Origin of the sequence: Mycolicibacterium bacteremicum, assembly GCF_002086115.1 — a bacterium.
Lineage (GTDB): Bacteria > Actinomycetota > Actinomycetes > Mycobacteriales > Mycobacteriaceae > Mycobacterium > Mycobacterium bacteremicum.
The window spans coordinates 56411-111897 of the sequence record NZ_MVHJ01000012.1 but is presented as its reverse complement, the minus strand read 5'-3'; the positions used below and the strand labels follow the sequence as shown (position 1 = coordinate 111897).

Sequence of the window (55487 nt, the reverse complement as noted above, 5' to 3'; positions counted from 1 at the left end):
TACCCGACCTTCTCCGAGGCCTACAAGGTCGCCGCCCTGGACGTGATGAACAAATTGCGCGCACTCAGCCAATTCCGGAACTGACGGGACTTAGCGCCGCCTGCGCGGTGTTGCACGGATGTCGGGGGTACCCATGGAGCGGTCCCGGCACCGTGCGAGACACTAGTGAACAGGAGGTGAACCTGATGGCCGATTCCCAGGAGCAGCACTACCAGCCCGAGCAGAACGGGATGTACGAGCTGGAGTTCCCCGCACCGCAGCTGTCTGCCGTCGATGGCAGCGGACCGGTTCTGATCCATGCGCTGGAGGGATTCTCCGACGCCGGACATGCCATCCGGCTGGCCGCCGAGCACCTCAAGAACACCCTGGACACCGAACTGGTCGCCTCCTTCGCGATCGATGAGCTGCTGGACTACCGGTCGCGGCGGCCCTTGATGACCTTCAAGACCGATCACTTCAGCGGCTACGACCAGCCCGAGCTGAACCTGTATGCCCTGCACGACAGCGTCGGGACACCGTTCCTGCTGCTGGCTGGCCTGGAACCGGACCTGCGGTGGGAGCGGTTCGTCACCGCGGTGCGCCTGCTGGCCGAGCGGCTCGGCGTGCGGCAGACGATCGGTCTGGGCACCATCCCGATGGCCGTCCCGCACACCCGGCCGGTGACGCTGACCGCGCATTCGCCCAATTCGGAGTTGATCGCCGACCACACCCCGTGGGTCGGCGAGGTGCAGGTCCCGGCCAGCGTGTCGAGCCTGCTGGAGTTCCGGATGGGTCAGCACGGTCACGACGCGCTCGGGTTCACCGTGCACGTGCCGCATTACCTGGCCCAGACCGCCTATCCCCCGGCCGCCGAGACACTGCTGGCCGAGGCCGCCCGCGCCGGTTCGCTGCAGATCCCGCTCGCCGCGCTCGGCGAGGCGGCGGTCGAGGTGCACACCAAGATCAACGAACAGGTCGAGGCCAGTGCCGAGGTCGCTCAAGTGGTGAGCGCACTCGAGCGTCAGTACGATGCATTCGTTGCCGCACAGGAGAATCGTTCGCTGCTGGCCCGCGATGAGGATCTGCCCAGCGGCGACGAGTTGGGAGCGGAGTTCGAGCGTTTCCTTGCCCAGCAGGATGCTCAGCAGGACGACAACAACAGGGGCGGCTTCCCCGACAGTTTCCCGGACGGAGACGACCGGACCTGAGCCCGCTCCGGCGAGGAGTGGCGCAGATGGCCGACCCGAAACCCGCTCTGCGCAGCGTGCGCACGGACACTCCGACCCTGCGGTTCCGCACCATCCATGGGTATCGCCGCGCGTACCGGATCGCCGGGTCCGGGCCCGCCGTGCTGCTGATCCACGGCATCGGTGACAACTCGACGACCTGGCACACCGTGCAGACGATGCTGGCCCGCCGGTTCACCGTGATCGCCCCCGACCTGCTGGGCCACGGCCAGTCCGACAAGCCGCGTGCCGATTACTCGGTGGCTGCCTACGCCAACGGGATGCGTGATCTGCTCAGCGTGCTCGACGTCGACCGGGTGACGGTGGTCGGCCATTCCCTCGGCGGCGGGGTGGCCATGCAATTCGCTTACCAGTTCCCGCAATTGGTGGATCGGCTGGTGCTGGTCGGGGCCGGCGGGGTCACCAGGGACGTGAACATCGCGCTGCGGATCGCCGCGCTGCCCGGGGTCAGCGAGTCACTGGCCCTGTTGCGCCTTCCATTGGTGCTGCCCGCTCTGCAGGCGCTCGGCCGGGCCGGCGGCGCGGTGTTCGGGTCCACGGGCGTGGGCCGCGACCTGCCCGACATGTTGCGGGTGCTCGCGGATCTGCCCGAGCCGACGGCGTCGTCGGCATTCGCCAGGACGCTGCGCGCGGTGGTGGACTGGCGGGGGCAGGTGGTCACCATGCTCGATCGATGTTATTTGACCGAATCGGTTCCGGTGCAATTGATCTGGGGCCGGCAGGATTCGGTGATCCCGGTGGCGCACGCGCACCTCGCGCATGCGGCGATGCCGGGGTCGGACCTGGAGATCTTCGAGCGGTCCGGGCATTTCCCGTTCCATGATGATCCCGATCGGTTCGTTGCGATCATCGAACGGTTCGTCGACACCACGGTGCCCGCCGTGCACGACCAGGAATTGTTGCGTTCGCTGTTGCGCACCGGGATCAGTGAGCGCGCGATCACCGGTCCGCTGGGCACGCGGGTCGCCGTTCTCGATGCGATGGGCGCCGACGAGCGCAGCGCCACCTGACGCTGGTCCGAGACTCAGCCGGAGGTGCCGACGCTGCGGTGTGCGCGTAGCGCCTCGATCTCGCGCTCGAAGTCCTCGGCCGAGGAGAAGGACCGGTAGACCGAGGCGAATCGCAGGTAGGCGACCTCGTCGAGATCGCGCAGCGGGCCCAGGATGGCCAATCCGACCTCATTGCTGGGGATTTCCGGGGAGCCCGCGGCGCGCACCGCGTCTTCCACCTGTTGGGCAAGCAGATTCAGCGCGTCATCGTCGACCTGGCGCCCCTGGCATGCGCGCCGCACACCCTTGATGACCTTTTCGCGGCTGAACGGTTCGGTGACGCCGCTGCGCTTGACGACGGCCAGCACCGCGGTCTCCACGGTGGTGAAACGCCGTCCGCATTCCGGGCAGGACCGCCGGCGGCGGATGGCCTGGCCCTCATCGGTTTCGCGGGAATCGACGACACGCGAATCCGGATGACGACAGAACGGACAGTGCATCACCGCTCCTTCGCCACACCACAGGTGCACCAGATTTGACGCTTCCGAGCGTACCTGGATGGTGCGGGTTCGGTGCGACCCCGTGCCGATGTGCACGGTGTCAGCCGATGGGCGCGATCAACGTCTGCCCGACACGCACCGCACCGGAGTCGAGCTTGTTCAGTTCCCGGATGCGTTCGACGACCGACTCCGCCGGGACATCCGGGGCGACCCGGGCGGCGATGCTCTGCAACGTCTCACCGGTCTGCACCTCGACCACGGACAGCCGGGTGGGCATCTGCACCGACTGCTCGGCGCCGGCCCCGCCGACCTGGGCGACGAGCCCGAGCCACAGCGTGAAGGCACCGGCCAGCAGTGCCAGCAGCACCGTGGCGACCGGGGTGATCGGGCGGCGCCGGTGTGATGCCCGCGACATCAGGACGCCGGTGCCACGATGACCCAGCGGGGCGCCGGCGGGTCGACGGGTCTGCGGGCGGCGCCGCCGCACCACGACATCGCGCGGCAACGGCCACACCTCGGCGGCCGAGGAGGCCCTGCGCTGCACTTCACGGCGGTGCACGGTGGCCGGTTCCCGGATATCCCGGATGTCGCGGATGTCCCGGCCGTCCCGGCCGTCCCGGATGTCACTGCGCGCTTCGAGAATCGTCATGGCCCTGCCTCCTCGTGGTGGTGTTCGCTTCTATGTTCGAACGATAGTCGATCATGTGTTCGATGAATAGAACACGTGATCGAACTGTTAGCGAACGATAGCGGCGACCACCGACAAGTCCGGTCGACTCAACCGGCAGCGCCGGCCAACAGCCCGGTGGAGGCGAACTTCAGACCACGGCGCAGTTCGTCCAGGCTGATCGGGTCGCCACTCTCGATGTAGCGCAAGGTGGTCGCCACCGCCATGTTGTAGAACAACCAGGCCAGCGCCCGCGGGTTGAGGTCGGCGCGGTACCGGTCGCGATAGTGGCCCATGTGCAGCGTGGCCATCGCCAGCAGCGTCGCATTCAGCCCGGAGACATTGTCGAAGGTGCGCACATGGTCGGGCCGTTCGGCCAGATAGCGGATCAGCCGGCGGTTGGCGATCGTGAAGTCGATCAGGATGTCAATGGAGGACTCCATGGCCGTCTCCGGCTCGGCCATCGTCACCGCGGCCAGCATGTCCTCGATCGCCGGCGCCTGCTCGGCGGCCAGCTTCTCGATGGCCGCGTCGATGATCTCCTCCTTGTTGGCGAAGTACTGGTAGATCGACCCCTTGCTGATGCCGGCCCGCTCGGCAACGGCGTTGGTGGTCAGCCGCTCGGGGTCGGTCCGGCGCAGCAGAACGGCGGCAGTGTCCACTATTTTTGCGACCATCTCCCTGGATCGCTCCTGCTTCGGCAACTTTCGACGTGTTGAAATGGGCTTTTCGAAGCTCAACCGGGCCTCCTAACGCGACTTGAATGCGACCTTTCGGTCATATTAGCGTCGGCGCACCGCTAACCGAGGAGGTGTCGGCAGCCATGACTGCGACCACGGACCGACCAGTCCCAGATATCGACGAACCCGGCGCACCGGAGTTGGTGCCGCTGGATTCACTGACCGCCGAGCACACCGGGCGATGGACCTTCCTCATCGTCGACGGGGCGGCGTTCATGATGCAGGCAATGGAGCCCGTGATCGCCGAGATCACCGGTCGCTACTCGGCGGCGTTCCACGGTGATCCGGGCGGCCGCGCCATCCGGTCCATCGATTCGGTGTTGCGCTGGACCTACGGCGGCACCGAGGCGGTGGCCGAGGGCAACCGCGTGCGCGCCATGCACCAGCCGATCACCATGCAGAGCACGGCCACCGGCAAGCAGATCAGCGCGCTCAATCCGCAGTCATATCAATGGGTGATCGCGACCGGCTACATCGTCACCGCCCGGGGCGGCCGGCTGCTGATCGGCCGTGAGTTCACCGAGGACGAGAAGGTCGAACTGCTGCGCGACAACCGCAGACTTGCCCGGTTGTTGCACGTACCGATGCGCGACTACCCGCAGACGCCGGCCGAGATGGACGCCTACTTCGAATCCTGGGTCGACCGACTGGAGGCGACACCGCAGGCACTGCAGCTGATCAACGAGATGAAGACCGGCAAGGTCGATCTGCCGCCCTCGGTACCCAGACTGCTGCATGCGCCGGCTCGCCGGCTGCTGCGCCCGGGCTTGCGGTTGAACTATCTGTCCGTCGTCGGCCTGCTCGACCCCCGGCTGCGCCGCACGCTCGGTGTCACCTGGAGCGCAGCCGAGGAACGGCAGCTGCAGCGCATCTATGCGGTGATCCGCACCGTCTACCGGGTACTGCCGGACCGGCTCACCTACTTCCCACTGGCCTACCACGCGCGCAAACATCACAAGTGCCTACAGAAGATGACGCAGCGCCAGCAGAAGTCGTTCGCCTACCGCCTTTCGGGCCAACCCCCTTCAATTGCGCACAATTAAATTGTGAACTACCGTCGAGTCGTGCATGCCGGCCGACTCGACGAACAACTGTGCTTCGCGCTGTATTCGGCGTCACGGATGGTCACCGCGGCATACCGCCCACTGCTCGACGAACTGGGCATCACCTACCCGCAGTACCTCGTCCTGCTGGTGCTCTGGGAGGAACAGCAGTGCTCCATCGGCCACCTCGGCGACCGGCTACACCTCGATTCCGGCACGTTGTCCCCGCTGCTGAAGCGCCTGGAAGCAGCCGGACTCGTAGAACGTCGCCGCGCCGCCGACGACGAGCGCCGCGTCGAGGTGAACCTGACGCCCGCCGGCCAGGCACTGGAAGAACAGGCCGCCTGCATACCCGAACGCCTGCTGGCCGCCACGGACGCATCGGCCGACGACATCGCCGCGCTGCGCGATGTGCTGCGCGGGTTGGTCGATCAACTCGGTGCGCCGCAGCGACAACCCACGGAAGGAAAACGATGAAGACGCTCTACACCGCCGAGGCGCTCGCCACCGGCGAAGGACGCGACGGCCACGGCCGCACCTCCGACGGCAAGGTCGATGTCGCCCTTGCCATCCCCAAGGAGATGGGCGGGTCGGGTGTCGGCACCAATCCCGAACAGTTGTTCGCCGTCGGCTACGCGGCGTGCTTTCACTCGGCGCTGCGCCTGGTCGGCCGCGAACGCAAGGCCGATGTCGACGATTCCGCGGTGGGTGCCAAGGTGGTGCTCGGTGCCGACGAGGACGGCGCCTTCGGCCTGGCCGTCGAGCTGGAGATCGTGCTGCCCAATGTCGACCCCGACACCGCCCGGGAGTTGGCCGAGGCCGCCCACCGGGTCTGCCCCTACTCCAATGCCACCCGCGGCAACATCGAGGTGACCCTGACGGTGACCGATGAGTGAGCGACCGATGAGTGAGCGACCGATGAGTGAGCGACCGACGAGTGAGCGACCGACCAGTGAGCTCCCTCCCCCACCTCCCACGACGCGCCCCCGCATCATCGCCCGGCTGGCGTTGGCCGGGGCCATGATCTTCGCCGGTTTCAGCCATCTGTTCTGGGCCCGCGAGGAATTCCGGGCCCAGGTGCCCACCTGGGTGCCGATGGACGCCGACGGGGTCGTGATGGCCTCGGGCGGGGTCGAGATCACCCTCGGCGTCGGGCTGGCGCTGCTGCGCCGCGACCGCGTGCTGGTGGGCCGGCTGCTCGCGGCGTTCTTCGTGCTGATCTTCCCCGGCAACCTGGCCCAGTACCTCAACCACGCCGACGGATTCGGACTCGACACCGACACCAAGCGGCTGGTGCGCCTGTTCTTCCAGCCGGTGCTCATCCTCTGGGCGCTGTGGTCCACCGGGATACCGCGCCGCCGCTGAGCCGCGACACGCCCTCGAACACATGTTTGATTATCGGCGGGTCTGCGACTACATTCGGCCTCATGAGCGAGAGCAGCGAGACCCCTGAGGCACGCTCCGGACTGACCGAGCGTCAGCGCACCATCCTGGAGGTCATCCGCACATCGGTGACCACCCGCGGCTACCCGCCGAGCATCCGTGAGATCGGGGATGCCGTCGGGTTGACGTCCACCTCCTCGGTGGCGCACCAGTTGCGCACCCTGGAACGCAAGGGCTATCTGCGCCGCGACCCGAACCGTCCGCGCGCGGTCGACGTTCGCGGCGCCGACGATGCCGTGACGCCCGTCGTGGGCACCGACGTGGCCGGGTCCGACACCCTTCCGGAACCGACCTTCGTCCCGGTGCTCGGGCGGATCGCCGCCGGTGGACCCATCCTGGCCGAGGAAGCCGTCGAGGATGTGTTCCCACTCCCCCGCGAGCTGGTCGGCGAGGGTTCGCTGTTCCTGCTGAAGGTCGTCGGCGAATCGATGATCGACGCGGCCATCTGCGATGGCGACTGGGTGGTGGTGCGTCAGCAGAACGTGGCCGACAACGGCGACATCGTCGCGGCGATGATCGACGGCGAGGCCACCGTGAAGACCTTCAAGCGGACCAAGGGTCAGGTGTGGCTGATGCCGCACAACCCGGCGTTCGAACCGATCGACGGTAACGACGCCGTGGTGCTCGGCAAGGTCGTCACCGTGCTCCGCAAGGTCTGATCAGTCGGCCCGCACGAAACCGTTCGCGCGGGCGAACTCCTCACTGGCGAACCAGATCTCGGCCTCGGTGTCGCGGTAGCCACGGCTGCCCGGCGCCCAGTAGAGGCCGGTCTTGGTGTCGGCCTTGATCGGATAGCCCTCCGGCGCGCGGTAACGGTCGGTGGTGGCCAACCGCATCGAGGTCCAGCCGGCGTCCTCGTCCTCATCGGCCGCGGCCGCGGCGGCGTGACGGCCGCTGGGCACCTCGGGCTCATAGGACACCACCGTCGTCGGCGGCTCGAATTCGAGATCCGGTGCCGGCTCGGGTTCGACGGTCGGCATCTCGATCCGGGTCGGCGCGGTGTCCACGGCGTCCTCGTCGGCACCGAACTCCGGTGCGGCGGTGGCCGCTTCGAGCTCGGCGGCGTACTCGTCCTCGTCCACCTCGTCATAGTCGTCGCGGTCATCGGAGGCATCCGGATAACCGTCGGCGCCATAACCGTCGGCCTCGTAGTCGTCGGCCTCGTATTGGGATGCAGCGGCCGCGGGCTCATCGTCGACGCGAGCCACGGTGAAGGACTGGGTGCCCTCGGTCGGCGGCACACCGGCCCACGGGCTCTGCGGCGGCGCCGGGGTGTACCCACCGTCGCGGGGCGAATCGAACTCGTCATCGCGCTGGTCGTAGCCCCCGCCATATCCGTCATAGCCGCGGTCGTACGGATCGTCGAGGTGATCACCGAACGGGTCGTCCCCGCGGGTGCGCCGGTTGCGCAGCACCGCGACGGCGATGACCGCGATCAGACCCACCAGCGGGATGAGGCCGAGCAGCCACCACCAACGCCACGTGTACCACTTGTCACCGTCCTCGGACGTACCTGCCTGGGGTGCGTCACCCGCGGGCGCCTGCGGCGCACCGGCCCCGGGCACCTCCAGACCGGCCAGCTGCGACTGCAGCCCGGCCGGTTCGGTGCTGAACCGGTTGGCGGCCTTGTCCCAGGAGATGGCGCCGCCGCTGAACTGCTGGTTGATGACCCCGCCGTTATCGGTCTGATCGCTCTTGGGGGCACCGAGTTCCCCGGTGGCACCGCCCAGCTTCTGCCAGGCCGCGTTCATCGCACCGCGCACGATGACGGCGCCGAAGTCGGGGGTCCAGAAGATGACCGGCTTGTCCTCCGCGGCGAACGGCACCACCGCACTCTGCGGGGCCAGGCCGCCATCGGCCTCACTGGCGGTGGGGAAACCCAGATCACCGGTCGGCCCGCCGACACTCTCGTACTTGGCCAGCACCTGGCCGGTCACCACGTTGGCTCCGGTGGCCGGGCTGTAGAAGATCTTGCCGCCGGCGTAGTTCTGGCCGACGCCGTCGGCGCCGATCGCGTATTGCGCGCCTTCCTCGGCGCCCAGCGGGCCGAGCGCGCCGCCGGCCGCACGCCGGGCCGCCGCGATCGCCGAGGTGGCGTCCGAGGGCACCGCGACGGCGCCGAGTTGGGCGGCCAGCTCGGGCGGGGTGGTGGTGAAGGCCCGGGTCTTGCGGTCCCAGGAGATCTCACCGCCGGTGAACTTCTGCGAGATCACATCGCCGTTGGTCGTCTCGTCGTCGGCCGGCACGCCGAGCACCCCGGCCGACCCGCCCAGGGTGTCCCAGGCGCTGTTGATCGCCCCGCGGACCACCCGCGCACCGGTGTCCGGGGTCCAGAAGATGACCGGGCTGTCGGGGGCGTTGAACGTGACGTTGCGGCTGTTGGCCGCGCGGCCGGCACCCTCGTCGATGGTCGGGAAACCCAGATCGCCGGTGGGGCCGCCGAGGGATTCGTACTTCTCCAGGATGGCGCCCGACATGATGTGTGCCCCGGTCTCCGGGGTGAAGAAGATCTTGCCGCCGGCGAAGTTCTGGCCGAACCCGGCACCGGCCGGATATACCCCGCCGTCCTTGGGACCGAGCGGGCCGGCCGGACCGCCGCCGGCCGTCTCCCACGCCGCGGTGATCGCCGCGTCGGCGTCACTCTCCGGTGTCGCGGAAACCTGCGGCGCCAGCAGCACCGTCGCGGTCATCAGCCCGGCACTCACCAGCACTGCCGCCGCCCGCCCGGCCAGATTGCCCAGCCGGGTTCGCTGCCTGGTCATTCGGTCCTCCCGGAAGTCGTGCAAAACCCCACGAAAGTATCGTGTTCGTCAACTCTGCGACAGTTCTGTACGAACTCGTGGGATATCGCCACCTGCACCGACGGCGTGTCGGGCCTGCTAGACCCCCAGGCTGCGGCCGATGATCTCCTTCATGATCTCGGTGGTCCCGCCGTAGATCGTCTGGATCCGCGAGTCCAGGAAGGCCCGCGCGATCGGGTATTCGCGCATGTAGCCGTAGCCGCCGTGCAACTGCAGGCAGCGGTCCACCAGGCGGACCTGCGCCTCGGTGCTGTACCACTTGGCCATCGCGGCCTGCTCGACGGTGAGTTTGCGGTCCAGGTGCAGCTTGATGAACTCGTCGACCATGACCCGGATCGCGGTCGTCTCGGTGGCCAGCTCGGCAAGGGTGAACCGGCTGTTCTGGAAGCTGCCGATCGGCTTGCCGAAGGCCTTGCGCTCCTTGGTGTACTGCAGGGTCTGCTCCAGTGCGGATTCCATCGCCGCGGCCGCCATCACGGCGATGCTGATGCGCTCCTGCGGCAGGTTCTGCATCAGGTACAGAAAGCCCATGCCCTCCTGGCCGAGCAGGTTGTCCACCGGAACCCGGACGTCGGTGAAGGACAACTCGGCGGTGTCCTGCGCTTCGAGGCCGATCTTGTCCAGGTGCCTGCCGCGCTCGAAGCCCTCCATACCGCGCTCGACGACCAGCAGCGAGAAGCCCTGTGCGCCCTTGTCGGGATCGGTGCAGGCCACCACGATCACCAGATCGGCGTGAATACCGTTGGTGATGAACGTCTTCGACCCGTTGAGGACGAAGTGGTCACCGTCGCGGACGGCACGGGTCTTGATCCCCTGCAGGTCGCTGCCGGTGCCCGGCTCGGTCATTGCGATCGCCGTGATCAATTCACCGCTGCAGAATCCGGGCAGCCAACGCTGCTTCTGCTCCTCGGTGGCCAACTCGATCAAGTAGGGCGCGATGACGTCGTTCTGCAGCGTGAAGCCCAGCCCGCTGTGCCGGCCCGCGCTGGTCTCCTCGGTGATGACGACGTTGTACCGGAAGTCCGGATTGCCGCCACCGCCGTACTCCTCGGGCACGGCCATGCCGAGAAAGCCCTGCTTGCCGGCCTCGCGCCAGACCTCGCGGTCGACGATCTTGGCCTTCTCCCATTCCTCCTGGAAGGGCGCGGCGTGCCGCTCCAGGAATGCGCGGTAGGACTCGCGGAACAGGTCGTGCTCGGGCTCGAAGAGCGTGCGGTCGTATTTGACGGCGCCCATTTGTGACCTCCGGTACTGGGTAAACGGTGTGTGGCGCCCAACATATACCAACCGGATGGTTGGTCGAGCGCCGCGTGGGCGACCCTAGGATTGACCGGTGTCTGTGTCCCGCAGCAGCCTGGCCCACTGGGGTGCCTTCACCGCCGAGGTGGCCGACGGCAACATCGCCACGGTGACCCCTGCGGCCGGCGACGCCGATCCCTCCCCGCTGCTGGGCAATCTGCCGGGCTCCTTGCGCCACCGGGCGCGCATCGCCGGTCCCGCGGTGCGCGCGGGCTGGTTACGCGACGGACCCGGCCCCAGCGACCGGCGCGGCGCCGACGAGTTCGTCGCGGTCAGCTGGCCCGAGTTGACCGAACTGCTTGCCGCCGAACTGCGCCGCGTCATCGACACCCACGGCAACGAGGCCATCTACGGCGGCTCCTACGGCTGGGCCAGCGCCGGACGCTTCCACCACGCCCAGAGCCAGGTGCACCGCTTCCTCAAACTGCTCGGCGGATACACCTCGTCCCGGCACTCCTACAGTCTGGGCGCCACCGGCGTCATCATGCCGCGGGTGGTCGGCACCCACGACGATCTGTTCAAGCGGTCCACCGCGTGGGACGTCATCGTCGAGCACACCGACCTGCTGGTGGCCTTCGGCGGCCTGGCGCTGAAGAACACCGGCATCAATCACGGTGGTACCACGGCACATCCGGCCCGGGCGGCGCTGCGCGCGCTGCGCGACCGCGGCGGGCAGATCGTGTCGTTCTCACCACTGCGCGAGGACGTCGAGGGTGAATACCAGTGGCATGCACCGGTGCCGGGCACCGACGTCGCCATCATGCTGGGTCTCGCGCACGTGCTGGCCACCGAGGGGCTGGCCGACCGGGCCTTTCTCGACGAGTACTGCATCGGCTATCCGCAGTTCGAGCGCTACCTGTTGGGCACCGATGACGGCGTGCCCAAGTCCGCGCAGTGGGCGGCCGGCATCAGTGGGCTGGCGGCCCGGGACATCACGGCGTTGGCCCGTCGGATGGCCGCCGGGCGCACCCTGGTCACGGTCAGCTGGTCGCTGCAGCGCATCCGGCACGGTGAGCAGGCCCCCTGGATGGGCCTGACGCTGGCCGCCATGCTGGGCCAGATCGGCGTTCCCGGAGGCGGATTCGGCCACGGCTACGGATCGATGAACGAACCCGGCCTGGCGCCGCTGCGACACCGCCTGCCGGTGCTACCGCAGGGGGCCAATCCGGTGCGCACGTTCATCCCGGTCGCGGCGGTCAGCGATATGCTGCTGCACCCGGGGGAACCCTTCGACTACAACGGATCACGGCTGACCTACCCCGACATCCGACTGGTGTACTGGGCCGGCGGCAATCCCTTCCACCACCACCAGAACATCCCGCGACTGCGGCGCGCGCTGGCGAGGCCGGACACCATCGTGGTGCACGATCCGTACTGGACGGCGATGGCCAAGCACGCCGACATCGTGGTGCCCTCGACCACCGCCTACGAGCGCGACGACTATTCGGGCTCCAAGAACGATCCGTTACTCGTCGCGATGCCCGCACTCGCCGCGCCCTACGCCCAATCCCGCGACGATTACACAACCTTCGCCGATCTTGCCGATCGCCTCGGGGTGGGTGAACAATTCACCGAGGGACGTAGCGCCCGGGAATGGTTGGTGCATCTGTACCAGACATGGTCGGCCGAACTGGATTTCGCCGTCCCGGACTTCGACCGGTTCTGGGCCGACGGGCAGCTGCGGTTGCCCACCGAGCCCGGCCTGACACTGCTGGCCGATTTCCGGGCCGATCCGCACACCCACGCCCTGCACACCCCGAGCGGGCGCATCGAGATCTTCTCCGCCGATATCGACGGGTTCGGTTACGCCGACTGCGCAGGCCACCCGGCGTGGTTCGAGCCCACCGAATGGCTCGGTGGCCGGCGCGCGGCCGACTATCCCCTGCACCTGCTGGCCAACCAGCCGACCAGCCGGCTGCACAGTCAGCTCGACACCGGGGCGGTCAGCCAGAAATCCAAGGTGGCCGGCCGCGAACCCATCCGGATGCATCCGCAGGATGCATCCGAGCGCGGACTGTCCGACGGCGATGTCGCGCGGGTGTTCAACGATCGCGGCGCCTGCCTGGCCGGGGTCGTCACCGATACCGGGGTGCGCCCTCGGGTCGTGCAACTGTCCACCGGCGCCTGGTATGACCCGCTGGATCCGGCCGACCCCGATTCGCTGTGCGTGCACGGGAACCCGAATGTGCTCACCGAGGATGTCGGCACCTCGTCGCTGGCGCGTGGCTGCACCGGTGCGCACGTGCTGGTGCAGGTGGAACGGTTCGTCTGGGGCGAGCGCAGCGACGGGGCGGATCCAGGCTCCGTCCCGCCGGTGCGCGCACACGAACCGCCGGTGATCCACTAGCCCTTGCCTTCTCCCGTCGGCAGCCGCGGCGCGATCAGATCGACGAACGCATCCACCACCCGGTAGCTGTCGGCCATCGGTAGGTCCCGCAGGATCGACCCGGACAGCATCGTCGAGATGATGCCCCAGGCCATGATCGCGGTATCGGCGGACTCCTGCTCGCCCAGCGCGGCGAAATCGGCGGCCAGCGTCTGCTGGGCGACGGCGGCGAACCGGTCCATGCAGGCCCGGGCATTGGCATCGGAGGTGTTCTGCAGCAGCATGCACACCTTGAAGAAGGCGGGACGACGTTCGAAGCTGGCGATGATGCCGCGCATCTTCTCGCGGACCTGCGCGGCGGTCGGCGGGGCATCGGCGGTGGCCTCGTCGAACACCGGTTGCGCCCACTCCATCAGCACCGCGGCGTAGACGTGCTCCTTGGAGGTGAAATACCGGTACAGCGTGCCCAGCGCGACATGGGCGGCCTCGGCGACATCACGCATCTGGATCTGCTCGTAGTCTCCGGATTTGAGCAGATCCAGTGCCGCACCGACGATCTGGTCGCGACGCGCCTGCTTGTAGCCGGGCAGCGTCTCGGTCATGCGCGCGGCAGCCCGAGGATCATGGTGGCGATGATGTTGAGCTGGATCTCGATGGTGCCGCCGCCGATCACCTCGGCGGGCATCATTAGGCTGTCGGCCACCGCAGGCTGGTCGGCCCCGCCCACCATCGCCGCGCGCCCGCTGAACGCCAACGCATCGGCGGTCACCCGGCGCACCAGCAGCGCGGTGCCCACCTTGCCGACGCTGGACGCCGGTCCCGGACCGTGCCCGGCGAGCCGGCGCAGCGTGTCCCGGACCGCCAGCGCACCGATGGCGTTGCTGGCGGCCCGCACCCGGCCGAGCGCGTGGCGCACCGCGGTGTCCCCCGGCCCGGCACGTCGGGCCAGGGTGCGCAGTTCACCTTCCTTGTCCAGCTTGACGTACGCGCCGATGGCCACCCGTTCGTTGGCCATCGTCGCCAACGCATGCGACCACCCGGCGGTGGGCTCCCCCACCAGCATGTCGTCGGGCACGAACACATCATCGAAGAACACCTCGTTGAAGTGTTCGTCACCGCTGGCGGTGCGCAACGGCCGCACGGTGATGCCGGGTGTGGTCATGTCGACCAGGAAGTAGCCGATGCCTTTATGTCGTGGAGCGTTCGGGTCCGTTCTGGCGAGCAACGCACCCCAGTCCGCACGCTGGGCCGAGGACGTCCACACCTTCTGCCCGTTGACCCGCCAGCCGCCGTCGACCTTGGTCGCCCTGGTGGCCAGCGCCGCCAGATCCGAGCCGGCGCCCGGCTCGGAGAACAGCTGGCACCAACCGATCTCACCGCGCAGCGTCGGCACGGCGAACCGGTCGCGCTGGGCATCGGTGCCCGCGGCGAGCACCGTGGGCAGGATCCACTGCGCGATGCCCAGCGACGGTCGCACCAGTGTCGGCCGCCGATCGAACTCCTCGTCGATGATGAGCTGCTGGGCCGGGCTGGCATCCAGACCCCACGGGGCCGGCAGGTACGGGGCGACCAGTCCGGCGTCGGCCAGCGCGGTGCGCTGCGGGCCGGTCCAGTATTCGTCATAATCGGGGTTCTGCCGGCCGGGGGCCTCGTTCGTCAGCGCGGCCGCAACATCGAGCTGGGTGGCCACCCCGGCCCGGAAGTCGGCTTCCACGTCGGCCAGCTCGATCGCGAAATCCCTTGCCGGCCAGTCCGGGTCGCCGAGTGTCTGCGCCCACCCGGCGCTGGTGCCCGCGGCCGCGGCCAGGCTGATGGACCGCTTCCAGTACAGGTGCAGGTCGTGCTCCCAGGTGTAGCCGATGGCCCCGAACATCGTCAGCGCGTCGACCACCAATTCCGGCAGCCTGCCGATGGCGGTGATGGCGGCGCCGGCCGCGGCGATGTGGTGTTGCCCGACCGCCTGCTCGGCACCGCGGACGGCATCCCAGGCCGCGGCCGCGGCCAGTTCACTGTCGATGAACAGCAGGGCGGCCTTGTGTTGCAACGCCTGGAACGACCCGATGGGCCGGCCGAACTGTTCGCGCACCTTGAGATAGGCCACGACGTTGTCCACGCACCAGCGCGCGATACCCGCGGCCTCGGCGGCCATCAGGCCGATCGCATGACACCGCGCACGCACCGGATCGATCCCGGTCAGTACCGTGTCGGCGGGTGCGTGCGCTCCCGTACAGGTCAGGGTGCCGACGTCGCGGGTCAGGTCGGTGGGAGCCGCGGCATGCACGGCCACCCCGGGCGCGCCGCGGTGCACGACGCACCAGACCTGTTGGCCGGCATCGGTGTCGGCGGCCACGATGAGGTGCTCGGCGGCGGCGACGCCCAGCTGCGGGCCGGCCGAGCCGTCGAGGCGCCAGCCGTCCCCGTCGGGAACGGCACGCAGGGTGCCGTCGGTGGGCAGCAGCACCGCCGCGGGTGCGCCGGCCGCGGTGGCCCGCTGCAGAGCGCGCGCGGCGGGCTGATCGGGCACATCGGCCAGCACGGCTCCGGCGATGACGGTGGGTAGCAGCGGACCGGGCACCAGGCCATAGCCGGCGGCGTCGATGACACAGGCCGCGTCGGCGAATCCGCCGCCCTGCCCGCCGGCCGCCTCGGGCAGATGCACCGCGTGCAGACCCTGGGCGACCAGGGTCGGCCAGAACGCCGGCAGGGTCCCCCCGGCGAGTGCGTCGAACTGCGAGCGGGTCAGCTCCAGTCCACCGTGGCGGCGGGCGAAACCGGCCATCGCCTCGGTGAGTTGGGTCTGTTCGTCGGTGAGCGCCAGTGCCATCTCGGGGTCCCCTACTCGGCGGCGGTGTAGTGCAGCAGTGTGATGTCGGCACCCTCGGGTTCGGTGAACACCGGCGCCATCGCCATCCCGATCCGCAACCGCGCGGGGTCCACGCCGACGATCTCGGTGGCCAACCGCGGCCCCTCGGTCCACTGCACGACGCCGAGCAGATGCGGTACGGCATCGGCGAACTGCGGGGCCACCGGTCGCTGCGCGACGGCGAAGCTGACCAGCGTTGCCGCACCGGAGATCTGGCGCCACTGCAGGTCGTCGGTCAGGGTGCCCGGTGCGAGTACGCGCGGGTAGAACACGTGGGCGTCCAGCGATGGCGAGTACTGGACCCACACCTCGCGGCGGCGCAGGCCGTCCCAGAACGGTGCCGAGGTGGGTGTGGGCAACGGCAACGGGCGTGCCAGGGCGTCGGTCACGGTCAATCCCCCTCCAGGACGAGTGCCTCTTGCTCACTGAGCACACCACCGTTGCCGGAGACGAAGGCCCGGTTGCAGTCGGCGATCTGGGTGGCCCCGGCGCGGCCCATCAGCTGCCGGGTCGCGTCGCAGACATGATGCAGCCCACCGGCGTTACCGGGCTGACCGTAACCGAGCTGCCCGCCCGCGGTGTTCATCGGGAAGTCGCCGCGGAAGGTCAGGTCATGATCGGTGACGAACTGCATGCCCTTGCCCTTCTCGCAGAATCCGGCGTCCTCCAGGGTCAGCAGTGCGGTGATGGTGTAGCAGTCGTAGATGGAGACCATGTCCATCTCGGCCGGGGTGAGGCCGGCCATGCCGAATGCCGAGCCGGCGACCTCGATCATCGGGGTCTGCAACGGGTCGGCGGCGTAGACCGGGGATTTGTAGGGCACCCGTTCACCGAAGCCCTTGACCCAGACCGGACGGTTGCGGCTTGTGCGGGCGAGGTCGGCGTCGGTGATGAGCACCGCCGATCCGCCCATGCACGGCATAACGATCTCCAGCATGTGCAGTGGCGAGGCGATGATGGGGCTGTTCAGGACGTCGGCGATGGTCAGCGGTTTGTCCCGGAAGACCGCGCCGGGGGTGTGATTGGCGTTGACCCGTTGGTCGACGACGATCTTGGCCATCGCGGTCTCGTCGTATCCGTATGCGGCGGAGTACATCTGGGCCACCTGGGCATACGGCCCGTTCTGGCCGAGGTAACCGTAGGGGATCTCGAACTCGGCCTGCGGGGAGCCGAAGCGGAAGCTGGAGGCGCCGTAGTACAGCGCGTCACCGGGATCATAGGGCCGCTGGGCGGACATCGGGGTGAGGTAGTTGGCCGGGATGGCGCACAGCACGGCCCGGCAGATCCCGAGTTCGATCGCGGCGGCGGCGCGCCACACCATCGCCGCCCCCGAGGCGCCCCCGAGGTCGACCAGCTCGGCGAAGTTCACGTTCAGGCCCAGGTACTCGACGACGGTCGACGGCACGAACAGCTGCGATTCGGCCACCCCGCAGGTGATGAGCCCGTCGACCTGGTCGACGGTCAGGCCCGCGTCGGCGACGGCGGCCGCGGCCAGCCGGGCCCACTGCTCGATGATGAACTCCGGCGTACCGGTCGGCTTCCGCGTCGCGGGTAGCTCGTGATACCCGACGATCGCCGCCTCGCCACGCAAGCCCATGCGCCACTCCCTCCGACGTGGTGTCGGCATCACGATATTAGAATGAGATTCTACTTTCAATATACGGGTTACGCCCCCGTCGACCGGCTCGAGTGCAACGATCCGATAAACGCGACCGCATTCGCCGACTGGAGGGTGAGCTGATGCTCAGACGGCTCGTCACCACGGCGCTGTCGGTTGTGCTCGCGATCTTGGTCTCGCTCGCCTCGACCCTGTCGCTGAGCGCCGCACTGGCCGCCACCGCCCTCATCGTCCCGGGCACCGGGACACCGAATGCCAACATCGTCGGCAAGTACCTGGAAAACGCCAGGGATTACTACATCTCGCCGTTCAATCCGGCCTGCACCGCCCAGAACGACTGCGCGCTGCAGGGAATCGACTACCCGGCGCAGTTCTGGCCGATCCCGCTGCCGGGTTGGGGCGGGCTGACCGGCGACAAGTGGGATGTCTCCACCGGGAAGGGACTGGCCGCCCTCAACGGAGCGCTGGTCGACACGCTGGCACAGAATCCGCCGAACACGCCGGTGATCCTGATGGGCTACTCCCAGGGCGGCAACATCGTCAGCCGGGAGAAGCGCAACCTGGCGGGCCTCCCGAAGGATCAGACCTATCTGAGCTTCGTCATGATCGGAAACTCCAACCGTCCCAACGGCGGGCTGTTCGAACGCCTGGCGTTTCTGGGACACGTGCCGATCCTGGACGCGACCTTCGGACTGCCGGCACCGACGGACACCTGCGATCACATCTGTGCCACCGATATCGCCTTCGAATACGACGGGGTGGCCGACTTTCCGCTGTACCCGGTCAATGCGCTGGCGGTGCTCAATGCGATCGCCGGCTTCTGGTACGTGCACGGCACCTACCTGGCACCCAACGCCAAAAGCGATGTCGGCGAACTGCCCGACGACTACACCCCGGCCGAACTGGCTGCCGAGCTCGCCGACCAGGACAACTGGCAGGAACACGGTGACACCCGCTACGTCACCATCCCCACCCGGACCCTGCCGATCGTGCGCCCGTTCCTGGAGTTCGCCTCCTTCAGCCACACCGAGTTCCTGATCAATCCGATCGTCGCGCTGGTGTCCCCGCTGTTGCGGGTGCTCATCGACACCGGGTACAACCGGTCGCTGAGTTACGGTGCGCCCGCGCCGTTTCGGCTCATCCCCCGGGTGGATCCGGTCACCTTCGCCAAGGATGTGATCGCGGCGATCGACAAGGGCGTGCAGGCCGCGTTCGGCAGGAAGCCCGCACCCGCGCCGGCAGCGACACCGGCAGCGAGCTCGCCGCAGCAGATCACCGCGACCTCGGAGGAACCGGCGGAGGGCCTGGCGCCGTCGACACAAGCCCGGCAGCGGCCGGCCCTGATGCACGGGCCCACCGGCGCCGAGGTGCTCGAGTTGTCGCGCACCCCGCACCGTGGCCCGGCGACGGAAACCCTCGACGGGGACACCACAGCTGGAGACACCACCGACGAGACGACCGGTGAGACCGCGGGTGACGAGCAGCTGAGCACCGACGATGACACGACCGGGGATCCCGGCACCGACGCGTCAGCGGACTCCGACGCGGAGGTCGGAGCCGATGACACCGAGGACGCCGCCGACACCGAGGTCGCCACCCACTCCGATCCGCCGCCGGCCGACGACGCCGCGGCCGCCTGACCCGCGGGCAGGCGCACCGGCCAGGGAACCGCGGGGGATTCCGCTGACCGGATGCGCCTGCCCGTGTCCGACTACCAGTTGCTGAACTCGCTCAGCGCCGCGGCGAGCGGAACCGGAACGCGCGCAGCGATCCTGGTACCCGCCTCGGTGTGCTCGGTGGTCTCGATGCGTCCCTCGGCGTGCACCCTGGCGACCAGATCACCGCGGTCATAGGGCAGGGTGACGTCGACGAAGGCGTCGGTCGGTTCGACCAGCTCGGCCATCCGGGTCCGCAGCTGCGCCAGACCCTCACCGGTGTGCGCCGAGACGAACACCGCATCGGGCAGGGCGCGCCGCAACTGGGCCAGCGCCAGATCGCCGGCGGCGTCGATCTTGTTGACCACCAACAGTTCCGGCGGCGGGGCGATGCCGTACTCGGTGACGACGTCGTTGATCACCTGGCGGACCGCAGTGATCTGCGCCAGCGGCGTGGCATCGGACCCGTCGACGACGTGGATCAGCAGTTCGGCGTCGGCGACCTCCTCCAGCGTCGAGCGGAACGCCTCGACGAGCTGGGTGGGCAGGTGGCGGACGAACCCGACGGTATCGGTGAGCACGAAACCGCGGCCGTCCTCGAATTCCCCCCGGCGGGTGGTGGGTTCCAGGGTGGCGAACAAAGCGTTCTCGACCAGCACACCCGCGCCGGTGAGGGCGTTGAGCAGGCTGGACTTGCCGGCATTGGTGTAGCCGACGATCGCCAGCGCCGCGAGGTCGCTGCGCCGTCTGCTCCCCCGTTGCGTGTCGCGGATCTTCTTCATCTCGCGAATCTCGCGGCGCAGCTTGGACATCCGCTCGCGGATGCGCCGACGGTCGGTCTCGATCTTGGTTTCACCGGGGCCGCGGGTACCCACGCCACCGCCGGCGCCACCGGCCCGGCCACCGGCCTGCCGGGACATCGACTCACCCCAACCGCGCAGCCGCGGCAGCATGTACTCCATCTGCGCCAGTGACACCTGCGCCTTGCCTTCGCGGCTGGTTGCGTGCTGGGCGAAGATGTCCAGGATCAGCGCGGTGCGGTCGATCACCTTGACCTTGACCGCCTTCTCCAGGGCGTTGAGCTGGGCCGGGCTCAGCTCACCATCGCAGATGACGGTATCCGCGCCGGTGGCGGTCACGATCTCGCGCAGTTCGATGGCCTTGCCGGAGCCGATGTAGGTGGACGCGTCGGGTTTGTCGCGTCGCTGCACGACACCCTCGAGGACCTCCGAACCGGCGGTCTCGGCGAGCGCGGCCAGCTCGGCCATGCTGGCGTCCACATCGGCGGCGCTGCCCCCGGTCCACACCCCGACCAGGACCACCCGCTCCAGGCGCAGCTGGCGGTATTCGACCTCGGAGATGTCGGTGAGTTCGGTCGACAGCCCGGCCACGCGCCGTAGCGCGGCGCGGTCCTCAAGGGCGAGTTCACCGGTGCTCGGCACCGGGGTGGGCGTGAATTCGGATTCAGTCATATGTGCTTTCGATGGTGACATGCCGCGCGGGCAGCACGCATGTGATTATTCGCCCGTGTACTCGCCGTATGCGACGAGGACCGACGGGCCGCGCAGGTAACTGGTGGCCTCGGTGATGGTGACCGCGACCTCGCCGCCGGGCACGCGCACCCGCAACTCGCCGGTGTCCTGGCCCAGGTCGATCAGGGCCGCCAGCGCCGCGGCCACGGTTCCCGTTCCACACGAACGGGTTTCGCCGACACCGCGTTCGTGGACGCGCATGTCGACCGCTCCCGATTCGGCCCGGGTGAGCACCTCGACATTGACGCCCTCGGGGAACTGGGCGGTGTCGAAGGTGACCGGTGCGGCCACATCGAGGGCGGCCAGCGCCGCGGCGCTCAGGTCGGTGACACAGGCCAGGTGCGGATTGCCCACGTCGACACCGAGACCGTCGAAGGAGCGCCCACCGACGACGGCGGAGCCGGCGCCCAGCCGACCGGCCTTGCCCATGTCGACGGTCACCTCGACCCGGGTGCGGTCGGCCGGGTCGAATCCGTGCACCACAACCGGACGCGGGCCGGCCAGCGAGCCGACCACGAACTCGTCGCGGTGCTCCAGCCCGGAGGCGCGCAGGTAGTGGGCGAAGACCCGGACCCCGTTACCGCACATCTGGGCGATCGAACCGTCGGCGTTGCGGTAGTCCATGTACCAGTCGGCCCCGGCCACCCCCTCGGGCAGCGCAGCGAAGACACCGGCGGCCTGCGCGGCCGCCGCCGTGGTGACCCGCAGCACCCCGTCGGCCCCCAGGCCCCGGCGCCGGTCGCACAACGCGGCAACCCACTCGGGCGTCAGCGCGAGTTCGGCATCGAGGTCGGGCAGCACGACGAAGTCGTTCTGTGTGCCGTGTCCCTTGCAGAAGCGGAGGCCGTGGGCGGGAGTCACCTGTCCAGGATACTCAGCGCGGCCCCGGTCAGATCGCTGCGCGAGGCGTCCAGCCAGTGCACCCGGTGGTCGCGACGGAACCAGGACCGCTGCCGGCGCACGTAGCGGCGGGTGCCCAGGAAGGTGGACTCACGGGCCGCGTCGAAGCCCGGATCATCACCGGCGTCCAACGCGGCCAGCACCTGGGCATAACCGATGGCCCGGGCGGCGGTCACCCCGTCGCGCAGACCGCGCTCGATCAGCGCCGACACCTCGGTGACCAGCCCGTCGGCGAACATGGTGTCGGTGCGCAGCCGCAGCCGCTCGTCCAGCGCGGCGGTGTCGGTGTCCAATCCGATGATCTCGGTCCCCCAGCGCGGGTTGCCGATCCGCGGGGCCGATGCGGCGAACGGCTCACCGGTGAGCTCCACGACCTCCAGCGCCCGCACGATGCGTCGCCCGTCGGTGTCGAGGATGGCCGCACCGGCGGCCGGGTCGACACGGGTCAGCTCGGCGTGCAGCGCCGCCACCCCGACCTCGGCGAGACGAGCTTCCCACCGGGCCCGCACCGCCGGGTCGGTGTCCGGGAACGACCACTGGTCAAGCAGCGACTGGATGTAGAGCATCGAGCCGCCGACGATCACCGGGACCGCGCCGCGCGCCATGATGGCCTCGATATCTGCCGCCGCGCTGTGCTGGTAGCTGGCCACCGAAGCGTTCTCGGTGACCTCGAGAACGTCGAGCTGGTGGTGCACGATGCCCTGTCGCTGGTCCGGCGGAAGTTTCGCGGTGCCGATGTCCATCCCGCGGTAGAGCTGCATGGCATCGGCGTTGACGATCTCGCCGCCGAGCCGCTGGGCCAAGGCCAGCGCCAACGCGGACTTGCCGGTGCCGGTCGGACCGATGACGGCGACCGGTCGGATCATCGGCTCATACCTGCCACGTTCCTGCGAAGTAGCCGACGCCGTAGGGGGCACCGCGGTAGAGCTCGGTCGCCGACACCGGCGCCGATCCGATCAGATCCGCCAGCACCCGGTAGGCGTCCCGGCCCACCGCACCGGCGGCGGCGCGGGCCAGCCCCCGCGGTGTCCCCCGCGGCCAGCGCGTCGTCGAGCGCGGCCTGCGCGGGCACCGAGTCCGGATCGAACCCGCCGGGGGCGGCGGCGGTCAGGGTGTGGGCGCCATCGGCGACCACGAGCAGCCCGACCGGGTCGGGCGCGGCGTCGATCGCCGCGCGCAGCCGGGCCGCATCTGCGGTGTCCGGGCCGACGATGTGCACCTCGGCAGCGGTGTCCGGGGCCACCTGCCCGCGCACCCAGCCGGTGATCAGGGCGGCCAGCGGGAGCTCGGCCACCGGCTCGCGCGATCCCGGCGACAGCGCGACGCGGATATCGGCGCCGTAGCCGGCGAGCGTGCCCACCGCACGGTGGTCGATGACGGCCTCGGCGTCGCCGGCGCCGACCGCGATCCAGCGCGGTGGCAACGCGGCGGCCGCGGCCAGCACGGCGGCGCGCAGATCGGTGACCTCCGCCGCCGCCGCTCCGGCCAGTTCCGGCACCAGGATCGGCGCCGACGGGATCAAGGCAATGGCCGTCAACACGCCCCTCACGCTAGCGTCCCGCCGAAACCTCACCGTCGGCCCAGCCCGCCTCGCCACGGGCCAGCGCGGCGGTGGCGAGCACCATCACGCTGACCGCCGCCACCAGGGTGATCCAGCCCGCCTCACCGGGACGCAACGTCTCCCCGAGCACCACCACACCGAGCGCGGAGGCCACCACCGGTTCGGTCACGGTCATCGTCGGCAGCGACGCGGTCAGCGCACCGGCCCGGAACGCGGCCTGCTGATATCCGGTGCCGGCCACCGCCACCAGTGCCCAGGCGTAGAGCTCCGGGGTGCGCAGCAGCTCCCAAAAGCCGTCGCCGAGCCGGTCCACCACGGCCTTGGTGAGGATCGCGAACACACCCCACAACGCGCCCGACACGATCGCCAGCAGGATCGCCCCGAGCGGTCGGCCCGACCAGATCCGGGCCCCGACGATGCACAGCACCAGCGCCGGGCCCAGCACCGCGCCGACGGCCAGCCAGACCTCCGAACCCGCCCGGGCCTGGCCGGCCGTCGGGTTGCCGACGGTGACGATCACGGCCACCGACACCGCCAGCAGGACCGCCCAGGTCCACTCGAACCGGCTCACCCGGTGGTGGTTGGCGCGGGCGTTGAGCGGCAACGCGAACAGCAGCGAGGTGACCAGCAGCGCCTGCACCAGCAGCACCGAGCCCAGACCCAGCGCGGCGGCCTGCAGGCCGAAGCCGACCGCGGAGACCAGGCTGCCGATCCACCAGGCGCGGTCGCGCAACAGCCGAAGGAACAGCGTCAGATGGCTGACGTCCTCGTCGGTGACCTCGTGGGCCGAGCGCTGATGGATGACATCGCCGATGGCGATGAACAGCGCGGCGCCCAGCGCCAGCAGCGCGGCGATGTCCGCCTTGTCCAACGGGTCCTCCTCGGGGCTCCGGGTCCTGAGGGTGCCGGTAAACCCGTTCGGATCGCAACCGCAGAACGCGCACGCATCGCGAAGCTGCGCGCACGACGGGGATCGACCTGCTTGAATAGCCCTCGGAAGCATTGAGGCGCCGCGTCGCGCGGCAGGTGCGTGGGTCAGACCATGCGGGAGTGCGAGGAAGATGATGACAACCAGCGATTCAGATTCGGGCGAGACCGTGGCGGCTGCGGCACCCACGCCGGCGCCCAAACCCGTTCCTCGTCCCGGACCGCGGCCCGCACCCCATCCCCGACCCGCGGCCGCCGCGGCCGCGCCCGTCGTCCCGCCATCGGTCGACCCGCACCGGTTCGGCCGCGTCGAAGCCGACGGCACGGTCGTGCTCATCACCTCGGCCGGGGAACGGGTCATCGGGTCGTGGCAGGCCGGAGACGCCGAGGCGGCCTTCTCCCATTTCGGCCGCCGCTACGACGACCTGAACACCGAGGTGGCGCTGCTGGAGACCCGGCTGGCCGCCGGCACCGGAGATGCCCGCAAGATCAAGTCGGCCGCCGCGGCTCTGCTGGAGACGCTGCCCACCGCCGCGGTGCTCGGTGATGTGGACGCCGTGGCGTCCCGGCTGACCGGCATCGTCGAACACGCCGATGGGGCTGCCGCCGAGGAGCGGGCGCGCCGCGACGAGCACCGCGCCGCACAGACCGCACGCAAGGAGGCGTTGGCCGCCGAGGCCGAGGAGATCGCCAACGCGACCGGCCAGTGGAAGGCCGCCGGGGACCGGCTGCGCGCGATCCTCGACGAGTGGCGCACCATCACCGGCCTGGACCGCAAGACCGACGACGCGCTGTGGAAGCGCTATTCGGCGGCGCGCGAGGCGTTCAACCGGCGCCGCGGCTCGCACTTCGCCGAACTCGACCGGGAACGGGTCGGGGCCCGGCAGGCCAAGGAAGCGCTGTGTGAGCGGGCCGAGAAGCTCAGCGACTCGACCGATTGGGCGGCGACCGCGGCGACGTTCCGCGACCTGCTGGCGCAGTGGAAGGCGGCCGGCCGCGCGGCCAAGGACGTCGACGACGCCCTGTGGGCCCGGTTCAAGGCCGCCCAGGACACCTTCTTCGCCGCCCGCAACGCCGTCAACGCCGAACGTGACGCCGAGTTCACCGCGAATGCGGAGGCCAAGGAGAAGCTGCTGGCCGAGGCCGAGCGCATCGACACCTCCGACCCCAAGGCCGCCCAGACCGCGTTGCGGACCATCGGTGACAAATGGGACGCCATCGGCAAGGTGCCGCGCGAGCGGTCTGCCGACCTGGAGCGCCGGCTGCGCGCGGTCGAGAAGAAGGTCCGCGACGCGCAGACCGTCGATCACACCGACGCCGAGGCCCAGGCCCGTGCCGACCAGTTCCGGGAGCGCGCCGAGCAGTTCGAGCGCCAGGCCGAGAAGGCCGAGGCGGCGGGCAAGACCAAGGATGCCGAGAAGGCCCGGGCCAGTGCCGCGCAATGGCGGGAGTGGGCCGGGACGGCCGCCGAGGCCGTCACCAAGAAGCGCTAGCTCGGGCCGTCCGGGTTCGGCTCGTCGAGCAGTGACCTGCGCTGCTGCACGGCGATGGCCCGGCGGCGCTCCTCTTCGGCGCTGAGGTGCACCGCGGTGCGGGTCCAGACCACCCGGGCCCAGTGGAACGCCAGTACCAGGACGGCGATCCAGGCGATCACCAGACCGATCCCCGGCCCGGGCAGATCGGCGCCGGCGGTCTGGCGCGACCACACCGCGAGCATCCCGGCCGGGCAGGCCACCGTGGTACCGGCCAGTGCGATCCAGGCCAACGTCCAGCGCCGGGTCAGCAGCGCCAGGATGGAGAAGCCGACGCCGAACACCAGTGCCAGCCAGACGAATACGCGCGAGGGCAATGACAACCCGGCGCTGTGCGCGGCGTCACTGGCCACCAGGATGTCCAGGCCGCGGGCGGATCCGGTGTGCGGCAGCACGAACGTGCCGAGCAGCACGAAGACGCAGACCGCCACCACCAGGGCCCGGGCGCCGGGGTCGATCTCGGAGGCCACCCGCCGTTCGGCGGCCTCCAGGTCGTCCTTGAAGTCCTCGAAACCGGCCGAATTCTTCTCACTCACAATGCGCATCCAGACGTCGAACAATCGGTGGTGGCGGTGGCCGGCGGCGCGCCGATACCCGGCATGCCCAGACCGACCCCGGTCACCGGTCGCCGACCGGCGGCGTGGGCGTCGCCGGCGCGGGTGCGCCGATGGGTGCGCACCGGACCGTCGGCGACCAGGAAGTGCGGGGCCGCGCGGGTGACCGTGGTGGTGACGATGTCGCCGGGCCGGATGTCGGCGCCGCCGGCATCGAAGTGCACCAGCCGGCCGTCGCGGGCACGGCCGGACAACCGCGCGGTGGCCGCATCCTTGCGGCCCTCACCGGCGGCCACCAGCAACTCGACCTCGCGGCCGACCTGGGCCTTGTTCTCGTCCCAGGAGATCTGCTCCTGCAGGGCGATGAGCCGTTGATACCGTTCGCCGACAACCTCTTTGGGCAGCTGGTCGGCAAGCTCGGCGGCCGGGGTGCCGGGCCGCTTGGAGTATTGGAACGTGAAGGCACTGGCGAACCTCGCCCGGGCCACCACATCCAGGGTGGCCTGGAAGTCCTCCTCGGTCTCCCCGGGGAAGCCGACGATGATGTCGGTGGTGATGGCGGCGTGCGGAATCGCCGCGCGGACACGGTCGATGATGCCGAGGAACTTCTCGGCACGGTAGGACCGCCGCATCGCCTTGAGGATGCGGTCGGATCCGGACTGCAGCGGCATGTGCAGCGTCGGGCACACATTGGGTGTGGCGGCCATCGCCTCGATGACGTCATCGGTGAATTCGGCCGGGTGCGGTGAGGTGAACCGCACTCGCTCCAGGCCGGCGATACCGCCGCAGGCGCGCAGCAGTTCGGCGAAGGCACCGCGGTTGCGGGGAACATCGGGGTCGGCAAAGGACACGCCGTAGGCGTTCACGTTCTGACCCAACAGGGTGACCTCGAGCACACCCTGGTCGACCAGTGTCGTCACCTCGGCCAGGATGTCGCCGGGCCGGCGGTCGACCTCCTTGCCGCGCAGCGCGGGCACGATGCAGAACGTGCAGGTGTTGTTGCAGCCGACGGATATGGAAACCCATGCCGCGTAAGCCGATTCGCGGGCGGCCGGCAGGGCCGACGGGAATTCCTGTAGCGCTTCGGCAATCTCGACCTGCGCGACACGCTGGTGCCGGGCGCGTTCGAGCAGCACCGGCAGCGAACCGATGTTGTGGGTGCCGAACACCACATCCACCCACGGCGCCTTCGTCAGGACGGTGTCGCGGTCCTTCTGGGCCAAACATCCCCCGACCGCGATCTGCATGTTCGGGTCGCCGGCCTTGCGCGGGGCCAGGTGACTGAGGTTGCCGTAGAGCTTGTTGTCGGCGTTCTCCCGGACCGCGCAGGTGTTGAACACCACGATGTCGGCGTCCTGACCGTCGGCGGCGCGCGCGTACCCGGCGGCCTCCAGCAGGCCCGACAACCGCTCGGAGTCGTGCACGTTCATCTGGCAGCCATAGGTGCGCACCTGATAGGTGCGCACGGCGACGCCGGCGGGTGTCTCGCTATCCGCCCGTACGTCGGCAGCAACCATGGAACTCACGACGTTCATGTTACGGGGGTGTCGATACGCCCCATCCTGAGCGTTCCCTGGGTAGGGTCAGAGCCCATGACCACCGCGGCTTCGGTCCCGATGATCTCGCTACAGGCTGTCAACAAGCATTTCGGCGATCTGCACGTGCTCAAGGACATCAACCTCGATGTCCCGCGCGGACAGGTCGTCGTGGTGCTCGGCCCGTCGGGTTCGGGCAAATCCACCTTGTGCCGCACCATCAATCGGCTCGAGCCGATCGATGAGGGCACCATCACCATCGACGGCGAGGTGCTGCCCGAAGAGGGCCGCAAACTGGCTCAGTTGCGCTCCGACGTCGGCATGGTGTTCCAGTCGTTCAACCTGTTCGCGCACAAGACGATCATCGAGAACGTCATGCTCGCACCCGTCAAGGTGCGAAAGCTGGGCAAGGACAAGGCCCGCACCGAGGGGATGGCACTGCTGGACCGGGTCGGCATCGCCAACCAGGCCGACAAGTACCCCGCCCAGCTGTCCGGCGGGCAGCAGCAGCGGGTGGCGATCGCCCGCTCGCTGGCGATGAGCCCGAAGGTCATGCTGTTCGACGAACCCACCAGCGCGCTGGATCCGGAGATGATCAAAGAGGTGCTGGCCGTCATGACCGATCTGGCCACCGATGGCATGACGATGCTGGTGGTCACCCACGAGATGGGTTTCGCGCGCCGCGCCTCACAGCGGGTGGTGTTCATGGCCGACGGTGCGATCGTCGAGGACGCCGCGCCCGAGGAGTTCTTCAGCAATCCGAAATCCGACCGTGCCAAGGACTTCCTCGGCAAGATTCTCAACCACTGAATCGAAGGAGCACGCGATGTCATTTCGAGTTCGGGTGGCTGCCGCGGCCGTACTGGCCGCCGCGCTGCCGCTGTCCCTGGCCGCCTGTGGTGGCGGATCCGGAGGCGACGAGAACAAGGTCGTCATCGGCACCAAGTTCGACCAGCCCGGCCTGGGCCTGAAGAATCCGGACGGCTCGATGAGTGGCTTCGACGTCGATGTCGCGACGTATGTCGCCGAGCAGCTGGGCTACACCCCCGACCAGATCGAATGGAAGGAGGCGCCGTCCGGCCAGCGCGAGACGCTGATCCAGAACGGCCAGGTGGACTTCATCGCCGCGACCTACTCAATCACCGATGCCCGCAAGGAAAAGGTCAGCTTCGCGGGGCCGTACCTGGTCACCGGCCAGAGTCTGCTGGTGCGTGCCGACAACAGCGATATCGTCGGCGCCGAGTCGTTGGAGAACAACAAGAAGCTGTGTTCGGTCACCGGGTCCACGCCGGCCCAGCGCATCAAGGACAAGTACCCCGGGGTGCAGTTGCAGCAGTACGACACCTATTCGGCGTGCGTGGAGGCGCTCAAGAGCGGGGCGATCGACGCGGTGACCACCGACGAGGTCATCCTGGCGGGGTACGCCGCGCAGGATCCCGGCACCTTCAAGCTCGTCGGTGAGCCGTTCTCCGAGGAGAACTACGGCATCGGCCTGAAGAAGGACGACTCCGAGCTGCAGACCAAGATCAACGATGCCATCACCAAGATGGAGACAGAGGGCGCGTGGGCGGCGGCGTTCGAGAAGAACCTCGGCCCGGCCGGCATCGCCACCCCTGAGCCGCCCGCCATCGCGAAGTAGGCGGATCCGCGGGCGTGGAGGTTTTCAGCGAGTATCAGGACCGGATCTTCGCCGCGTTCCTGGTCACCATCGAACTCACGGTGTACGCGGCGATAGGCGCGCTGGTGCTGGGTACCGTCCTGGCCGCGATGCGCCTGTCGCCGGTACCGGTGATGCGGGCGGTGGGCACCAGCTACGTCAACGTGGTGCGCAACACCCCGCTGACACTGATCCTGGTGTTCTGTTCGCTGGGGCTGGCCAACACGCTGCACATCACGCTGACCGACCCGAACTCGCCGACCTCGATCATCGACAGCAACTTCCGGCTCGCGGTGCTGGGCCTGACGGTGTACACCGCCGCGTTCGTCTGTGAGGCGATCCGGTCCGGGGTGAACACCGTGCCGATGGGTCAGGCCGAGGCAGCGCGTTCGCTCGGCCTGACCTTCTCGCAGAATCTGCGGATCATCTTGTTGCCGCAGGCTTTTCGAGCGGTCATCATTCCGCTCGGTTCGGTGTTGATCGCGCTGACGAAGAACACCACCATCGCCTCGGCGATCGGGGTGGCCGAGGCGGCGCTGCTGATGAAGGAGATGGTGGAGAACACCTCGGCACTGCTGGTGGTCGGCGGCATCTTCGCGATCGGCTTCGTCATCCTCACACTGCCGATGGGCCTGCTGTTCGGCTGGCTGGGCAAGCGCTGGGCGGTGCTGCGGTGATGAGCGCTTGCGCGAAGAACGGACAAATATGACGAGCGCGGGGTCCTCGGTTCTCTTCGACGCGCCCGGTCCCCGGGCACGCCGGATCAACCTGGCGCTGGCCGTCGCCACGGTCGTGGCGTTCGCCGCGATCGGCGCCTGGGTGGTGTGGAAGTTCGCCGCCGCCGGGCAGTTCGACGCCGCCAAGTGGGAGCCGTTCCTGACCGGCAACCTGTGGACGACCTACGTGCTGCCCGGCATCGAGGGCACGCTGACCGCCGCGGCAGTGTCGATCGTGCTGGCGCTGGTGCTCGGGTGCCTGCTCGGCGTCGGCCGGCTGTCACCGGTGCGCGCGGTGAGTTGGTCGTGCGGCGTGTTCGTCGAATTCTTCCGCGCCGTGCCGGTGCTGATCATGATGCTGTTCTCCTACGCGCTGTTCGCGATGTACGGCGTTTTCGCCTCGGAGTACCTGGCGCTGGCCGGTGTGATCACCGGACTCACGCTGTACAACGCCGCGGTGATCGCCGAGATCGTGCGCACCGGCGTGCACGCGCTGCCCCGCGGGCAGGCCGAGGCTGCCTCGGCGCTGGGCATGAGGTGGTCGCAGACGATGGCCTCGGTGCAGCTGCCCCAGGCCATCACCTCGATGCTGCCGGTGCTGGTGTCGCAGATGGTGGTGGTGCTCAAGGACACCGCCATCGGCTACCAGATCACCTTCGTCGAGATGGTGCGCCAGGCCCAGAGCGTGGGTTCGGCGTACGGCAACTATATTCCCGCGCTGATGGTGATCGCGGTGCTGATGATCGGGCTGAACTTCGCGCTGTCGGCGTTCGCGACCCGGTTGGAGGCCCGGTTGCGGCGCTCGAAGAAGGGCCCGGCACCGTTGGCCGCCAAACCGTTGGCGCAGGACGGTTCAGCGCTCTGACGGACGCGCCAGCGCCAGCCCGGCGCAGGCCACCACCGCGGCGGACACCATCACGATGCCCAGCGGGCCCGCGGTGTGTTCGCCGGCCAGGCTGACCAACGGCGACACCGCGGCGGCGAGCAGGAACTGGGTGGCACCCAGCACCGCGGAGGCGGTCCCGGCCGCTCGCGGTGCAGCCGACAGCGCCAGCGCGGTCGCGTTGCCGAAGACCAGGCCCATCCCGGCGACGGCGGTGAACAGCGGCAGTGCCAGCCAGCCGGCCGGGATACCGGTCAGCGCGATGGTCAGCACCGCCACGCTGGAGAGCAGGATCAGCGCCAGCCCGGCGGCGGCCAGCGGGCGCGGGTCGACCCGGGACGACAACCGCGCGCTCAGTGCGCTCATCAGCAGCAGCCCGAACGCGTTGACCCCGAATACCGCGCCGTACTGGGCCGAGGACAGGCCCATCATCGTCTGGTAGACGAACGGCGACGCCGAGATGTAGGCCATCATCACCGCGAAGGCGAACCCGAAGGCCAGCAGGTTGCCGATGTATACGCGTTGACCCAGATCGCGCAGCGGTGAACCGGCGGTGGCCTTCTCGGCCCGCAACGCGCTGCGGCGCTGGTCGGTGTGGGTTTCGCGGATGACGGCCAGCGCGGCGATCAGCATCACCACGACCAGGGCCAGGATGACGGCCAGCGCGCCGCGCCAGCCCACCGGGCCGACCAGGAAACCGCCGGCCAGCGGTGCGGCGATCGGGGCGACCCCGCCGACGATCATCATCAGGCTGAAGGCGCGGGCGGCGGCCCGGCCGGTCGCCAGGTCGGAGATGATGGCGCGGCCGATCACCATGCCCGCAGCGCCGGTGAGCCCTTGGGCCAACCGGGCGGCGATCAGCACCTCCACGGTCGGGGCGAGGGTGGCGACCAGGCTGGCGATGACGCAGATGACGGCGCCGATCAGCAGCGGCCTGACCCGGCCGAAGCGATCGGAGAGCGGGCCGAAGATCAGCTGACCACCGGCCAGCCCGAGCAGGAATGCGGTCAGGGTGAGCTGCACGTCCGTCGGGGTGGTGTGCAGGTCGGTGACCATCTGCGGGAAGGCGGGCAGGTACAGGTCGGTGGCGAACGGGGCAACCGCCGACAGCAGCGCGAGGGTGACCAGCAGCCCGGCCGTGATGCGCGGTGCGGTGCCGGTCCGCGCCGGGGTGTCGACGGATGTCGTCATACAGCAACTCCACTAATAGTTATCGTTTGATAGTTATATTTCTATAACTATCAGCTAGAGTGGGGGCATGCAAGCCCGACCGCGTCACAGGGAGCAGCTCGCCGATCTGGCCGACCTGGTGCTCGCGGTATCGCGCGCCCTCAAGACGCGCACGATGGCCGACCCGTCGGTCCTGGATCTCTCGGCCACCGAGGTGACGGTGCTGCGCCATATCGATCACCACCCGGACACCAGCCCGAGCGCCGTCGCCGCCGGAACCGGGCTGCAGCGCAGCAACCTCAGCCGCGCCCTGCGCGACCTCGAGGCCAAGGGACTGGTGCACCGCTCGCCCGATCCGGCCGACAGCCGCCAATCATTGCTGCGCTCAACCGAACTGGCCGCCGAGAACCTCGCGCGCATCCGGGATCTGTGGGCCACGATCCTCGCCGGGGCGCTCGGGGAGGATCGGGATGTCGCCGCGGCGGTGCGCTTGCTCGGCGAACTCGAACGCGGGCTCTACTGACCGTCTTCGGGCCAGGCTCGCAGTGACATGTCGGCAATGGCGTGCAGTTCCTCACGGGTGGCACCGCTGCGGGCCTGCACCGCGATGCCCTGACAGATCGCCGAGATCCAGCGCGCCAGCGCCACCGGGTCCGCGCCGGGTAGTTCACCCCCGGCCTGCGCCTCGGTGAACCGATCGGCGAGCACCGCGACGCCAGCGCCGCGCAGATCGGCCAGGTCGGCACCGCCCTGCACCAACAGACAACCGGCCGGCCGACCGGGCGCGGTCGTCGCGTCGGCGGCGCCGTGCACCATCGCATGGGCGACGGCGCGGGCCGTGGGCCGAGCCAGCGCCTCGGCGGCATAGCCGCCGTACCCGCAGACGTAGTGCTCCACCGCGCGCCGGAACAGGTCCTCCTTGGAACCGAAGGTGGCGTACAGACTGCGCCGATTGACACCGGTGGCCTCGGTGAGGTCGCTGATCGACACTCCGTCGAATCCACGCTCCCAGAACAGGCGGGTGGCGGTGTCGAGCACCTGCTGCGGATGGAAGCCCAGCGGTCTGCCGATCGCCATGTTCGCCTCCGGATGTGATGCGGGCCACAGTACGGAATGATCTTGTCGTAGTGGCGCTTGACCTGTACGCAGAATGTAACCGATCGGTTCGAAAGAACTTTCCCCGCTCCGGAGGACGTCATGACCGACAACACCCGCACCGCTCCCCTGGCCGGCCGCCGCGCCCTGGTGACCGGCGCCTCGCGCGGCATCGGTGCCGAGATCGTCCGCCGGCTGGTCGCCGACGGCGCCTCGGTCGCCTTCACCTACAACTCATCACCCGCGCCGGCCGAGGCACTGGTGAACGAACTGACCGCCGACGGCGCCAAGGTGGTGGCCATCCAGGCCGATGCCGCCGACGCGCAGGCCGTGGCCGCATCGGTGGAGTCCGCGGTGTCCGAACTCGGCGGGCTGGACATCCTGGTCAACAACGCGGGAGTGGCATCCGGTGCGCTCATCGAAGACTTCGATCTCGAGGAGTTCGACCGGATCGTGAACATCAACGTCCGCGGCGTGTTCGTGGCCAGCAAGGCCGCCGTACCGCACCTGGGTCAGGGCGGGCGCATCATCAACATCGGCAGCGTGAACGCCGATCGCGTTCCGGTACCGGCGTTTTCGGTGTACGCGCTGTCCAAGGCCGCCGTCGCGGGCTTCACCCGGGGACTGGCCCGCGATCTCGGCCCGCGCGGTATCACCGTGAACAACGTCCAGCCCGGGCCCATTGCCACCGACATGAACCCGGCCGACGGCCCGCTGGCCGAGCAGATGACCCCGCTACTGGCCGTCGGTCACTACGGCCAGACCGGTGACGTCGCCAGTGCGGTGGCGTTCCTGGCTTCCCCCGATTCCGGCTACATCACCGGTATCGCCCTGAATGTCGACGGCGGCTTCCTGATCTGATCGGGCCTGGTGCCGGCCTAAACCGCCCGCCGCTCGCGCTCCTGCGCGAGCTGCGTGCTGACCACGTCGAAGGCCATGCCCTGGCTGTAACCACGGCGGGCCAGCATCGCGACCAGCCGCCGGGTCACCTTCAGCTCGTCGTCGAGGCGTTCGCGGCGCAACTTGTTGGCCACCAGCTGCTCGGCCTGCACCCGCCACTCCCCCGCATCGACGCTGTCGAGCGTCGACGCGATGAGCTCGGCGTCGACCCCCTTGGTCCGCAACTCGGCGGCCAACGCGCGCTTGCCTTTTCCGGAGTTGGTCCGACGGCTTCGGACCCATTCCTCGGCGAACGCGGCATCGTCGAGCAGCCCGACCTCGACCAGTCGATCAAGCACCCGGGCGCTGACATCCTCGGGGTAACCGCGCTTGGTCAGCTGCGCTTCCAGCTCGGCCCGGGTGCGGGCCCGAACGGTGAGCAGGCGAAGGCACACGTCCCGCGCCTGCTCCTCCCGTTTGGGTTCAGCCGGCTTCTCAGAAGTCGACGGGGGCGGGCAGAACGTCATCGTCGGTCAGCACGGCACCGATGCCGAGCTTCTCCTTGATCTTCTTCTCGATCTCGTTGGCCACATCGACGTTCTCCAGCAGGAACTTGCGGGCATTCTCCTTGCCCTGCCCCAGCTGCTCGCCCTCGTAGGTGAACCACGAGCCGGACTTGCGGATGAAGCCGTGCTCGACACCCATGTCGATGAGCGAGCCCTCGCGGCTGATGCCCTGGCCGTACAGGATGTCGAACTCGGCCTGCTTGAACGGCGGGGACACCTTGTTCTTGACGACCTTGACGCGGGTGCGGTTGCCGACGGCGTCGGTACCGTCCTTGAGCGTCTCGATACGGCGCACATCCAGACGCACCGACGCGTAGAACTTCAGAGCCTTACCACCGGTGGTGGTCTCGGGCGAACCGAACATCACGCCGATCTTCTCGCGCAGCTGGTTGATGAAGATCGCGGTGGTGCCGGAGTTGTTCAGCGCGCCGGTCATCTTGCGCAGCGCCTGGCTCATCAGGCGGGCCTGCAGACCGACATGGCTGTCGCCCATCTCACCCTCGATCTCGGCGCGCGGCACGAGGGCGGCCACCGAGTCGATGACCAGGATGTCCAGCGCACCGGAACGCACCAGCATGTCGGCGATCTCGAGGGCCTGCTCACCGGTATCGGGCTGGGACACCAGCAGGGCGTCGGTATCCACACCCAGCTTCTTGGCGTACTCGGGATCGAGCGCGTGCTCGGCGTCGATGAACGCGGCGATACCACCGGCGGCCTGGGCATTGGCCACCGCGTGCAGCGCCACGGTGGTCTTACCCGAGGATTCCGGGCCGTAGATCTCGATGACGCGGCCGCGCGGCAGACCGCCGATGCCCAGTGCGACGTCCAGCGAGATGGACCCGGTGGGGATGACCGAGATCGGCTGGCGCACCTCTTCACCGAGGCGCATCACCGAGCCCTTGCCGTAGTTCTTCTCGATCTGGGCCATTGCCAGTTCGAGTGCTTTTTCGCGATCGGGAGCCTGTGGCGCCATGGGAGTACCTCTCCGTAGTCGTGCGGTTGACCGGGGTTCCGGTCGGTTGGCTGCGAGACTAGAACGCACCACCGACAAGTGACTCCGGCCGAACGCCCACCACATTAGCGAACAGGTGTTCGAAGGCAAGGTGACACGCCGCGCGCCGCACCCCGGTATCGTCGGCAGGTGTCCCAGCGCGAAGATGTCCGGGTTCCGCACGCCGGCGAACACCTCGCGGTGTACCTGTACCGGCCCGGGTCACCCGACGGTGACCGACCCTGTGTGGTCATGGCACACGGCTTCGCCGGCACCCGCGACGACGGGCTGCCCGCCTATGCCGAGGCGTTCTGCGCGGCCGGCTATGTCGTCGCGCTGTTCGACTACCGCGGTTTCGGCGCGTCGACCGGGCAACCCCGCCAGCTCATCGACATCGCCGCCCAGCACGCCGACTACCGCGCCGTGCTGGGGTGGGTCCGCGGGCTCGACGGTGTCGACCCCACCCGGGTCGCGCTGTGGGGATCGTCGTTCAGCGGGGGCCACGTCCTGGCCGTCGCCGCCGATGACCCGTCGATTGCGGCCGTGATCTCCCAGGCACCGTTCACCGACGCGCTGCCGACCCTGGCCGAGGTGCCGCCACCGACCGCCGCACGTATCACCGCACTGGCCCTGCGTGACCAGATCGGGGCCTGGCGCGGCCGGCCGCCGCTGCTGGCGCCCGCGGTCGGCGCACCCGGAACGGTGGCGGCGATGACCGCGCCCGACGCCGAGCCGGGGCTCGCGGCGATCATCGGCCCGGAATCACTGTGGCGCAACGAGTTCGCCGCCCGGCTGATGCTGCGCTTCCCGTTCTATCGACCGGTGCGCGTCGCCCGCCGGCTGCGCATGCCGGTGCTGGTGTGCGTCTGCGACGCAGACACCACCGCGCCGCCGCGCTCGACGGTCACCACCGCCGAACGGGCCCCGCGCGGCGAACTGCGCCGCTATCCCTACGGCCACTTCGACATCTACCTCGACCCGCAGGTGCGCGCCGATCAGATCGACTTCCTGGACCGGGTTTTTGGCCGGCCCGCGCACTGAGGCTCACCACTGATCGCGCGGGACCTCGAAGTCCGCGCACAGCGCCCGCCACACCTCGCGGGGTTCCACGCCGGCCTCGATGGCCTCGGCGGCGGTCCGGCCGCCCAGCGCACTGAGCACATGGTCGACGAGCACCGATGCCCCGTAGGCGGCACCGAACCGCCCGGTGACACGTTCGTTGAACTCGGTGAGACGCACGCCGCCAACCTACCGATTACCGGCGGGCCGTCGCCAACGCGTCATGGCACACCTGTACCGGATCGGCGACGTCGCCGGCCCCGACCCGGGCGCGCTCGGCGGCCGCCCGGTACCCGGGATCGTCCAGCACCCCGGCCACCGCCGCAGTCAGCGACTCCGCGGTGAGCGGCCGGATCAACCGACCCAGCCCTTGACGTACAACGCGATTGGCGATCTCCCACTGATCTCCCCCGCCGGGGACGGTGACCAGCGGCACGCCGTGCAGCAGCGCCTTGGACACGATGCCGTGCCCGCCGCCGCAGACCAGCACATCGGCGGCGGACAGCAGTTCGTCCTGTCGGCCCAGCCCCACCACGGCCCAGTCCGGCACCGCCAGCTCGGCCCCACCCAGCCGCGACACCGCGATCCGGGCCCCGGCGGGCAGGTCGCGGCCGGGTCGCAGCGCCGTCAACGCCAGTTCGGCCAGTCCCGCGGTGCCGGTCACCGCGGTCGAGGGCGCCACCACCACCAGCGGTCCGGCGCCGGGCGGTGGTGTCAGCACCGCATCGGTGGGCTCGAAGTGCAGCGGGCCGACGACCACGGCCTCGGCGGGCCAGTCCGGGCGCGGCACCTCCAGGGCGGGCAGGGTGGCCACCAGGCGCCGCAGCGGACCCGGATCGCGGGCCGGCAACCCGATCCCCACCCGGGCCTGCTGCCGGTGCCGGTGGCCGGCCCGGATCGAGCGCGCGGTCAGCGCCCGCAGCACCGTGTCGCGCAGCCGCCCGCGTACCCCCACCCCCGGGGCCAGGCCGCTGCCCAGCGGGGGCAACCCCTTCGAGGGCAGATACAACGGGTGCGGGTCCAGTTCGACCCAGGGCAGCCCGAGCTGCTCGGCGGCCATCCCACCGCAGGCGGTGATGACATCCGATACCACCAGATCCGGTGCGAGCGAGGCTATTGCGGGCCGGTTGAGGACCGCCATCCGGGCGGCGCGGTGGTGGATCTTGGCCCCGGCGTCGCCGTCGTCGTCGGCTTCGTCGGGGTCCAGTCCGGCCAGCAGCTCGGCCTGCACACCGGCCGATCGTGCGGTCGCCAGCCACTGTGCACCGGTGAACAACGTCGGCTCATCTCCGGCGGCCGCCAGCCGTCGGCACAATGCGATGGCCGGGAAGGCATGTCCGGGATCCGGTCCGGCCACCACAGCTACACGCACAGCCACACCCTGTCACATACCCTGAGGTCCATGACCGACCAGGCATCGACCACCAGCACCGAAGCGCAGAACATCGCCACGGTGGAGAAGTTCCTGTTCGCGCTGCGCGGGCCGGACCTCGACACCGCCGCCGCACTCATCGACGACGACATCGTCTACCAGAACGTCGGATTCCCCACCGTGCGCGGCAGGGGACGCACCATCAAGGTGTTCACCGCCCTGGACCGCCCCGGTTTCGGATTCGATGTGGCCATCCACCGCACCGCTGCCGACGGTGCGGTGGTGCTCAACGAGCGCACCGACGCCCTGATCATCGGGCCGGTACGGCTGCAGTTCTGGGTGTGCGGGGTGTTCGAGGTGCACGACGGGCGCATCACGCTGTGGCGCGACTACTTCGACATGTTCGACATGACCAAGGCGCTGGTCCGCGGCATTGCCGGCGCGGTGATCCCCGCCCTGCGGCCCCGGCTCTAGATGAGCGCCACGAAGCCGAATCTGTTCCAGCTGATCGGCTACTGCCTGGGTCGGCGGCTGCCCGACTCGATGCTGGACTGGGTACGCAACGATCTGGCCGGGCACGGTGCGACCCGCCGGCTGATGCTACGGGTGCTGATCCCGGCGGTGCTGGTGCTCGCACCGTTCTGGCTCATCCCGACCACGCTGTATGTGCATCTGAGCATGACGGTGCCCATCCTGATCCCGTTCATCTACTTCTCGCACGCCCTGAACAAGATCTGGCGGCGGCACATGCTGCGGGTACACGGGCTCGATCCATCCCTGGTGGATGCGCTGGCCCGCGAGCGCGACGCCGCCAAGCACCAGTCCTACATCGACCGGTTCGGGCCACGCCCGGACTCGGCCGAGCTCGGCACGCACGACATCTGAGTTGCTTCGAGTCGCCGTCGCTCCCAGCCTCGGATCAGGCGCCGCGCAGCTGGCCCAGTTCCTCGAACGCCTGCGCCCAGCCCTGCAACCGGTCGGTGGCGTGCACCAGTTCGTCGCGGTAACGCTGCTGGGCCATCGGCGAGTTCGACATCGGACCCGAATTGACCGAGGACACCAACTGCGCTGCGGCGGTGACCATCTCGTCGTACTGGTGGGCGCCGCGCTGCAGCTGCGCGGTGAAGGACGCGATGGTCGGGGCCAGGTGCGCGCGTGAGCGCGGGGATGCCGACGCGGTGCGCTCCATGGCGACCACTTCGTCGGCGGTGGCGGCCATGGTGACCGCGGTCTGGCCGGCGGCCGCCGCGATCTCGCGCAATTCGGCCTCGGGCAGCATCCGGCCCCGCTGCAACACCCCGAGCAGGGAGTACAGGCCGCGCTCGGAGGATGCCAGGTCGGCCATCGGCTTGCGGGCGGCCGAACCCCACGGCGGCATCCGGCGCGCGGTCGGGCCGGCGGGTAACGGTTCGGCCCGCAGCCAGCGGTAACGCAGGAACAACAGGGTCGCGGGGAACGCCGCGCCCGCGGCGATCACGCCGGTGACGATGAGCGCCCAGACCGGGGTGCTCCAGGACGCCAGCACGGCGGTGACCAGGATCCAGAACGCACTGCTGACGGCGAAGAACAGACCCAGCCGCAGCGCCCAACGCCGCTTGCGCAGCAGCTTGGCCCGGGGATCGGACAGGGCGGCGAGCTTGCTCGCGAGCAGACCGGAGAACTCGGCCGCGGTGTCGATACCGCCCTGCAGGCCGCGTTCGGCTATCCCGCGCCAGCCGCGCGGTCGTCGGGCTCGTGAGCTCGTGCCGAAACTACCTGCCATGTCTCATTCCTATTGCGAGAGTGGGTTTTCCGGGGCCGCGGCGGGCGGGTTCGCGGTCGGCGACGCCGGGGTGGCCGGTGCTGCGGCGCCGCCCGAAGGCAGTGCCTCCCCGCGCATCGAGGCGCGGATCTGCTCCAGCCGCGAGTGTCCGGCCATCTGCACGCTGGCCTGCTGGACCTCCATCATGCGGCCCTGCACGGAGTTCTGGGCCAGCTCGGTGGCGCCCATGGCGTTCGCGTAACGACGCTCGATCTTCTCCCGGACCTCGTCCAGGTTGGGCGTGGTGCCCGGGGCCGAGATCTCGCTCATCGAACGCAGCGAGGCGCTGACCTGCTCCTGCATCTTGGCCTGCTCCAGCTGGCTGAGCAGCTTGGTGCGCTCGGCGATCTTCTGCTGCAGCACCATCGCGTTCTGCTCGACGGCCTTCTTGGCCTGCCCGGCGGCCTGCAGTGACTGGTCGTGCAGCGCCTTGAGGTCCTCGACGCTCTGTTCGGCGGTGACCAGCTGGGCGGCAAATGCCTCGGCGGCATTGGTGTACTCGGTGGCCTTGGCGGCGTCGCCGGACGCGGTGGCCTGATCGGCCAGGGTGAGCGCCTGGCGCACGTTGGCCTGCAGCTTCTCGATGTCGGCGAGCTGGCGGTTGAGCCGCATCTCCAGCTGGCGCTGGTTACCGATGACCTGTGCGGCCTGCTGGGTCAGGGCCTGGTGCTGACGCTGGGCGTCCTCGATGGCCTGCTGAATCTGCACCTTCGGGTCGGCATACTCGTCGACCTTGGAGTTGAACAGCGCCATGAGGTATTTCCACGCCTTGACAAACGGATTGGCCATGAGAACGTTTCCGCCTTCGTAGTTCGGGGTGCCGTAGTTCCGGTGTGCGCAACTTGCTGGGTGTCAACCTATCGTTTCAGCACCCGATCAAGCCACCGCCATGGACACGACCTGCGGGATCACGACCTTGGTGCTCGCGTCGATACCCGTGACACCCGGAGCGGCCAGTTCCTCCTGGCGGGCCAGCTCGGTGCCGGCATCGAACAGCACCCGCGACATCGGGATGTCGAGTGCGTCGCAGATGGCGCTGAGCAGTTCGCTGGAGGCCTCCTTGCGGCCACGCTCCACCTCGGACAGATACCCCAGGCTGACCCTGGCCGCATCGGACACCTCCCGCAGGGTCCGCCCCTGCCCGGTCCGTGCGCCACGCAGGACGTCGCCGATCACCTCACGCAGCAGTGTCGTCATACAAGGGTCAACGCCGCCGGGCGCCCGGTGGTTCCCCGCTGCTCAGGTGGCCGGCCGGGCCCGGGAATCGCGGACCGCCGACACCACGTAGTCGAATCCGGTCAACACCGTGAGCAGGACCGCCAGCCACATGATGGCCGTCGCCGTCGTCAACCACAGCCCCGAGATGGGCAGGATGAACAGGCCGATCGCGACCGCCTGCACCAGCGTCTTGACCTTGCCGCCGCGACTGGCCGGGATCACACCGTGCCGCAGCACCGCCAGGCGCAGCACGGTGACCCCGATCTCGCGCACCATGATGACGATGGTGATCCACCACGGCAGGTCGCCGAGCATCGACAGCCCGATCAGCGCCGAGCCGATCAGCAGCTTGTCGGCGATCGGATCGGCCAGCTTGCCGAACTCGGTGACCATCCCGTAGGCCCGCGCCAGGGCGCCGTCGAGATGGTCGGTGATGACGGCCGCCGCGAACACGACGAAAGCGATTGTTCGCCAACCCGTCTCGTGGCCGTCATCGGCAAACAGCGCGGCCAGGAACACCGGAACCAGGACGAAACGGACCCCGGTCAACAGGTTGGCGACATTGGCGACGGACGCACGGGGCACCACTGGATCGGTATCAGGTTGGCCCGGCACCGGAACAGAATATCGGTTGCCTCAGCAGATACTCTCGCTGCTGTGAGCGAGGTGGTCGAACAACTCCCGGATGCCCTGACGGTGCGGCGGGCCCGCACGTCCGATGTGCCGGCCATCAAGGAGCTCGTCGACATCTACGCCGGCAAGATCCTGCTGGAGAAGAACCTGGTCAACCTGTACGAGGCGGTGCAGGAATTCTGGGTCGCCGAGATTGCCGGGGAGATCGTCGGCTGCGGTGCCCTGCACGTGCTGTGGGCCGATCTGGGCGAGGTGCGCACAGTGGCCGTGCATCCGAAGGTGCGTGGCAAGGGCGTCGGGCACCGGGTGGTGTCCCAACTGCTCGCCGTGGCCCGTGAGCTGCACCTGTCGCGCATCTTCGTGCTGACCTTCGAGACCGATTTCTTCGGCAGGCACGGCTTCACCGAGATCGAGGGCACCCCGGTCACCGCCGAGGTCTACGACGAGATGTGCCGCTCGTTCGACACCGGCATGGCCGAGTTCCTCGACCTGTCCTATGTGAAGCCCAACATCCTGGGCAACACCCGGATGCTGCTCACCCTCTAGCGACGTGCGGAGCGTGAGCCGTAATGGTCACGGCGCACGCTCCACAAATCAACGCTAGAAGTCCGGCTCGTCCTCGTCATCGTCGGCGCCGTTGGCGTCGGAGCCACCACGGATCAGCGCCAGCGTGCCCGCCAACTCGTCGGGCTTGACCAGCACCTCGCGCGCCTTCGACCCCTCCGACGGCCCCACGATGTTGCGGGTCTCCATGAGGTCCATCAGACGCCCGGCCTTGGCGAACCCGACCCGCAGCTTGCGCTGCAGCATCGACGTCGAACCGAACTGCGACGAGACGACCAGTTCCACGGCCTGCAGGAAGACGTCCATGTCGTCGCCGATGTCGGGATCGACATCGCCGCGTTCGCCACCGGCCGGCTTGGCCTTGGTGACACCCTCGATGAACTCGGGCTCGGCCTGTGCCTTGGTGGCCTCGACGACGGCGTGGATCTCCTCGTCGCTGATGAACGCGCCCTGCATACGGATGGGCTTGTTGGCCCCCATCGGCAGGAACAGCCCGTCACCCATACCGATCAGCTTCTCGGCGCCCGGCTGGTCCAGGATGACGCGGCTGTCGGTCAGCGAGGAGGTCGCGAACGCCAGCCGGGACGGCACGTTGGTCTTGATCAGACCGGTGACGACGTCGACGGACGGGCGCTGGGTGGCCAGCACCAGGTGGATACCGGCGGCGCGGGCCTTCTGGGTGATGCGCACGATGGCCTCTTCGACATCGCGCGGCGCGGTCATCATCAGGTCGGCGAGCTCGTCGACGATGGCCAGGATGTACGGGTAGGGCTTGTAGACCCGCTCGCTGCCCAGCGGGGTGCTGATCTCGCCGGTACGCACCTTCTCGTTGAACACGTCGATATGACGCACCCGGGAGGCCTGCATGTCCTGGTAGCGCTGTTCCATCTCCTCGACCAGCCAGGCCAGCGCGGCGGCGGCCTTCTTGGGCTGGGTGATGATCGGCGTGATCAGGTGCGGAATGCCTTCATACGGCGTCAGTTCCACCATCTTGGGGTCGATCAGGATCATCCTGACCTCCTCCGGGGTGGCCCGCGCCAGCAGCGAGACCAGCATCGAGTTGACGAAGCTGGACTTACCCGAGCCGGTGGAACCGGCCACCAGCAGGTGCGGCATCTTGGCCAGGTTGGCCGAGATGAAGTCACCCTCGATGTCCTTGCCCAGCCCAATCACCAGCGGATGGTGATCGCGCCGGGTGGACGGGGCGGTCAACACGTCGGACAGTCGCACCATCTCGCGATCGGTGTTGGGCACCTCGATGCCGACGGCCGACTTGCCCGGGATGGGCGCCAGCATGCGCACGCTCTCGGTGGCCACCGCGTAGGCGATGTTGCGGTGCAACGCGGTGATCTTCTCGACCTTCACGCCGGGGCCCAGTTCCACCTCGTAGCGGGTGACCGTCGGGCCGCGGGTGCATCCGGTGACCGCGGCGTCGACCTTGAACTGTTCGAGCACCGAGGTGATGGCGGCTTCCATCTGATCGTTGGCGGCGGTACGCAGCTTGGGCGGGTCACCGGCGATCAGCAGGTCCAGCGACGGCAGGGTGTAGGGACCCTCGACGACCCGGTCCACCACCAGGGTGTCGTCGTCCTTCTTCGGCTTCTTGGCCTCGGGTCGGGGTTTACGGGGTTTGGCCGCAACGGGTTCCGGTGTGGTCGGCGCCTCGACCTCGGCGGGCAGCGGGTAGTTGTCCATCGGCGTCCCGGCGGGCAGTTCGGCGGTCGGCCACTGCTGGGCGTCGGCGCCGGCGTACTCGTCGTCGCGGTCGTAGTACGCGTCGGAGAAGTCCTCGGTGACCGCCTCGGCGTCATCGTCGTAGTAGTCCTCCTCGTCGTACTCGTCGTCGTACCGGTCGTCGAAGCCGCGGGTACTGAACATGTCGCGCAACGTGTCGGGCAGTTCCCGGATGGTGGTGCCGGTCAGCAGCAGCAGGCCGAACAGCACGCCGATCACCAGCAGCGGGGTGGCGATCCACACCGTCAGGCCGTCGGACAACGGGCCACCGATGACGAAGCCGACGAAGCCGGCGGCGTCGCGACGGGCCATCGGGTCCAGCGGGGCGCCGGACCACACATGCCACAGGCCGAGCACGGGCAGCGCGATCATGGTCGACCCGAGGATCAGCCGCGGACGGGCATCGAGGTCGGGCTCGGTGCGCATCAGCACCACGGCGATGACGCCGACGAGCACCGGCACCAACACGACCGCACCGCCGATGACGGTGCGCAGCACGGTGTCGATCCAGCCGCCGACCGGCCGGGCGGCGTCGAACCAGGAGCTGGCGGCGACGACGACGGCAACACCCAACAGCGCCAGCGCGATCCCGTCGCGGCGGTGGCCGGGCTCCAGGTCGCGGGCGCGTCCCACCGACCGCGCGGTGGAGCCGGCACCCTTGGCCACCAGCAGCCAGCCGGCCCGGGTTCCCCGGCCGACGGCCGCGCCCGCGGCGGCAAAACGCGACGGCGAGCGCCGCGCGGCGGGCTTGCGGCGCGGCGCCGCCGGGCGCTTCACCGGCTTGGTTGCTGCCCGTGACTTACCTGCCGAACTGCCCTTTGACGTGCTCGAACGGGCTCGGGACCGGGCGGCGGTCTTGTTGGCCATGGGTGCCAGCCTAGTCGCAGGCACCTCTCTTTCACCATCAGCCACACCAGTCACAAATTGGTCTCGAACCGACGGTTCCGCCCTAACCTGCTGGAATGACAACGTCCAGCCGGGTGCGCTGCGCACTTTATGCCGTGATCGCCGCATCGGCGCTGGTCGCGACGTGGAGCCAGAACATCGCCTACCTCGACTCCCCCGCGACCTTGCTGTCCGACTTCACCGCCGACCTGATGGCCACCGCAGCCGCCCGGTCGTTCACCGCGGACCTGCTCCTGCTCTCGCTCGCCGTGGTCATCCTGATGCTCGTCGAGGCGCGCCGCCAGGGCGTCCGATTCGTCTGGGCGTACATCGTGGCGGGCCTGCTGGTCGCGATCAGCGTGTCGTTTCCGGTCTTTTTGATCGCCCGCGAGGTCGCCATGGCCCGCCGCGTGACGACATCCTGACGCAACGAAATCCGTGGTCAGGACAACCGCACCCGACCTGCGATGACCTAAACGTGGGCATCGTCACCCAGCCGTGAAACGACGGATTCCGAAGGCGGCGCTACAGTCGGGGAGGTGACGCGGACGAAATCGCAGGACAATGTTAACCCCTTGTTACACAAGATCTTTCGCTACGACGTACCAGCCTCGCTGGTGGTCTTCCTGGTCGCCCTGCCGTTGTCGATCGGTATCGCGGTCGCATCGGGCGCACCGGTCGTGGCCGGCCTCATCGCCGCGATCGTCGGCGGCATCGTCTGCGCGCTCGTCGGCGGATCCCCGCTACAGGTGAGCGGGCCCGCCGCCGGCCTGACCGTGGTGGTCGCCGAGCTGGTGGCCCAGTTCGGCTGGAAGGCCACCTGCGCCATCACCGCCGCGGCGGGCGTGGTGCAGATCCTGCTGGGGCTGAGCCGGATCGCCCGTGCGGCACTGGCGATCGCGCCGATCGTGGTGCACGCGATGCTCGCCGGTATCGGCATCACCATTGCGCTGCAGCAGGTGCACGTGCTGTTGGGCGGCGGCCCGCGCAGCAACGCCTGGGAGAACCTCACCTCGCTGCCGGGCCAGTTGGCCGACCCGGGTTGGACCGAGATCCTGATCGGCGGCCTGGTCATCGCCGTCATGCTGAGCTGGCGGTATGCCCCGGCGGCGGCACGGGCGGTGCCGGGCGCACTGGTCGCGGTCGTGCTGGCCACCGCGGTGAGCTACCTGCCCGGCCTGGGCACCGACCGGATCGCCCTCGACGAATCCGTCATCGACGCGATCGGGCTGCCGGAGATGCCGCAGGGCACCTGGGGTGCCATCGCACTGGCGGTGCTGACCGTGGCACTGATCGCCAGCGTCGAGAGCCTGCTGTCGGCCACCGCCGTGGACAAGATGCACGACGGAGCGCGCACCGACTTCAACCGCGAACTCGTCGGCCAGGGCACCGCCAACGTGTCCTCCGGTCTGCTCGGTGGCCTGCCCGTCACCGGCGTCATCGTGCGCAGCACCGCCAACGTCAGCGCCGGTGCCAAGACCCGGGCCTCGGCCGCGCTGCACGGCGTATGGCTGCTGCTGTTCTCGGTGCTGCTGGTCAACGTGGTCGAGATGATCCCGATGGCCGCCCTGGCCGGCCTGCTGATCGTCATCGGTATCCAGCTGGTGAAGCTGGCGCACATCGATCTGGCCCGCCGTACCGGCGAACTGCTCATCTACGGCGTCACGCTGGCCTGTGTGGTGTTCCTCAACCTGCTCGAAGGGGTGCTCATCGGTCTGGTCCTGGCCATCGCCATCGCCGCCTGGCGGATCGTGCGGGTCTCGATCGTCACCGAGGACCTGACCGGACGCATCGGTGCGGACGGCCCGCCCCGGTGGCACGTCGCCATCACCGGATCGTGCAGCTTCCTGGCGCTGCCGCGGCTGACGGCCGCGCTGGCCGAGATCCCGGACGGCGCCGAGGTGTCGATCGACCTGAACGTCGACTACCTCGACCATGCCGCCCTGGACACGCTGCAGGAGTGGATCAAACAACGGCGCGGCCGCGGCGGCGAGGTCACCGTCACCGAGACCGGTACCGCGCGGATGGAGTTCGCGCACAGCCGGGTTCCACGCCGCGACACCGAGGGCCGCCGGGTGATCAGTGCGCTGCGGATGATCTGGCCGCCGCACTTCGCCGGAGGTGTCGACCGCTTCAGCAACGGCCTGGCCCCGCTGATCCGTGCCCGGATGGAATCGGCCGGCGCCCACCATGATCCGCACACCATGCTGATCTCCTGTGCCGACGCCCGGATCCTGCCCAACCTGATCACCGATTCCGCGCCCGGTGAGCTGCTCAACGTGCGCAACGTCGGCAACCTGGTGGGCGCCGACCTGTCGGTCGAGTCCGCCCTCAGCTACGCGGTGGACCGATTGTCGGTGCGCACCATCGCCATCTGCGGGCACTCCGGCTGCGATGCCATGCACGACCTGATGCACGAGGACGCCGACGGTGCGGTCCGGCAGTGGCTGGGCCACGGCGCCGAGGCGCTCGCCGCCTTCCGCGCCTACCACCCGGTGGCCGCGGCTGCCGCCGACGCCGGCTTCACCGGTGCCGACCAGCTCAGCGTGGTCAACGTCGCCATCCAGGTGCAGGCTGCGCAACGGCACCCGCAGGTCGCCGAGCACTTGGCGGCCGGGACGGTGACCGTGGTCGGGCTGTTCCTCGACCTGGCCACCGCGCGGCTGTATCTGGTGGGCGCGGACTCCATCACCGAGATCGACCAGGATGCTGCCCCGGTGACCCCGGCCACACCCAAGTAAGGTGACCCGGCAAGTCAACGAACCCCAGCCGAGGAGCCGCCATGCCCGTCGTCGTCGTCGCCACCATGACCGCCAAGCCCGAATCCGTGGACCTCGTCCGGGCGGCCTGTACCGACGCGATCGCCGAGGTGCACGGCGAACCGGGCTGCGAGCTCTACTCGCTGCACGAGGCCGACGGGACCTTCGTGTTCATCGAGCAGTGGGCCGATGCGGACGCCCTGAAAGTGCACAGCACGGCCCCGGCGATCGGGAAGCTGTTCGGTGCGGTCGGCGAACATCTCGACGGGGCACCCGATATCAAGATGCTCGCACCGGTGGTGGCCGGTGATCCGGCCAAGGGACAGCTGCGCGGCTAGGCACCGCTCGTGGGATCACTCTCCGGCAAGGTCGCCTTCATCACGGGTGCGGCGCGCGGTCAGGGCCGTGCGCACGCGGTCAAGCTCGCCGCCGAGGGCGCCGACATCATCGCCGTCGACCTGTGCGACCAGATCGCCTCGGTGCCCTATCCGCTGGCCACCCCGGACGACCTGGCCGCCACCGTCGAACTCGTCGAGAAGACCGGCGCGCGCATCCATGCCGCGCACGCCGATGTGCGGGACCGTGATGCGGTGAAATCGGCCCTGCGCGCCGGCACCGCGGCGCTCGGTGACCGACTCGACATCGTCATCGCCAACGCCGGTATCGCGCCGATGGCCGGCGCGGACGCCTGGCAGGACGTCATCGACGTCAACTTGACCGGGGTGTACAACACCGTCGACGTCGCGATGAAACCGATGGTGAAGTTCGGCAACGGTGGCTCCATCGTGCTGACCTCCTCGGTGGCCGGGCTGGTGGGCCTGGGCTCACCGATCGCCGGTTCGGTGGGCTACGCCGCGGCCAAGCACGGCATCGTCGGTTTGATGCGCGTCTACGCCAATGTGCTGGCGCAGTTCAACATCCGCGTCAACTCCATCCACCCGGCCGGTGTCGACACCCCGATGATCGACAACGAGTTCACCCGCAGCTGGCTAGCCGGCATGGCCCAGCAGGACCAGCGCGGCCCGGATATGTCCAATGCGCTGCCGGTACAGACGCTCGATGTCGACGACATCGCCAACGCGGTGCTCTGGCTGGTCTCCGACGCCGCCCGCTATGTCACCGGGGTGACGTTGCCACTGGACGCCGGATACGTGAACAAGCGCTAGTGGGGTCGAATCCGGCCGCCCGGACGCTTTGTCACCCGCGGCGAGCTCTGAAAATCGGGCTTTGAGCCCGAGACCCTGGAGGAGGTGCTGCGCGGTCACGGCTGGCGCGTGATCGAGCAGGCCGGCCCGAGCTACTACCGGGACAGCTACATCCGGCCGACGGGGCGAACGCTGCGCGCATCACCGATCGAATGGACCGCGTTGGCGGTGCGCGCCGACTAGATCTCGATGACGGTGGGCACGATCATCGGCTGCCTGCGGTAGGTCTCCCCCACCCATTTGCCGACGGTGCGTCGCACGGCCTGCGCGATGCGCGCCGGATCGGTGACCTGATCACCGGCGAGGCGCTCCAATTCCTGGGCCACCTTCTCGGCCACCGGATCGAGCGCCTTGGGGTCCTCGGAGAATCCCCGCGAGTGCAGGTGCGCCGGTCCGGCGGCGCGGCCGGTGCCGCGCTGCACCACGACGGTCACCGCGACGAAACCCGAAGACAGCGTGAGCCGCTCACCGAGCGTGGTCTCCCCCACGTCACCGGTGACCAGTCCGTCGACGAAGCGCTTACCCACCGAGACCGCACCCGCGATGGAGGCGACACCGTTGACGAGGTCGACGCTGACGCCGTTCTCGGCCAGCAGCACATTCTCCGCGGGCACCCCGGTGCGCACCGCCAGCGCGGCGTTGGCGCGCAGATGTCGCCAGGTGCCGTGCACCGGCATCACATTGCGCGGACGCACCCCGTTGTAGAGGAACAGCAGTTCGCCGGCGTACGCGTGACCCGAGACATGCACCCGCGCCTGGGCGTTGGTGACCACCCGGGCCCCGACCTTGGCCAGTGCGTCGATGACGCCGAACACCGCCTCCTCGTTGCCCGGGATGAGCGAGGAGGACAGGATGACCAGGTCGCCGGCGGTCAGGGTGATGCTGCGGTGCTCACCGCGCGACATCCGCGACAGCGCGGCCATCGGCTCGCCCTGGGTGCCGGTGGTGATCAGCACGACCCGCTCGGGCGGCATCATCTCGGCCGCCGCGATGTCGAGGATGTCCTCATCGGCGACCCGCAGGAAGCCGAGTTCGCGGGCGATTCCCATGTTGCGCACCATGGACCGACCGACGAAGGACACCCGCCGGCCCAACGCGACTGCGGCATCGATGATCTGCTGCACCCTGTCGACGTTGGAGGCGAAGCAGGCCACGATCACCCGCCCCTCGGCGCCACGGATCAGCCGGTGCAGGGTCGGGCCGACCTCGCTCTCGGACGGACTGACACCGGGGTGCTCGGCATTGGTCGAGTCACACAGGAACAGATCCACGCCGGCATCCCCGAGCCGCGACATGCCGGGCAGGTCGGTGGGCCGCCCATCCGGCGGGAGCTGGTCGAGCTTGATGTCACCGGTGTGCAGGATCGTGCCGGCCCCGGTGTGCACGGCGATGGCCAGGGCATCCGGGATCGAGTGGTTGACCGCGAAGTATTGGCATTCGAACACCCCGTGGGTGCTGCGCCGGCCCTCGGCGACCTCGATGATCTTGGGTTTGATGCGGTGCTCGCGGCACTTCTCGACCACCAGCGCCAGCGTGAACTTCGACCCGACGACCGGGATGTCACCGCGCAGTTTGAGCAGATGCGGAATGGCCCCGATGTGGTCCTCGTGGGCATGGGTGAGCACCAGCGCCTCGACATCGTCGAGCCGGTTCTCCACGTGACGCAGGTCCGGCAGGATCAGGTCGACCCCCGGCTCGTCATGGCCGGGGAACAGCACCCCGCAGTCGATGATGAGCAGCCGGCCGAGATGCTCGAAAACGGTCATGTTGCGCCCGATTTCACCGATGCCACCGAGCGCGGTGACACGCAGTCCACCCGGGGCCAGCGGTCCCGGCGGCGAGAGCTCGACGTCGGTCATCACAGGACGCCGGCGGTCCGCATGTCCGCGGCGAGCTCGTCGATCTCCGACGGTGTGGCGGGCAACTGTGGAAGTCGGGGCGCGCCGGCGTCGATACCGATCAGCCGCAGGCCCTCCTTGGACATCGTGACCCCGCCGAGCCGGCACTGCGCGTAGTACAGCGCACCCAGGGTGGTGTTGATCTTGCGGGCGGTGGCGACATCACCGGAGTTGAAGGCCGACAGCATCTCTCGCAGCTGCGGGGCGGCAAGGTGGCCCCAGACACTGATGAAGCCGGTGGCTCCCATCGCCAGCCACGGCAGATTCAGCGCGTCGTCCCCGGAGTAATAGGCGGTACCGGTCTCGGCCATGAGCTGGCCGGCGCCGTGCAGGTCGCCCTTGGCGTCCTTGACCGCCACGATGTTGGGGTGCGCCGACAGCTCGCGCAGCGTGTCCCAATCGATCGGGATGATCGAGCGCGGCGGGATGTCGTAGAGCACCACCGGCAGTTCGGTGGCATCGGCAACCGTCGTGAAATGGGCGATCAGCCCCCGCTGCGACGGACGCGAGTAATACGGGGTGACGACCAGCAGACCGTGCGCGCCGGCCGCCGCACTGGCCTTGGCCAGGTGCACGCTGTGCGCGGTGTCGTAGCTGCCGGCGCCGGCGATGATGCGGGCGCGGTCGCCGACCGCCTCCAGGACGGCCTCGAGCAGCGCGATCTTCTCGTCATCGGTGGTCGTCGGGGATTCGCCGGTGGTGCCCGAGACCACCAGTCCGTCGCACCCGGTGTCGACCAGATGGGTCGCCACCTTCTTGGCCGCGGCCAGATCAACCGAGCCGTCCGGGCCGAACGGCGTCACCATGGCAGTCAGCACGGTGCCCAGACGTGCGCTGACATCAATTCCACTGGTGGTCACGCGCGTCAGATTACCCGCTCGCCCGAGCGGATTTTGCAGCGCGGGCGGGTAGGCCCGTTTCGGTTTATGGTTCGACATGACTTCAGCGCCAGCGCTCACCCGCCGCCTGCTCGACGTGATCGAGTTCGATGTGTTGCCCCTCACCACGGCCGGCGTGGCCACCGGGAACAAGGTCTTCGGCGCGGCGATCCTGCGCAAGTCGGACCTGTCGCTGGTGATCGCCGGAACCAACGCCGAGACCGTCAACCCGCTCTGGCACGGCGAGGTGCACACCCTGGCGCAGTTCTACGAACTGACCGATCGCCCCGCCACCGGCGATCTGGTCTTCCTGTCCACCCACGAGCCCTGCACGATGTGCATGTCGGCCATCACGTGGGCTGGCTTCGACAATTTCTACTACTTCTTCAGCCACGAGGACTCCCGCGACAGCTTCGCCATCCCGCATGATCTGCGCATCCTGTCCGAGGTGTTCGGGCTGGAACCCGGCGGCTACCGGCGCCGCAATGCCTTCTGGACGGCGCACGCTATCGGCGAGATGGTGGGCGGGGATGACGTGCTGCGGGCCCGGCAACGGCGCATCACGGCGCGCTACGCGGAATTGTCGCAGGCCTACCAGGAGTCCAAGGGCACCAACGACATTCCGTTGAGCTGAGTCCTCACGCCGTGGACGGGCGCGGGTTGGCGGCGATGAAGGCCACCACCGCCTCGGCCAACTCGCGACCCTTCTCCTCCTGCAGGAAGTGACCCGCCGAGCCGATCGTGACGTGCCGTTGACCGGCCGCGCCCGGGACCTGGGCGCGCAGCACGGGTTCGGCCGCACCGGTGATGGGATCGGAGTCGGAGAACGCGGACAGGAACGGTTTGTCGAAGCGGCCCAACGCCGCCCAGGCGGCGCGGGGTGGCGGGCGCGGCCGGATCATCCGGCGAGACCGGCACCAGCATGGGGAACTGGCGGGCGCCGGCCTTGTACCGCTCATCCGGGAAGGGGGCGTCATAGGCGGCGATCACCTCGGCCGGCAGGTCCGCCACGGTCGCACCGTTGACGATCTGGCCGGCCGGGAACACCGGCACCTCCTGGCTGAACTTCTGCCAGGCCAGGAACGCCTTGCCGGGATGGTGGTCACCGGTGGGCAACATGGTGTTGGCCGCGACCACCCGGGCGAACCGCTCCGGATGTTCACCCACCAGGCGCAGTCCGATCAGGCCACCCCAGTCCTGCCCGACCAGCGTGATGCCGTCCAGGCCGAGCTGTTCGACCGCCGACCACGTCCAGTCCACATGGCGTTGGTAGGTGTAGTCGGTGCGCTGCACCGGTTTGTCGCTGCGGCCGAAACCCACCAGATCGATCGCCACCGCACGCAGTCCGGCGTCGACGAGCACCGGGATCATCCAGCGGTACAGGTAACTCCAGGACGGTTCCCCGTGCAGCAGCAGCACGACCTCACCGTCGGTCGGTCCCTCGTCGAGATGGTGCATGCGCAGCGGCGTTCCGTCACCGGCGTCGACCGAAAGATAATTCGGCGCGAACGGGTAGTCGGGTAAGCCCTGGAATCGGTCGTCGGGGGTTCGCAGCACGTCCATGCCGCGAACGTTACGCCGAGCAGAGGTACTGCGACCCGCCACCGACGTAGACGATGCCGGGGTGGTGCTGCGACTGCGCGGCGCCCGCGACGGCGGCGGCGAACTCGTCGGCCGACGGCGGCGGGACGATCTGCGCCATGTCGATCATGTCACCGGAGACGACGGTGAAATGGATTCCGCGGCGGTGGAATTCGTAGCGCATGCCGTACATGGCGGTCTCGCCCGCGCGCATGCTCGCCGCGATCGGGGCGTAGCCCTTGGGCACCGCCTTGTGCGGGTAGAAGTGCGCCTGGTGGCTGGTCACGTACACGACGCGCCCGCCCGTCGGCATCAGCGGCAGTGCCAGTTCGACCAGCCGGCGCTGGGCGTCGCGGTTGACGCGCATCGCCGCACGGGCATCGATGCCCTGGTCGAGTGCCCCCGAGGCGTTGAGGACCAGGGTGTCGAGCCTGCCGAAGCGCTGCCGTATACCGGCGATCATCGCCGCGGCCGCGGCCGCGTCGGCGATGTCGGCGGCCACCGCCGAGGCGTGTCCACCGGCGGCGCGGACGGCGTCGGCAACGGCGTGCGCCCGGGCGGCCTTCTCGCGGTAGTTGACGATGACATGGGTGCCCGGACGCGCCATCTGCTGGGCCACCTGCGCGCCGATCCCGCCGGAGGCGCCGGTCACCAGGGCGATGTGGGTTTCGTGCATGTCGGATCCTTTCGCCGATCGCGGGGCCGCGGCGGCCAGGACACCGCGCCGTTGCGGGACGTACGACCATCACCGTACACCAAAATTAAGAAAAATAAGGGATATTTAAGGTCACGGTGAGGTGGAGCGAGCGTCACTGCGCGCCCGCCATGCGCTGACGTGCACCCGGTTGCCACCGGCGCGCTTGGACCGGTACATCGCGGTATCGGCGACCGCGATCACGTGATCGAGCACGGCGGCGAAGTCGCATTCGGCACGTGTGTCGAGGACGGCGTCGCAGGTGCCCAGACTGGCCGTGATCCGATCGGGCAGCACGGCGATACCGGCCCGGATCCGTTCGGCCAGCAGCGCGTGCTCCGGCGCGGGGGCGACCTCGGCGATGACGAACTCCTCCCCGCCGAGCCGTGCGACGGCCGCGTCCGGCCCGCACTGCTGCCGCAGCACGGCCGCGATCGCGACCAACGCCTGATCTCCGGCGGCATGCCCGCGGGTGTCGTTGAGCCGCTTGAACCCGTCGACGTCGATCATCGTCACCTGCAACGGGAGCGGAGCACCGCGGCGCTGCAGCACCATCTCGTGCACCGAGTTGGCGAACGCCCGTCGATTGAGCAGTCCGGTCAGCGGATCGCGATCGGCGAAGCGCAGATCGGAGTGCAGTGAGTGCACCAACGCGTGGATGCCGAACGGCACCCCGAGGTTGAGGCCCAGGACGACCAGCAGCGATGCACCCACCAGCGCCGCATCACCGGTGTCGGTGAACAGTCGCACGGCCGATATCGCCGCGCATGTGCTCGCCACCACGAAGTTCGCCAGCACGTGGACCAGCGCGTGGAAGTACGCCAGCAGTCCGCCGATCGCGGTGAACATCGCACAGCCCATCAACCCGCCGTAGGCCGTCGACAGGGTCAGGCAGCCGGTTGCGATCGACGCGCTGCACACCGCATGGAAGATCAGTGACCGGGTGCGGGTCGGCCAGCCGATCAGCCACACCGATCCGGCCGCCACCCCGCTGAGCGCAACCCCGACCGCGACGCCACGGGCCACCGCCGTGCCGGGCCCGAAGGGACTGGCCAGCATCACCGCCGGCACGGCGGCGAACACCACCGTGAAGGCGAAGGTGGCCAGCCGCCACTGTCGATCGAGCCCACGGTCGTGCAGGTACGCACTGAACCAGTGGAACTGGTCATCCTGTCGCCACCAGCTGTGATCCCGCTCGGACATCCGCACCAGTCTGCCTGTTATTGACGAGTGCGTCATCTTTGATTAGTCAAAAACTTGGCGCGAGTGCTGCGCGCAGCGATGCCACCAGGTCGCCGCGCTCCCCGACTGCCACGCTGTCCAGACCCAGCCAGCCGGCCATGGACACAAGCTCGGGGGCCAATCCCGCGGCCACCCGGACGGGATCCTGCCCGTCCTCGGTGAAGGCGCCCAGCACATGCAGGGTGGCATCGGCGCGTTTGAGGTCGACGCGGCCGACCAACTGCCCGTCGAGCATGAACGGCCAGACGTAATAGCCGAACTGGCGCTTGGGTGCGGGTGTGTAGATCTCGATGCGG

Annotated in this window: 58 protein-coding genes and 2 pseudogenes (2 of these 60 running past the window's edge); 27 read left to right on the top strand and 33 right to left on the bottom strand. The window is 69.0% G+C overall.

The genetic code is table 11. The annotated features are described in order from the left end of the window. The 3 genes from sthA to BST17_RS16190 all read left to right on the top strand — a co-directional run. Nucleotides 1-84, top strand: the final stretch of a protein-coding gene (gene sthA / locus BST17_RS16200; RefSeq protein ID WP_083059783.1) for a Si-specific NAD(P)(+) transhydrogenase. The gene continues 1332 nt to the left of window position 1, outside the view; the window shows 84 of its 1416 coding nt (coding positions 1333-1416); its start codon lies off the left edge, out of view; its stop codon occupies nt 82-84. Between the two features lie 101 nt (nt 85-185). Then, the gene (locus BST17_RS16195) at nt 186-1187 is read left to right on the top strand and encodes a proteasome assembly chaperone family protein (protein WP_083059891.1); all 1002 of its coding nucleotides are present in this window, start codon (nt 186-188) and stop codon (nt 1185-1187) included. Nucleotides 1188-1213: 26 nt separating this feature from the next. Further along, nucleotides 1214-2236, top strand: coding sequence for an alpha/beta fold hydrolase (locus BST17_RS16190; protein WP_083059889.1), 1023 nt, complete (start codon nt 1214-1216; stop codon nt 2234-2236). Nucleotides 2237-2250: 14 nt separating this feature from the next. On the opposite strand, the gene nrdR is transcribed toward BST17_RS16190, so the two are convergent. From nrdR to BST17_RS16175, 3 genes are all read right to left on the bottom strand, one after another. Beyond that, the gene (nrdR, locus tag BST17_RS16185) at nt 2251-2715 is read right to left on the bottom strand and encodes a transcriptional regulator NrdR (protein WP_083059887.1); all 465 of its coding nucleotides are present in this window, start codon (nt 2713-2715) and stop codon (nt 2251-2253) included. A 100-nt stretch (nt 2716-2815) separates the two neighbouring features. Beyond that, a complete protein-coding gene (locus BST17_RS16180) occupies nt 2816-3364 on the bottom strand; it encodes a LysM peptidoglycan-binding domain-containing protein (protein WP_083059781.1) in 549 nt (182 codons plus the stop codon). A 128-nt stretch (nt 3365-3492) separates the two neighbouring features. After that, complete coding sequence (locus tag BST17_RS16175; protein ID WP_083059779.1) at nt 3493-4059, bottom strand: TetR/AcrR family transcriptional regulator; 567 nt, start codon at nt 4057-4059, stop codon at nt 3493-3495. A gap of 146 nt (nt 4060-4205) precedes the next feature. On the opposite strand from BST17_RS16175, the gene BST17_RS16170 reads away from it, so the two are divergent. The 5 genes from BST17_RS16170 (at nt 4206) to lexA (ending at nt 7267) form a co-directional block, all read left to right on the top strand. After that, nucleotides 4206-5165 (top strand): oxygenase MpaB family protein, encoded by a 960-nt coding sequence (locus BST17_RS16170; RefSeq protein WP_083059777.1) that lies wholly within the window; start codon nt 4206-4208, stop codon nt 5163-5165. A gap of 21 nt (nt 5166-5186) precedes the next feature. Then, a complete protein-coding gene (locus BST17_RS16165; protein WP_109750162.1) occupies nt 5187-5642 on the top strand; it encodes a MarR family winged helix-turn-helix transcriptional regulator in 456 nt (151 codons plus the stop codon). After that, entirely contained in the window at nt 5639-6061 is a 423-nt protein-coding gene (locus BST17_RS16160; protein ID WP_083059772.1) for an organic hydroperoxide resistance protein, read from the top strand. Before BST17_RS16165 ends, BST17_RS16160 begins: the two co-directional genes overlap by 4 nt. Before the next feature lie 22 nt (nt 6062-6083). Beyond that, entirely contained in the window at nt 6084-6530 is a 447-nt protein-coding gene (locus BST17_RS16155; RefSeq protein WP_083059771.1) for a DoxX family protein, read from the top strand. A gap of 62 nt (nt 6531-6592) precedes the next feature. Then, a complete protein-coding gene (gene lexA / locus BST17_RS16150; protein ID WP_083059769.1) occupies nt 6593-7267 on the top strand; it encodes a transcriptional repressor LexA in 675 nt (224 codons plus the stop codon). On the opposite strand, the gene BST17_RS16145 is transcribed toward lexA, so the two are convergent. Together BST17_RS16145 and BST17_RS16140 are read right to left on the bottom strand one after the other, a co-directional pair. Beyond that, nucleotides 7268-9370, bottom strand: coding sequence for a sunset domain-containing protein (locus BST17_RS16145; RefSeq protein WP_083059768.1), 2103 nt, complete (start codon nt 9368-9370; stop codon nt 7268-7270). A gap of 117 nt (nt 9371-9487) precedes the next feature. Next, nucleotides 9488-10645, bottom strand: a complete 1158-nt coding sequence (locus BST17_RS16140) for an acyl-CoA dehydrogenase family protein (RefSeq protein WP_083059767.1) — start codon at nt 10643-10645, stop codon at nt 9488-9490. A gap of 97 nt (nt 10646-10742) precedes the next feature. Between BST17_RS16140 and BST17_RS16135 the strand changes: the two genes are divergently transcribed. After that, entirely contained in the window at nt 10743-13055 is a 2313-nt protein-coding gene (locus tag BST17_RS16135; protein WP_083059765.1) for a molybdopterin-dependent oxidoreductase, read from the top strand. On the opposite strand, the gene BST17_RS16130 is transcribed toward BST17_RS16135, so the two are convergent. The 4 genes from BST17_RS16130 to BST17_RS16115 are packed head-to-tail and all read right to left on the bottom strand — an operon-like array spanning nt 13052 to nt 17494. Further along, complete coding sequence (locus tag BST17_RS16130) at nt 13052-13636, bottom strand: TetR/AcrR family transcriptional regulator (RefSeq protein WP_083059763.1); 585 nt, start codon at nt 13634-13636, stop codon at nt 13052-13054. The genes BST17_RS16135 and BST17_RS16130 overlap by 4 nt on opposite strands. Next, entirely contained in the window at nt 13633-15858 is a 2226-nt protein-coding gene (locus tag BST17_RS16125) for an acyl-CoA dehydrogenase family protein (protein WP_083059762.1), read from the bottom strand. Before BST17_RS16125 ends, BST17_RS16130 begins: the two co-directional genes overlap by 4 nt. Before the next feature lie 11 nt (nt 15859-15869). Beyond that, nucleotides 15870-16286 (bottom strand): Zn-ribbon domain-containing OB-fold protein, encoded by a 417-nt coding sequence (locus BST17_RS16120; protein ID WP_083059760.1) that lies wholly within the window; start codon nt 16284-16286, stop codon nt 15870-15872. Between the two features lie 2 nt (nt 16287-16288). Beyond that, a complete protein-coding gene (locus BST17_RS16115) occupies nt 16289-17494 on the bottom strand; it encodes a thiolase family protein (protein WP_083059759.1) in 1206 nt (401 codons plus the stop codon). A gap of 143 nt (nt 17495-17637) precedes the next feature. On the opposite strand from BST17_RS16115, the gene BST17_RS16110 reads away from it, so the two are divergent. Further along, nucleotides 17638-19155: a PE-PPE domain-containing protein gene (locus BST17_RS16110; RefSeq protein ID WP_133053549.1), complete on the top strand. Its 1518-nt coding sequence runs from the start codon at nt 17638-17640 to the stop codon at nt 19153-19155. 71 nt (nt 19156-19226) lie between these two features. Here BST17_RS16110 and hflX read toward each other — a convergent pair whose 3' ends face one another. From hflX to BST17_RS16085, 5 genes and pseudogenes are all read right to left on the bottom strand, one after another. Further along, the gene (gene hflX / locus BST17_RS16105) at nt 19227-20642 is read right to left on the bottom strand and encodes a GTPase HflX (protein ID WP_083059756.1); all 1416 of its coding nucleotides are present in this window, start codon (nt 20640-20642) and stop codon (nt 19227-19229) included. Between the two features lie 45 nt (nt 20643-20687). Continuing rightward, on the bottom strand, nt 20688-21563 hold the full coding sequence (gene dapF, locus BST17_RS16100; protein WP_083059754.1) for a diaminopimelate epimerase: 876 nt from the start codon (nt 21561-21563) through the stop codon (nt 20688-20690). Further along, on the bottom strand, nt 21560-22468 hold the full coding sequence (miaA, locus tag BST17_RS16095; RefSeq protein ID WP_083059752.1) for a tRNA (adenosine(37)-N6)-dimethylallyltransferase MiaA: 909 nt from the start codon (nt 22466-22468) through the stop codon (nt 21560-21562). The genes dapF and miaA overlap by 4 nt, the downstream gene beginning before the upstream one ends. Nucleotides 22469-22472: 4 nt before the next feature. Then, nucleotides 22473-23142 (bottom strand): annotated as a pseudogene (locus tag BST17_RS16090) (hypothetical protein). Nucleotides 23143-23152: 10 nt separating this feature from the next. Beyond that, a complete protein-coding gene (locus BST17_RS16085; protein WP_083059750.1) occupies nt 23153-24034 on the bottom strand; it encodes a DMT family transporter in 882 nt (293 codons plus the stop codon). A 193-nt stretch (nt 24035-24227) separates the two neighbouring features. Between BST17_RS16085 and BST17_RS16080 the strand changes: the two genes are divergently transcribed. After that, on the top strand, nt 24228-25583 hold the full coding sequence (locus tag BST17_RS16080) for a DUF349 domain-containing protein (protein WP_083059877.1): 1356 nt from the start codon (nt 24228-24230) through the stop codon (nt 25581-25583). On the opposite strand, the gene BST17_RS16075 is transcribed toward BST17_RS16080, so the two are convergent. Beyond that, on the bottom strand, nt 25580-26167 hold the full coding sequence (locus BST17_RS16075; RefSeq protein WP_083059746.1) for an Rv2732c family membrane protein: 588 nt from the start codon (nt 26165-26167) through the stop codon (nt 25580-25582). The two genes, BST17_RS16080 and BST17_RS16075, sit on opposite strands and share 4 nt — an antisense overlap. Beyond that, entirely contained in the window at nt 26155-27693 is a 1539-nt protein-coding gene (gene miaB, locus BST17_RS16070) for a tRNA (N6-isopentenyl adenosine(37)-C2)-methylthiotransferase MiaB (protein ID WP_083059875.1), read from the bottom strand. The genes BST17_RS16075 and miaB overlap by 13 nt, the downstream gene beginning before the upstream one ends. Before the next feature lie 99 nt (nt 27694-27792). Between miaB and BST17_RS16065 the strand changes: the two genes are divergently transcribed. The 4 genes from BST17_RS16065 to BST17_RS16050 are packed head-to-tail and all read left to right on the top strand — an operon-like array spanning nt 27793 to nt 30949. Then, a complete protein-coding gene (locus tag BST17_RS16065) occupies nt 27793-28521 on the top strand; it encodes an amino acid ABC transporter ATP-binding protein (protein ID WP_083059744.1) in 729 nt (242 codons plus the stop codon). A 16-nt stretch (nt 28522-28537) separates the two neighbouring features. After that, a complete protein-coding gene (locus tag BST17_RS16060) occupies nt 28538-29350 on the top strand; it encodes a glutamate ABC transporter substrate-binding protein (RefSeq protein WP_083059742.1) in 813 nt (270 codons plus the stop codon). 14 nt (nt 29351-29364) lie between these two features. Beyond that, nucleotides 29365-30045, top strand: a complete 681-nt coding sequence (locus tag BST17_RS16055; protein WP_083059740.1) for an amino acid ABC transporter permease — start codon at nt 29365-29367, stop codon at nt 30043-30045. 28 nt (nt 30046-30073) lie between these two features. Further along, nucleotides 30074-30949: an amino acid ABC transporter permease gene (locus tag BST17_RS16050; RefSeq protein WP_083059738.1), complete on the top strand. Its 876-nt coding sequence runs from the start codon at nt 30074-30076 to the stop codon at nt 30947-30949. On the opposite strand, the gene BST17_RS16045 is transcribed toward BST17_RS16050, so the two are convergent. Beyond that, the gene (locus BST17_RS16045) at nt 30938-32158 is read right to left on the bottom strand and encodes a multidrug effflux MFS transporter (RefSeq protein WP_083059736.1); all 1221 of its coding nucleotides are present in this window, start codon (nt 32156-32158) and stop codon (nt 30938-30940) included. The two genes, BST17_RS16050 and BST17_RS16045, sit on opposite strands and share 12 nt — an antisense overlap. A 67-nt stretch (nt 32159-32225) precedes the next feature. Between BST17_RS16045 and BST17_RS16040 the strand changes: the two genes are divergently transcribed. Then, a complete protein-coding gene (locus BST17_RS16040) occupies nt 32226-32660 on the top strand; it encodes a MarR family winged helix-turn-helix transcriptional regulator (RefSeq protein WP_083059734.1) in 435 nt (144 codons plus the stop codon). On the opposite strand, the gene BST17_RS16035 is transcribed toward BST17_RS16040, so the two are convergent. After that, nucleotides 32654-33214, bottom strand: a complete 561-nt coding sequence (locus BST17_RS16035) for a TetR/AcrR family transcriptional regulator (protein WP_083059732.1) — start codon at nt 33212-33214, stop codon at nt 32654-32656. The two genes, BST17_RS16040 and BST17_RS16035, sit on opposite strands and share 7 nt — an antisense overlap. Nucleotides 33215-33334: 120 nt before the next feature. On the opposite strand from BST17_RS16035, the gene BST17_RS16030 reads away from it, so the two are divergent. Further along, the gene (locus BST17_RS16030; RefSeq protein WP_083059730.1) at nt 33335-34093 is read left to right on the top strand and encodes a 3-oxoacyl-ACP reductase family protein; all 759 of its coding nucleotides are present in this window, start codon (nt 33335-33337) and stop codon (nt 34091-34093) included. Between the two features lie 17 nt (nt 34094-34110). Here BST17_RS16030 and recX read toward each other — a convergent pair whose 3' ends face one another. Continuing rightward, a complete protein-coding gene (gene recX, locus BST17_RS16025) occupies nt 34111-34638 on the bottom strand; it encodes a recombination regulator RecX (protein ID WP_083059728.1) in 528 nt (175 codons plus the stop codon). Beyond that, entirely contained in the window at nt 34607-35650 is a 1044-nt protein-coding gene (gene recA, locus BST17_RS16020) for a recombinase RecA (protein ID WP_083059726.1), read from the bottom strand. Before recA ends, recX begins: the two co-directional genes overlap by 32 nt. A gap of 168 nt (nt 35651-35818) precedes the next feature. Between recA and BST17_RS16015 the strand changes: the two genes are divergently transcribed. Beyond that, a complete protein-coding gene (locus BST17_RS16015) occupies nt 35819-36709 on the top strand; it encodes an alpha/beta hydrolase (RefSeq protein ID WP_083059725.1) in 891 nt (296 codons plus the stop codon). Nucleotides 36710-36712: 3 nt separating this feature from the next. Here BST17_RS16015 and BST17_RS16010 read toward each other — a convergent pair whose 3' ends face one another. Next, the gene (locus tag BST17_RS16010) at nt 36713-36907 is read right to left on the bottom strand and encodes a DUF3046 domain-containing protein (protein WP_083059723.1); all 195 of its coding nucleotides are present in this window, start codon (nt 36905-36907) and stop codon (nt 36713-36715) included. Between the two features lie 16 nt (nt 36908-36923). Beyond that, nucleotides 36924-38099, bottom strand: a complete 1176-nt coding sequence (locus BST17_RS16005; RefSeq protein ID WP_083059721.1) for a glycosyltransferase — start codon at nt 38097-38099, stop codon at nt 36924-36926. Between the two features lie 30 nt (nt 38100-38129). On the opposite strand from BST17_RS16005, the gene BST17_RS16000 reads away from it, so the two are divergent. Together BST17_RS16000 and BST17_RS15995 are read left to right on the top strand one after the other, a co-directional pair. Next, nucleotides 38130-38573, top strand: a complete 444-nt coding sequence (locus BST17_RS16000; RefSeq protein WP_083059719.1) for a limonene-1,2-epoxide hydrolase family protein — start codon at nt 38130-38132, stop codon at nt 38571-38573. Next, entirely contained in the window at nt 38574-38984 is a 411-nt protein-coding gene (locus BST17_RS15995) for a DUF5313 domain-containing protein (protein WP_083059717.1), read from the top strand. It begins immediately after the preceding gene. A gap of 34 nt (nt 38985-39018) precedes the next feature. Here the strand turns inward: BST17_RS15995 and pspM are convergent, their stop codons facing one another. From pspM to pgsA, 4 genes are all read right to left on the bottom strand, one after another. Beyond that, nucleotides 39019-39861 (bottom strand): phage shock envelope stress response protein PspM, encoded by an 843-nt coding sequence (gene pspM / locus BST17_RS15990; RefSeq protein ID WP_165762288.1) that lies wholly within the window; start codon nt 39859-39861, stop codon nt 39019-39021. A 9-nt stretch (nt 39862-39870) separates the two neighbouring features. Beyond that, complete coding sequence (gene pspA / locus BST17_RS15985; protein WP_083059715.1) at nt 39871-40689, bottom strand: phage shock protein PspA; 819 nt, start codon at nt 40687-40689, stop codon at nt 39871-39873. An 87-nt stretch (nt 40690-40776) separates the two neighbouring features. Continuing rightward, the gene (clgR, locus tag BST17_RS15980) at nt 40777-41097 is read right to left on the bottom strand and encodes a transcriptional regulator ClgR (RefSeq protein ID WP_083059713.1); all 321 of its coding nucleotides are present in this window, start codon (nt 41095-41097) and stop codon (nt 40777-40779) included. A 42-nt stretch (nt 41098-41139) separates the two neighbouring features. Continuing rightward, complete coding sequence (gene pgsA / locus BST17_RS15975) at nt 41140-41733, bottom strand: CDP-diacylglycerol--glycerol-3-phosphate 3-phosphatidyltransferase (protein ID WP_083059712.1); 594 nt, start codon at nt 41731-41733, stop codon at nt 41140-41142. An 81-nt stretch (nt 41734-41814) separates the two neighbouring features. Here pgsA and BST17_RS15970 point away from each other — a divergent pair, with 81 nt between their 5' ends. Next, complete coding sequence (locus tag BST17_RS15970; protein ID WP_083059871.1) at nt 41815-42297, top strand: amino-acid N-acetyltransferase; 483 nt, start codon at nt 41815-41817, stop codon at nt 42295-42297. Nucleotides 42298-42351: 54 nt separating this feature from the next. On the opposite strand, the gene BST17_RS15965 is transcribed toward BST17_RS15970, so the two are convergent. After that, nucleotides 42352-44916: a DNA translocase FtsK gene (locus BST17_RS15965; protein WP_207573653.1), complete on the bottom strand. Its 2565-nt coding sequence runs from the start codon at nt 44914-44916 to the stop codon at nt 42352-42354. 95 nt (nt 44917-45011) lie between these two features. Between BST17_RS15965 and BST17_RS15960 the strand changes: the two genes are divergently transcribed. The 5 genes from BST17_RS15960 (at nt 45012) to BST17_RS15940 (ending at nt 49081) form a co-directional block, all read left to right on the top strand. After that, nucleotides 45012-45359: a DUF2834 domain-containing protein gene (locus BST17_RS15960; RefSeq protein ID WP_083059708.1), complete on the top strand. Its 348-nt coding sequence runs from the start codon at nt 45012-45014 to the stop codon at nt 45357-45359. A gap of 150 nt (nt 45360-45509) precedes the next feature. After that, a complete protein-coding gene (locus BST17_RS15955) occupies nt 45510-47675 on the top strand; it encodes a SulP family inorganic anion transporter (RefSeq protein WP_109750161.1) in 2166 nt (721 codons plus the stop codon). 41 nt (nt 47676-47716) lie between these two features. Next, nucleotides 47717-48031, top strand: a complete 315-nt coding sequence (locus BST17_RS15950; protein ID WP_083059705.1) for a putative quinol monooxygenase — start codon at nt 47717-47719, stop codon at nt 48029-48031. A gap of 9 nt (nt 48032-48040) precedes the next feature. After that, entirely contained in the window at nt 48041-48859 is an 819-nt protein-coding gene (locus tag BST17_RS15945; RefSeq protein ID WP_083059704.1) for a mycofactocin-coupled SDR family oxidoreductase, read from the top strand. An 84-nt stretch (nt 48860-48943) separates the two neighbouring features. Further along, nucleotides 48944-49081 carry a hypothetical protein gene (locus BST17_RS15940; RefSeq protein ID WP_207573652.1) on the top strand — a complete coding sequence of 46 codons (138 nt, stop codon included), beginning with the start codon at nt 48944-48946 and terminating at the stop codon, nt 49079-49081. On the opposite strand, the gene BST17_RS15935 is transcribed toward BST17_RS15940, so the two are convergent. Continuing rightward, a complete protein-coding gene (locus tag BST17_RS15935) occupies nt 49078-50757 on the bottom strand; it encodes a ribonuclease J (protein WP_083059702.1) in 1680 nt (559 codons plus the stop codon). The genes BST17_RS15940 and BST17_RS15935 overlap by 4 nt on opposite strands. Next, nucleotides 50757-51656: a 4-hydroxy-tetrahydrodipicolinate synthase gene (gene dapA / locus BST17_RS15930; RefSeq protein WP_083059700.1), complete on the bottom strand. Its 900-nt coding sequence runs from the start codon at nt 51654-51656 to the stop codon at nt 50757-50759. Before dapA ends, BST17_RS15935 begins: the two co-directional genes overlap by 1 nt. Before the next feature lie 76 nt (nt 51657-51732). Between dapA and BST17_RS15925 the strand changes: the two genes are divergently transcribed. Then, a complete protein-coding gene (locus tag BST17_RS15925) occupies nt 51733-52308 on the top strand; it encodes a deaminase (RefSeq protein ID WP_083059699.1) in 576 nt (191 codons plus the stop codon). A 4-nt stretch (nt 52309-52312) separates the two neighbouring features. On the opposite strand, the pseudogene BST17_RS15920 reads toward BST17_RS15925, so the two are convergent. The 4 genes and pseudogenes from BST17_RS15920 to BST17_RS15905 form a co-directional block, all read right to left on the bottom strand. Further along, a pseudogene (locus BST17_RS15920) lies at nt 52313-53237 on the bottom strand (haloalkane dehalogenase). A 10-nt stretch (nt 53238-53247) separates the two neighbouring features. Continuing rightward, entirely contained in the window at nt 53248-53931 is a 684-nt protein-coding gene (locus tag BST17_RS15915) for an SDR family oxidoreductase (RefSeq protein WP_083059697.1), read from the bottom strand. Nucleotides 53932-54042: 111 nt separating this feature from the next. Continuing rightward, a complete protein-coding gene (locus BST17_RS15910) occupies nt 54043-55152 on the bottom strand; it encodes a GGDEF domain-containing protein (RefSeq protein ID WP_083059696.1) in 1110 nt (369 codons plus the stop codon). A 46-nt stretch (nt 55153-55198) separates the two neighbouring features. Beyond that, on the bottom strand, nt 55199-55487 hold the 3' end of the coding sequence (locus tag BST17_RS15905) for a winged helix-turn-helix domain-containing protein (protein ID WP_083059694.1). It continues 926 nt past the right edge of the window; the window shows 289 of its 1215 coding nt (coding positions 927-1215); its start codon lies beyond the right edge, outside the window; it ends in the stop codon at nt 55199-55201.

Bases quoted from the DNA above. Each gene is read 5' to 3' on its own strand.
- BST17_RS16075 (WP_083059746.1), bottom strand. From the start codon at position 26,167: ATGCGCATTGTGAGTGAGAAGAATTCGGCCGGTTTCGAGGACTTCAAG.
- BST17_RS16160 (WP_083059772.1), top strand. From the start codon at position 5,639: ATGAAGACGCTCTACACCGCCGAGGCGCTCGCCACCGGCGAAGGACGC.
- BST17_RS15935 (WP_083059702.1), bottom strand. From the start codon at position 50,757: ATGACCGACGTCGAGCTCTCGCCGCCGGGACCGCTGGCCCCGGGTGGA.
- BST17_RS15965 (WP_207573653.1), bottom strand. From the start codon at position 44,916: ATGGCCAACAAGACCGCCGCCCGGTCCCGAGCCCGTTCGAGCACGTCA.
- BST17_RS16140 (WP_083059767.1), bottom strand. From the start codon at position 10,645: ATGGGCGCCGTCAAATACGACCGCACGCTCTTCGAGCCCGAGCACGAC.
- BST17_RS15925 (WP_083059699.1), top strand. From the start codon at position 51,733: ATGACTTCAGCGCCAGCGCTCACCCGCCGCCTGCTCGACGTGATCGAG.
- BST17_RS15960 (WP_083059708.1), top strand. From the start codon at position 45,012: ATGACAACGTCCAGCCGGGTGCGCTGCGCACTTTATGCCGTGATCGCC.
- BST17_RS16060 (WP_083059742.1), top strand. From the start codon at position 28,538: ATGTCATTTCGAGTTCGGGTGGCTGCCGCGGCCGTACTGGCCGCCGCG.
- clgR (WP_083059713.1), bottom strand. From the start codon at position 41,097: ATGACGACACTGCTGCGTGAGGTGATCGGCGACGTCCTGCGTGGCGCA.
- BST17_RS16130 (WP_083059763.1), bottom strand. From the start codon at position 13,636: ATGACCGAGACGCTGCCCGGCTACAAGCAGGCGCGTCGCGACCAGATC.
- BST17_RS16170 (WP_083059777.1), top strand. From the start codon at position 4,206: ATGACTGCGACCACGGACCGACCAGTCCCAGATATCGACGAACCCGGC.
- nrdR (WP_083059887.1), bottom strand. From the start codon at position 2,715: ATGCACTGTCCGTTCTGTCGTCATCCGGATTCGCGTGTCGTCGATTCC.
- miaA (WP_083059752.1), bottom strand. From the start codon at position 22,468: ATGATCCGACCGGTCGCCGTCATCGGTCCGACCGGCACCGGCAAGTCC.
- BST17_RS16000 (WP_083059719.1), top strand. From the start codon at position 38,130: ATGACCGACCAGGCATCGACCACCAGCACCGAAGCGCAGAACATCGCC.
- BST17_RS15950 (WP_083059705.1), top strand. From the start codon at position 47,717: ATGCCCGTCGTCGTCGTCGCCACCATGACCGCCAAGCCCGAATCCGTG.
- BST17_RS16175 (WP_083059779.1), bottom strand. From the start codon at position 4,059: ATGGTCGCAAAAATAGTGGACACTGCCGCCGTTCTGCTGCGCCGGACC.
- BST17_RS16190 (WP_083059889.1), top strand. From the start codon at position 1,214: ATGGCCGACCCGAAACCCGCTCTGCGCAGCGTGCGCACGGACACTCCG.
- BST17_RS16045 (WP_083059736.1), bottom strand. From the start codon at position 32,158: ATGACGACATCCGTCGACACCCCGGCGCGGACCGGCACCGCACCGCGC.
- BST17_RS15915 (WP_083059697.1), bottom strand. From the start codon at position 53,931: ATGCACGAAACCCACATCGCCCTGGTGACCGGCGCCTCCGGCGGGATC.
- miaB (WP_083059875.1), bottom strand. From the start codon at position 27,693: ATGGTTGCTGCCGACGTACGGGCGGATAGCGAGACACCCGCCGGCGTC.
- BST17_RS16110 (WP_133053549.1), top strand. From the start codon at position 17,638: ATGCTCAGACGGCTCGTCACCACGGCGCTGTCGGTTGTGCTCGCGATC.
- BST17_RS16155 (WP_083059771.1), top strand. From the start codon at position 6,084: ATGAGTGAGCGACCGACGAGTGAGCGACCGACCAGTGAGCTCCCTCCC.
- lexA (WP_083059769.1), top strand. From the start codon at position 6,593: ATGAGCGAGAGCAGCGAGACCCCTGAGGCACGCTCCGGACTGACCGAG.
- BST17_RS15995 (WP_083059717.1), top strand. From the start codon at position 38,574: ATGAGCGCCACGAAGCCGAATCTGTTCCAGCTGATCGGCTACTGCCTG.
- recX (WP_083059728.1), bottom strand. From the start codon at position 34,638: ATGACGTTCTGCCCGCCCCCGTCGACTTCTGAGAAGCCGGCTGAACCC.
- BST17_RS16080 (WP_083059877.1), top strand. From the start codon at position 24,228: ATGACAACCAGCGATTCAGATTCGGGCGAGACCGTGGCGGCTGCGGCA.
- BST17_RS16195 (WP_083059891.1), top strand. From the start codon at position 186: ATGGCCGATTCCCAGGAGCAGCACTACCAGCCCGAGCAGAACGGGATG.
- BST17_RS16065 (WP_083059744.1), top strand. From the start codon at position 27,793: ATGATCTCGCTACAGGCTGTCAACAAGCATTTCGGCGATCTGCACGTG.
- BST17_RS16125 (WP_083059762.1), bottom strand. From the start codon at position 15,858: ATGGCACTGGCGCTCACCGACGAACAGACCCAACTCACCGAGGCGATG.
- pspA (WP_083059715.1), bottom strand. From the start codon at position 40,689: ATGGCCAATCCGTTTGTCAAGGCGTGGAAATACCTCATGGCGCTGTTC.
- BST17_RS16035 (WP_083059732.1), bottom strand. From the start codon at position 33,214: ATGGCGATCGGCAGACCGCTGGGCTTCCATCCGCAGCAGGTGCTCGAC.
- BST17_RS16115 (WP_083059759.1), bottom strand. From the start codon at position 17,494: ATGGGCTTGCGTGGCGAGGCGGCGATCGTCGGGTATCACGAGCTACCC.
- BST17_RS16145 (WP_083059768.1), bottom strand. From the start codon at position 9,370: ATGACCAGGCAGCGAACCCGGCTGGGCAATCTGGCCGGGCGGGCGGCG.
- BST17_RS16180 (WP_083059781.1), bottom strand. From the start codon at position 3,364: ATGACGATTCTCGAAGCGCGCAGTGACATCCGGGACGGCCGGGACGGC.
- pspM (WP_165762288.1), bottom strand. From the start codon at position 39,861: ATGGCAGGTAGTTTCGGCACGAGCTCACGAGCCCGACGACCGCGCGGC.
- BST17_RS16030 (WP_083059730.1), top strand. From the start codon at position 33,335: ATGACCGACAACACCCGCACCGCTCCCCTGGCCGGCCGCCGCGCCCTG.
- hflX (WP_083059756.1), bottom strand. From the start codon at position 20,642: ATGACTGAATCCGAATTCACGCCCACCCCGGTGCCGAGCACCGGTGAA.
- recA (WP_083059726.1), bottom strand. From the start codon at position 35,650: ATGGCGCCACAGGCTCCCGATCGCGAAAAAGCACTCGAACTGGCAATG.
- BST17_RS15910 (WP_083059696.1), bottom strand. From the start codon at position 55,152: ATGTCCGAGCGGGATCACAGCTGGTGGCGACAGGATGACCAGTTCCAC.
- BST17_RS16040 (WP_083059734.1), top strand. From the start codon at position 32,226: ATGCAAGCCCGACCGCGTCACAGGGAGCAGCTCGCCGATCTGGCCGAC.
- BST17_RS16050 (WP_083059738.1), top strand. From the start codon at position 30,074: ATGACGAGCGCGGGGTCCTCGGTTCTCTTCGACGCGCCCGGTCCCCGG.